Origin of the sequence: Leclercia sp. TB492, assembly GCF_049974505.2 — a bacterium.
In the GTDB taxonomy this organism is placed as follows: domain Bacteria; phylum Pseudomonadota; class Gammaproteobacteria; order Enterobacterales; family Enterobacteriaceae; genus Enterobacter; species Enterobacter adecarboxylatus_C.
Map to the genome: position 1 here is coordinate 227,068 of NZ_CM127572.1, position 57,110 is coordinate 284,177.

General features: G+C 57.3%; 52 protein-coding genes (2 of these 52 only partly in view). 34 read left to right on the forward strand and 18 right to left on the reverse strand.

Going from position 1 to position 57,110, the window contains the following annotated elements:
* Positions 1 to 619: the 3' portion of a 23S rRNA pseudouridine(2604) synthase RluF gene (rluF, locus tag ACP4QI_RS01055; RefSeq protein ID WP_142487829.1), read on the forward strand. Its footprint begins 257 nt before the window's first position; only the last 619 of its 876 coding nucleotides appear in the window; its start codon lies beyond the left edge, outside the window; the stop codon is at positions 617 to 619.
* Here the strand turns inward: rluF and ACP4QI_RS01060 are convergent, their stop codons facing one another.
* The 3 genes from ACP4QI_RS01060 to rtcR form a co-directional block, all read right to left on the reverse strand.
* On the reverse strand, positions 620 to 892 hold the full coding sequence (locus tag ACP4QI_RS01060) for a DUF3811 domain-containing protein (protein ID WP_142487830.1): 273 nt from the start codon (positions 890 to 892) through the stop codon (positions 620 to 622).
* Between the two features lie 63 nt (positions 893 to 955).
* Positions 956 to 1,900: a ketopantoate/pantoate/pantothenate transporter PanS gene (gene panS, locus ACP4QI_RS01065; RefSeq protein WP_142487831.1), complete on the reverse strand. Its 945-nt coding sequence runs from the start codon at positions 1,898 to 1,900 to the stop codon at positions 956 to 958.
* A 111-nt stretch (positions 1,901 to 2,011) separates the two neighbouring features.
* Positions 2,012 to 3,586: an RNA repair transcriptional activator RtcR gene (rtcR, locus tag ACP4QI_RS01070; RefSeq protein WP_426495396.1), complete on the reverse strand. Its 1,575-nt coding sequence runs from the start codon at positions 3,584 to 3,586 to the stop codon at positions 2,012 to 2,014.
* Between the two features lie 188 nt (positions 3,587 to 3,774).
* On the opposite strand from rtcR, the gene ACP4QI_RS01075 reads away from it, so the two are divergent.
* Together ACP4QI_RS01075 and ACP4QI_RS01080 are read left to right on the forward strand one after the other, a co-directional pair.
* On the forward strand, positions 3,775 to 5,001 hold the full coding sequence (locus ACP4QI_RS01075; RefSeq protein ID WP_156262681.1) for an RtcB family protein: 1,227 nt from the start codon (positions 3,775 to 3,777) through the stop codon (positions 4,999 to 5,001).
* Between the two features lie 5 nt (positions 5,002 to 5,006).
* A complete protein-coding gene (locus ACP4QI_RS01080) occupies positions 5,007 to 5,795 on the forward strand; it encodes a nucleotidyltransferase domain-containing protein (protein WP_156262682.1) in 789 nt (262 codons plus the stop codon).
* 33 nt (positions 5,796 to 5,828) lie between these two features.
* On the opposite strand, the gene lysC is transcribed toward ACP4QI_RS01080, so the two are convergent.
* Positions 5,829 to 7,178 (reverse strand): lysine-sensitive aspartokinase 3, encoded by a 1,350-nt coding sequence (lysC, locus tag ACP4QI_RS01085; RefSeq protein ID WP_156262683.1) that lies wholly within the window; start codon positions 7,176 to 7,178, stop codon positions 5,829 to 5,831.
* Between the two features lie 304 nt (positions 7,179 to 7,482).
* On the opposite strand from lysC, the gene pgi reads away from it, so the two are divergent.
* Entirely contained in the window at positions 7,483 to 9,132 is a 1,650-nt protein-coding gene (pgi, locus tag ACP4QI_RS01090) for a glucose-6-phosphate isomerase (RefSeq protein ID WP_426495397.1), read from the forward strand.
* Positions 9,133 to 9,311: 179 nt separating this feature from the next.
* Positions 9,312 to 9,722 (forward strand): phosphate-starvation-inducible protein PsiE, encoded by a 411-nt coding sequence (gene psiE / locus ACP4QI_RS01095; RefSeq protein WP_142487837.1) that lies wholly within the window; start codon positions 9,312 to 9,314, stop codon positions 9,720 to 9,722.
* Positions 9,723 to 9,816: 94 nt separating this feature from the next.
* On the opposite strand, the gene malG is transcribed toward psiE, so the two are convergent.
* The 3 genes from malG to malE form a co-directional block, all read right to left on the reverse strand.
* On the reverse strand, positions 9,817 to 10,707 hold the full coding sequence (gene malG, locus ACP4QI_RS01100) for a maltose ABC transporter permease MalG (protein WP_142487838.1): 891 nt from the start codon (positions 10,705 to 10,707) through the stop codon (positions 9,817 to 9,819).
* A gap of 14 nt (positions 10,708 to 10,721) precedes the next feature.
* Positions 10,722 to 12,266: a maltose ABC transporter permease MalF gene (gene malF, locus ACP4QI_RS01105; RefSeq protein WP_142487839.1), complete on the reverse strand. Its 1,545-nt coding sequence runs from the start codon at positions 12,264 to 12,266 to the stop codon at positions 10,722 to 10,724.
* Positions 12,267 to 12,328: 62 nt separating this feature from the next.
* On the reverse strand, positions 12,329 to 13,519 hold the full coding sequence (malE, locus tag ACP4QI_RS01110) for a maltose/maltodextrin ABC transporter substrate-binding protein MalE (protein ID WP_426495398.1): 1,191 nt from the start codon (positions 13,517 to 13,519) through the stop codon (positions 12,329 to 12,331).
* Positions 13,520 to 13,888: 369 nt separating this feature from the next.
* Here malE and malK point away from each other — a divergent pair, with 369 nt between their 5' ends.
* The 5 genes from malK (at position 13,889) to ubiA (ending at position 19,020) form a co-directional block, all read left to right on the forward strand.
* Positions 13,889 to 14,998: a maltose/maltodextrin ABC transporter ATP-binding protein MalK gene (malK, locus tag ACP4QI_RS01115; RefSeq protein WP_156262685.1), complete on the forward strand. Its 1,110-nt coding sequence runs from the start codon at positions 13,889 to 13,891 to the stop codon at positions 14,996 to 14,998.
* A 71-nt stretch (positions 14,999 to 15,069) separates the two neighbouring features.
* Positions 15,070 to 16,383 (forward strand): maltoporin, encoded by a 1,314-nt coding sequence (locus tag ACP4QI_RS01120; RefSeq protein ID WP_142490044.1) that lies wholly within the window; start codon positions 15,070 to 15,072, stop codon positions 16,381 to 16,383.
* 113 nt (positions 16,384 to 16,496) lie between these two features.
* A complete protein-coding gene (gene malM, locus ACP4QI_RS01125) occupies positions 16,497 to 17,459 on the forward strand; it encodes a maltose operon protein MalM (protein WP_142487841.1) in 963 nt (320 codons plus the stop codon).
* A gap of 181 nt (positions 17,460 to 17,640) precedes the next feature.
* Positions 17,641 to 18,138, forward strand: a complete 498-nt coding sequence (gene ubiC, locus ACP4QI_RS01130; protein ID WP_142487842.1) for a chorismate lyase — start codon at positions 17,641 to 17,643, stop codon at positions 18,136 to 18,138.
* Between the two features lie 12 nt (positions 18,139 to 18,150).
* A complete protein-coding gene (ubiA, locus tag ACP4QI_RS01135; protein ID WP_231313295.1) occupies positions 18,151 to 19,020 on the forward strand; it encodes a 4-hydroxybenzoate octaprenyltransferase in 870 nt (289 codons plus the stop codon).
* A gap of 88 nt (positions 19,021 to 19,108) precedes the next feature.
* On the opposite strand, the gene plsB is transcribed toward ubiA, so the two are convergent.
* Positions 19,109 to 21,529 carry a glycerol-3-phosphate 1-O-acyltransferase PlsB gene (plsB, locus tag ACP4QI_RS01140; protein WP_285110961.1) on the reverse strand — a complete coding sequence of 807 codons (2,421 nt, stop codon included), beginning with the start codon at positions 21,527 to 21,529 and terminating at the stop codon, positions 19,109 to 19,111.
* Between the two features lie 155 nt (positions 21,530 to 21,684).
* Here plsB and ACP4QI_RS01145 point away from each other — a divergent pair, with 155 nt between their 5' ends.
* The 4 genes from ACP4QI_RS01145 (at position 21,685) to ACP4QI_RS01160 (ending at position 24,505) form a co-directional block, all read left to right on the forward strand.
* Positions 21,685 to 22,053, forward strand: coding sequence for a diacylglycerol kinase (locus ACP4QI_RS01145; protein ID WP_142487845.1), 369 nt, complete (start codon positions 21,685 to 21,687; stop codon positions 22,051 to 22,053).
* 109 nt (positions 22,054 to 22,162) lie between these two features.
* Positions 22,163 to 22,771: a transcriptional repressor LexA gene (lexA, locus tag ACP4QI_RS01150; RefSeq protein ID WP_032615967.1), complete on the forward strand. Its 609-nt coding sequence runs from the start codon at positions 22,163 to 22,165 to the stop codon at positions 22,769 to 22,771.
* Positions 22,772 to 22,834: 63 nt separating this feature from the next.
* Entirely contained in the window at positions 22,835 to 24,154 is a 1,320-nt protein-coding gene (gene dinF, locus ACP4QI_RS01155) for an MATE family efflux transporter DinF (protein WP_426495399.1), read from the forward strand.
* A 141-nt stretch (positions 24,155 to 24,295) separates the two neighbouring features.
* A complete protein-coding gene (locus ACP4QI_RS01160) occupies positions 24,296 to 24,505 on the forward strand; it encodes a CsbD family protein (protein ID WP_032615972.1) in 210 nt (69 codons plus the stop codon).
* Between the two features lie 69 nt (positions 24,506 to 24,574).
* On the opposite strand, the gene zur is transcribed toward ACP4QI_RS01160, so the two are convergent.
* Positions 24,575 to 25,090, reverse strand: a complete 516-nt coding sequence (gene zur / locus ACP4QI_RS01165; protein WP_032615974.1) for a zinc uptake transcriptional repressor Zur — start codon at positions 25,088 to 25,090, stop codon at positions 24,575 to 24,577.
* A 112-nt stretch (positions 25,091 to 25,202) separates the two neighbouring features.
* Between zur and ACP4QI_RS01170 the strand changes: the two genes are divergently transcribed.
* The 4 genes from ACP4QI_RS01170 (at position 25,203) to pspG (ending at position 28,626) form a co-directional block, all read left to right on the forward strand.
* Positions 25,203 to 25,691 carry a cupin domain-containing protein gene (locus tag ACP4QI_RS01170; protein WP_156262688.1) on the forward strand — a complete coding sequence of 163 codons (489 nt, stop codon included), beginning with the start codon at positions 25,203 to 25,205 and terminating at the stop codon, positions 25,689 to 25,691.
* A gap of 163 nt (positions 25,692 to 25,854) precedes the next feature.
* The gene (locus tag ACP4QI_RS01175; RefSeq protein WP_426495400.1) at positions 25,855 to 27,165 is read left to right on the forward strand and encodes a conjugal transfer protein TraF; all 1,311 of its coding nucleotides are present in this window, start codon (positions 25,855 to 25,857) and stop codon (positions 27,163 to 27,165) included.
* Between the two features lie 80 nt (positions 27,166 to 27,245).
* Positions 27,246 to 28,241 (forward strand): tRNA dihydrouridine(20/20a) synthase DusA, encoded by a 996-nt coding sequence (gene dusA, locus ACP4QI_RS01180; protein ID WP_142487849.1) that lies wholly within the window; start codon positions 27,246 to 27,248, stop codon positions 28,239 to 28,241.
* Between the two features lie 142 nt (positions 28,242 to 28,383).
* Positions 28,384 to 28,626 (forward strand): envelope stress response protein PspG, encoded by a 243-nt coding sequence (pspG, locus tag ACP4QI_RS01185; protein WP_426495401.1) that lies wholly within the window; start codon positions 28,384 to 28,386, stop codon positions 28,624 to 28,626.
* Positions 28,627 to 28,809: 183 nt separating this feature from the next.
* On the opposite strand, the gene ACP4QI_RS01190 is transcribed toward pspG, so the two are convergent.
* Positions 28,810 to 29,793: a quinone oxidoreductase gene (locus ACP4QI_RS01190; RefSeq protein ID WP_142487851.1), complete on the reverse strand. Its 984-nt coding sequence runs from the start codon at positions 29,791 to 29,793 to the stop codon at positions 28,810 to 28,812.
* A gap of 71 nt (positions 29,794 to 29,864) precedes the next feature.
* Between ACP4QI_RS01190 and dnaB the strand changes: the two genes are divergently transcribed.
* The 6 genes from dnaB to ACP4QI_RS01220 all read left to right on the forward strand — a co-directional run bounded on the left by dnaB (position 29,865) and on the right by ACP4QI_RS01220 (position 35,518).
* Positions 29,865 to 31,277, forward strand: a complete 1,413-nt coding sequence (gene dnaB / locus ACP4QI_RS01195; RefSeq protein ID WP_032615986.1) for a replicative DNA helicase — start codon at positions 29,865 to 29,867, stop codon at positions 31,275 to 31,277.
* 31 nt (positions 31,278 to 31,308) lie between these two features.
* Positions 31,309 to 32,388, forward strand: a complete 1,080-nt coding sequence (gene alr / locus ACP4QI_RS01200) for an alanine racemase (RefSeq protein WP_285127629.1) — start codon at positions 31,309 to 31,311, stop codon at positions 32,386 to 32,388.
* Positions 32,389 to 32,533: 145 nt separating this feature from the next.
* Entirely contained in the window at positions 32,534 to 33,727 is a 1,194-nt protein-coding gene (gene tyrB / locus ACP4QI_RS01205) for an aromatic amino acid transaminase (RefSeq protein ID WP_156262691.1), read from the forward strand.
* Between the two features lie 194 nt (positions 33,728 to 33,921).
* Positions 33,922 to 34,635 (forward strand): acid phosphatase AphA, encoded by a 714-nt coding sequence (gene aphA, locus ACP4QI_RS01210; protein WP_285110965.1) that lies wholly within the window; start codon positions 33,922 to 33,924, stop codon positions 34,633 to 34,635.
* A 110-nt stretch (positions 34,636 to 34,745) separates the two neighbouring features.
* Positions 34,746 to 35,162 carry a secondary thiamine-phosphate synthase enzyme YjbQ gene (locus tag ACP4QI_RS01215; RefSeq protein ID WP_142487855.1) on the forward strand — a complete coding sequence of 139 codons (417 nt, stop codon included), beginning with the start codon at positions 34,746 to 34,748 and terminating at the stop codon, positions 35,160 to 35,162.
* A gap of 2 nt (positions 35,163 to 35,164) precedes the next feature.
* Positions 35,165 to 35,518, forward strand: coding sequence for an MmcQ/YjbR family DNA-binding protein (locus tag ACP4QI_RS01220; protein WP_142490045.1), 354 nt, complete (start codon positions 35,165 to 35,167; stop codon positions 35,516 to 35,518).
* Between the two features lie 3 nt (positions 35,519 to 35,521).
* Here ACP4QI_RS01220 and uvrA read toward each other — a convergent pair whose 3' ends face one another.
* Positions 35,522 to 38,344 (reverse strand): excinuclease ABC subunit UvrA, encoded by a 2,823-nt coding sequence (uvrA, locus tag ACP4QI_RS01225; protein WP_142487856.1) that lies wholly within the window; start codon positions 38,342 to 38,344, stop codon positions 35,522 to 35,524.
* A 249-nt stretch (positions 38,345 to 38,593) separates the two neighbouring features.
* On the opposite strand from uvrA, the gene ssb1 reads away from it, so the two are divergent.
* Positions 38,594 to 39,124 carry a single-stranded DNA-binding protein SSB1 gene (gene ssb1 / locus ACP4QI_RS01230; protein WP_032615999.1) on the forward strand — a complete coding sequence of 177 codons (531 nt, stop codon included), beginning with the start codon at positions 38,594 to 38,596 and terminating at the stop codon, positions 39,122 to 39,124.
* Between the two features lie 64 nt (positions 39,125 to 39,188).
* Here the strand turns inward: ssb1 and ACP4QI_RS01235 are convergent, their stop codons facing one another.
* Complete coding sequence (locus ACP4QI_RS01235; RefSeq protein ID WP_106993942.1) at positions 39,189 to 39,470, reverse strand: YjcB family protein; 282 nt, start codon at positions 39,468 to 39,470, stop codon at positions 39,189 to 39,191.
* A gap of 611 nt (positions 39,471 to 40,081) precedes the next feature.
* Between ACP4QI_RS01235 and ACP4QI_RS01240 the strand changes: the two genes are divergently transcribed.
* Positions 40,082 to 41,410: a GGDEF domain-containing protein gene (locus ACP4QI_RS01240; RefSeq protein WP_426495402.1), complete on the forward strand. Its 1,329-nt coding sequence runs from the start codon at positions 40,082 to 40,084 to the stop codon at positions 41,408 to 41,410.
* 338 nt (positions 41,411 to 41,748) lie between these two features.
* Positions 41,749 to 43,335, forward strand: coding sequence for an EAL domain-containing protein (locus ACP4QI_RS01245; RefSeq protein ID WP_142487858.1), 1,587 nt, complete (start codon positions 41,749 to 41,751; stop codon positions 43,333 to 43,335).
* Here ACP4QI_RS01245 and soxS read toward each other — a convergent pair.
* Complete coding sequence (gene soxS / locus ACP4QI_RS01250) at positions 43,332 to 43,658, reverse strand: superoxide response transcriptional regulator SoxS (RefSeq protein WP_039031951.1); 327 nt, start codon at positions 43,656 to 43,658, stop codon at positions 43,332 to 43,334. The two genes, ACP4QI_RS01245 and soxS, sit on opposite strands and share 4 nt — an antisense overlap.
* A 98-nt stretch (positions 43,659 to 43,756) precedes the next feature.
* On the opposite strand from soxS, the gene soxR reads away from it, so the two are divergent.
* The 4 genes from soxR (at position 43,757) to ACP4QI_RS01270 (ending at position 48,608) form a co-directional block, all read left to right on the forward strand.
* Positions 43,757 to 44,215: a redox-sensitive transcriptional activator SoxR gene (gene soxR / locus ACP4QI_RS01255; protein ID WP_142487859.1), complete on the forward strand. Its 459-nt coding sequence runs from the start codon at positions 43,757 to 43,759 to the stop codon at positions 44,213 to 44,215.
* A gap of 275 nt (positions 44,216 to 44,490) precedes the next feature.
* Positions 44,491 to 45,162, forward strand: a complete 672-nt coding sequence (locus ACP4QI_RS01260; protein ID WP_231313286.1) for a glutathione S-transferase family protein — start codon at positions 44,491 to 44,493, stop codon at positions 45,160 to 45,162.
* A gap of 298 nt (positions 45,163 to 45,460) precedes the next feature.
* Positions 45,461 to 46,810, forward strand: a complete 1,350-nt coding sequence (gene ghxP / locus ACP4QI_RS01265; protein WP_156262696.1) for a guanine/hypoxanthine transporter GhxP — start codon at positions 45,461 to 45,463, stop codon at positions 46,808 to 46,810.
* Between the two features lie 151 nt (positions 46,811 to 46,961).
* Positions 46,962 to 48,608, forward strand: coding sequence for a Na+/H+ antiporter (locus ACP4QI_RS01270; protein ID WP_142487862.1), 1,647 nt, complete (start codon positions 46,962 to 46,964; stop codon positions 48,606 to 48,608).
* 78 nt (positions 48,609 to 48,686) lie between these two features.
* Here the strand turns inward: ACP4QI_RS01270 and ACP4QI_RS01275 are convergent, their stop codons facing one another.
* On the reverse strand, positions 48,687 to 49,574 hold the full coding sequence (locus tag ACP4QI_RS01275) for a LysR family transcriptional regulator (RefSeq protein WP_142487863.1): 888 nt from the start codon (positions 49,572 to 49,574) through the stop codon (positions 48,687 to 48,689).
* 101 nt (positions 49,575 to 49,675) lie between these two features.
* On the opposite strand from ACP4QI_RS01275, the gene ACP4QI_RS01280 reads away from it, so the two are divergent.
* Together ACP4QI_RS01280 and ACP4QI_RS01285 are read left to right on the forward strand one after the other, a co-directional pair.
* A complete protein-coding gene (locus ACP4QI_RS01280; RefSeq protein ID WP_142487864.1) occupies positions 49,676 to 50,086 on the forward strand; it encodes a CidA/LrgA family protein in 411 nt (136 codons plus the stop codon).
* Positions 50,079 to 50,768, forward strand: coding sequence for an LrgB family protein (locus ACP4QI_RS01285; RefSeq protein WP_426495403.1), 690 nt, complete (start codon positions 50,079 to 50,081; stop codon positions 50,766 to 50,768). The genes ACP4QI_RS01280 and ACP4QI_RS01285 overlap by 8 nt, the downstream gene beginning before the upstream one ends.
* Positions 50,769 to 50,844: 76 nt before the next feature.
* Here the strand turns inward: ACP4QI_RS01285 and ACP4QI_RS01290 are convergent, their stop codons facing one another.
* Both ACP4QI_RS01290 and ACP4QI_RS01295 read right to left on the reverse strand, forming a co-directional pair.
* Positions 50,845 to 52,122 carry an ABC transporter substrate-binding protein gene (locus ACP4QI_RS01290; RefSeq protein ID WP_426495583.1) on the reverse strand — a complete coding sequence of 426 codons (1,278 nt, stop codon included), beginning with the start codon at positions 52,120 to 52,122 and terminating at the stop codon, positions 50,845 to 50,847.
* Positions 52,123 to 52,217: 95 nt separating this feature from the next.
* Positions 52,218 to 53,513, reverse strand: a complete 1,296-nt coding sequence (locus tag ACP4QI_RS01295; protein WP_426495404.1) for a Gfo/Idh/MocA family protein — start codon at positions 53,511 to 53,513, stop codon at positions 52,218 to 52,220.
* Positions 53,514 to 53,560: 47 nt separating this feature from the next.
* On the opposite strand from ACP4QI_RS01295, the gene ACP4QI_RS01300 reads away from it, so the two are divergent.
* Complete coding sequence (locus ACP4QI_RS01300) at positions 53,561 to 55,138, forward strand: hypothetical protein (RefSeq protein WP_426495405.1); 1,578 nt, start codon at positions 53,561 to 53,563, stop codon at positions 55,136 to 55,138.
* Positions 55,139 to 55,348: 210 nt separating this feature from the next.
* Here ACP4QI_RS01300 and actP read toward each other — a convergent pair whose 3' ends face one another.
* On the reverse strand, positions 55,349 to 56,998 hold the full coding sequence (actP, locus tag ACP4QI_RS01305) for a cation/acetate symporter ActP (RefSeq protein WP_142487869.1): 1,650 nt from the start codon (positions 56,996 to 56,998) through the stop codon (positions 55,349 to 55,351).
* A protein-coding gene (locus tag ACP4QI_RS01310) for a DUF485 domain-containing protein (RefSeq protein WP_142487870.1) crosses the window boundary here: on the reverse strand, positions 56,995 to 57,110 show its 3' end. It continues 199 nt past the right edge of the window; 116 of the gene's 315 nt are visible here — the last part of the coding sequence; its start codon lies off the right edge, out of view — the gene reads right to left on this strand; it ends in the stop codon at positions 56,995 to 56,997. The genes actP and ACP4QI_RS01310 overlap by 4 nt, the downstream gene beginning before the upstream one ends.

The window sequence follows — 57,110 nt, forward strand, 5'->3', positions numbered from 1 at the left end:
GCGCGACAACATCGTTGATTTCGTCAACCACAGCAGCCGTATCTTCCCGATTGGCCGTCTGGATAAAGACTCCCAGGGATTAATTTTCCTCACCAACCACGGCGATCTGGTGAATAAAATCCTGCGTGCCGGTAACGACCACGAGAAAGAGTACATCGTCACGGTCAACAAGCCGGTGACGGACGAATTCATTCGCGGGATGGGGGCGGGCGTTCCGATCCTCGGCACAGTCACGAAGAAGTGCAAGGTGAAGAAAGAGGCGCCGTTCGCCTTCCGTATCACCCTGGTTCAGGGCTTAAACCGCCAGATCCGCCGCATGTGCGAACATTTTGGCTTTGAAGTGACGAAGCTGGAGCGTACGCGCATCATGAACGTCAGCCTCTCCGGCATTCCGCTGGGCGAGTGGCGCGATCTGACCGGGGACGAGTTGATTGAGCTGTTTAAGCTGATCGAGAACTCATCCTCAGAAGCGAAGCCGAAAGCGAAGGCAAAACCGAAAACGCAGGGCATCAAGCGACCGGTGGTCAAGGCCCCACAGGCGGAAGAGAAAAGTAAAGCCAAACCGGCCGGGAATGGAAAACGCTTTACCCAGCCAGGGCGCAAAAAGAAAGGGCGCTGATCAGCGCCTTCCACGGGTTGGGGTATTCGCCGACCAGGAGAATGTCGCCTCTTTATCCACCTTATAAGCCTGCGCTTTTTTAAGCTTGCGGGCTTGTTTGGCTTCCAGTTCACGCTGCGCCATCAGTTTGTCGATGTACTCTTTCTTAACGTGATTGGTTTCGGCGTTGGTCAGCAGTCGGCCATGGGCGATACGGGCGCGATCGAGCAGGGTTTTCAGTTCGCGCTGCTCGCTTTCCGTCATGTCTTTCTGGGTCAATCTCGGTGTGGACATACCTGAAGCCTCCTGTGAGAGAGGCTTCAGTGTAAAGCATGCCTTCGCAGTCGCGAAGCTGAATTAACCTTCCTTCACCACATCGCGTTTCTTTTGTTCATCGATCGGCTTACCCGACCAGTAACCCGCCAGCAGCGAGCCGGACAGGTTATGCCATACCGAGAACAACGCACCCGGCAGAGCCGCCAGCGGCGAGAAGTAAATTTTGCCGAGCGCAGCGGCCAGGCCGGAGTTCTGCATCCCGACCTCAATCGCCAGCGTGCGGCAGGTGGATTCGTCAAAGCCGAACAGCTTTCCGCCCCAGTAACCGCCCAGCAGGCCGATGGTGTTATGCAGAACCACGGCGATAATCACCACAAAACCGACAGAGGCGATATGCGCCGCAGAACCGGCGACCACGGCGCTGATAATGGCCAGAATACAGACCATCGAAAACGCCGGCAGATACGGCTCCACGGCTTTCACCAGTCGAGGGAACAGATGGTGGATAATCAGCCCCAGCGCAATCGGGATCACCACGATCTGCAGAATGCTCAGCAGCATTCCCATCACATCCACCTGAATGTGGGCATCCACGTACAGACGCGTCAGCAGCGGGGTTGCTACCACGCCCACCAGCGTGGAGACGGAGGAGATGGTCACCGACAGCGCCACATCGCCTTTCGCCAGATAGATCATCACGTTGGAGGCCGTACCGCTGGCCACGCTTCCCACCAGCACCATCCCGGCGGAGAGGTCAGGCGGCATCTTAAAGGCGATAGCCAGCGCCCATGCCGCCAGCGGCATCACCAGGTAGTGCAGGAAAATACCCGCCGCGACCGGGGCCGGGCGTGACAGCACGCGTTTAAAATCGTCGACTTTCAGGTGCACGCCCATGCCGAACATGATCAGCATCAGCAGCGTGGTGACCCACGGGCCGATAGCGGTAAAGGTAGATGGCGTGTAATACGCGAGAACAGAGAGCAGCAGCGCCCATAACGGGAACAGCCGGGTAATGGCGGATAACATACGGATTCCTTGCGATTGTGTTGTGTCATGTAGTTATAAAAAAGCCGGGTTCGAGCCCGGCTTAGAGATATTGTTTATCCTGCTAATGAATTTTGTTCAACCAAATTTTCTTCATGATCCCGGGTGAAGACTTTCCCAGCTCAGCCCAAAGCGGGTGAGATATTTGCGCAGCCTGTCGGCATCGTTAGGGTTGACCTTTTTCATCCGGGAGACCGCAAAGAGTTCGCGACCGGCCTCGGATAATGAGGCGCTACGGCGGCACACCTCCAGCACGGTTTCCAGCTGTCGCTGGTCGAAGAGATCGAGCGCCATCGCCGCGGATGGCGTGGCGATTTGCCAGCTCTCCTGCAGCCTGACGATCTCTTCCTCAACAAGCGCTAAGGTGATGCGCCCCTGTTCGGCAAGCGTGGCCATCCGCGCCACAGAGGAACCCAGTTCCCGAAAGTTACCCCGCCACAACGCCTGAGGCGAGTCAGCAAAACGCAGATAGCGCTCACGCGCCTCTCTGTCGAAACGCACCTGGGATTGCGCTTCAGTCGCGAAGCGTTGCAGTTCGTACTCCACGTTGGGGGCGATATCCTCCCGACGCTGCGCCAGGCCGGGCAGGGCAAAACTCCACATATTGATACGGGCCCAGAGATCCTCCCGGAAACGACCTTCCGCCACCCACTGGCGCATATCCCGGTGCGTACCGGCAATCAGCTGAAAATCGCTCCTGACCTCTTTATCAGAGCCAAACGGGAAGAAGGTTTTTTCTTCGATGGCCTTCAACAGCATGGCTTGTTCGTCGAGGCCCAGTTCGGCGATCTCATCTAAAAACAACACGCCGCCGTCAGCCTCACGCAGCAGCCCGGCACGCGCCGTTGCCGCCCCGGTAAATGCCCCTTTGACATGACCGAAAAGGGTCGACATGGCGTTGTCACCCCGCAGCGTGGCGCAGTTTACTGCCACCAGCCTGCCCGTCAGCTGATGGCGGGATTGCTTAAGCTGGTAAATACGGTTGGCGAGGAAGGATTTTCCGGCCCCCGTTGGGCCCGTCAGTAATACAGGGGCGGTCGAGCGCAGCGCCACGCGTTCAATCTGATCGATCAGGGCGTTGAAGGTGGCATTGCGGGTATCAATCCCGGCTTTGAGGAACGAAACGGATTCCTGCTGCTCGCGCTGAAAGCGGCTGGTCAGCGCGGCATAGCGGCTTAAATCCAGGTCGATGATCGAGTAACGTCCGACAGGCACTGCCTCTTCGGGCGCATCCCTGCTGGCAGGGCCGGTCTGGATCAGGCTGGCGGGAAGATACCGCGCTTCGGTCAGCAAAAACCAGCAGATCTGCGCCACGTGCGTGCCGGTGGTGATATGCACCAGGTACTCTTCATGCTCGGTGTCAAACTTGTAGTGGGTGGCGAAGTCGAGGAACGCGGCGTAGACCTCTTCAAAATCCCAGGGATCGGCAATGGTGACGGGCCACGAGCGCACGGTGGTATGGGGCGAGAGCAGCCTGATATCTTCCGTTATCTGTTCCGCCATCCCCCGATCCTGGGGCTGGTGGAGGAGCTCAAGCCTGTCGACGGGGAGGTCGGGCTGCTGGCAAAGCCCGACCGTCGGGCGCCATTTGCGTAAGCGGTTAGCCCGCTTGCCGCGTTTGTCCATCACCGTGCCCAGGACTCCAATAACCACTCGCCGCTTTTTCATGTTTATCCTTCAAGATAAAAACCGATACTAAAAGATAAAAATATTCTGCGGCTTAAGCAATGTCTGAAGAAACTATGTGAATTAAAGTAAATATAATCAAAAGGATATGTTTTATTTATGAAGGCTTAATATTCTGGCACGCTTCTGGCAATACTTCTCAGTAACAGACATCCCTGAGGGTGAGCACCATGAAACAGAATGATTTTGACGTATTAACGGCGCATCACAGCGCACCGGTAAAAATGTGGACGCACGGGGTTCCCGTAGAGCCAGAGGCGCGCGAGCAGCTGCTGAACACTGCGAAGATGCCGTTTATTTTCAAACATCTGGCGGTGATGCCGGATGTGCATCTCGGGAAAGGGTCCACCATTGGCAGCGTGATCCCCACCAAAGGGGCCATTATTCCGGCGGCGGTGGGGGTGGATATCGGCTGTGGGATGATCGCCGTGCGGACGTCGCTGCTGGCAGGCGATCTGCCGGATAACCTTCACGGGCTGCGCAGCGCCATTGAACAGGCGGTGCCGCACGGGCGCACCAACACCCGCTCCCGTCGCGACAAGGGGGCGTGGGAAAAGACGCCGGATGAAGTGGATAACCACTGGCGTCAGCTGGCGCCGCGCTTTAAGCGACTGACGGATAAATATCCGCAACTGCTGAAAACCAATAACCATCAGCATCTGGGGACGCTGGGCACCGGGAACCACTTTATCGAGGTGTGCCTGGACGAGCAGCAACGCGTGTGGGTCATGCTGCACAGCGGCTCACGTGGCGTGGGTAATGCGATTGGCAACGTGTTTATCACCCTGGCGCAGAAGGATATGCAGCAGCATATCGCCAACCTTCCTGACAGGAATCTGGCCTATTTCCAGGAGGGGAGCCGACACTATAACGATTACATCGAGGCCGTGGAGTGGGCGCAGGATTTTGCCCGCCATAACCGCGAGGTGATGATGTCGCGCGTGCTGGCCGCGCTGTCGCGCATCGTGCCAAAGCCTTTTCTGACCCAGCAGGAGGCGGTGAATTGCCATCACAACTATGTGCAGAAAGAGCGTCATTTTGGTGAAGAGGTGCTGGTGACCCGCAAAGGGGCAGTGTCGGCACAGAAGGGCGAAATGGGCATCATCCCCGGCTCGATGGGGGCGAAGAGCTTTATCGTGCGCGGCCTGGGCAATGAGGAGAGCTTCTGCTCCTGTAGCCATGGGGCAGGACGGGTGATGAGCCGCACGGCGGCCAAAAAACGCTTCACCGTTGCCGATCAGATCCGCGCCACGGCCCACGTCGAGTGCAGAAAAGACAACGAGGTCATCGATGAAATCCCGATGGCCTATAAAGACATCGATGCCGTCATGGCGGCGCAAGCATCCCTGGTCGAAATCGTCCATACGTTGCGCCAGGTGGTATGTGTAAAAGGATAAAGCAGATGGCTGATAACGGTGTGGATACCGCCATGCGCGAGCGTGTGCGGCAGCAACTCAACGAAATAGAGCAACGATTCAATGTGACCGTGCTGTATGCCTGTGAATCGGGCAGCCGCGGCTGGGGCTTTGCATCGCCGGATAGCGATTATGACGTGCGCTTCCTGTATGTGCATAAACCTGACTGGTATTTGCGCGTCGAGCCGCAGCGGGATGTCATTGAGCTGCCCATAGACGACGAACTCGACGTGAGCGGTTGGGAGTGGCGCAAGGCGCTTGGCCTGCTGAAAGCGGCTAACCCCACGCTTATCGAGTGGCTGGATTCGCCGGTGGTCTATCAGCAGAGCGACAAGGTGATAACCGAGCTACGCACGCAGGTGCCCGCCTGGTTCTCCCCCGTGCGTGCGCGCTGGCACTACTACTCTATGGCGCGCAAAAATTTCCGCGGCTATTTGCAGGACGCAGAGGTCCGACTGAAAAAGTACTTTTACGTCCTGCGTCCTCTATTAGCGGTGCGGTGGGTGGAGGCCGGAAAAGGTATGCCACCGATGCGTTTTGCCGAACTGCTGGCGGGAAGCGAGCTTGATGCGCCGTTACGTCAGGAAATCGATGACCTGCTGGCGATAAAACAGCGTGCGGGAGAAGCGCAATACGGCCCCAGACGGCCTTTGCTGCATGCTTTCATCACTCAGGAGCTGGCGCGGGGTGAAAACCCTCCTACGCTGCCGGACAGCCGTAATGGCAAGATAGCCTCGCTGGATTCGCTGCTGATGAGAACGGTACTGGCAGGATAAAAAAATGGCCCGGTTTCCCGGGCCATTTTTCTGTTACTCAAACAAGTTATGATGCAGTTTCTGCACGACCTGCTCGGCTTCGGCGCCAGGCACCAGGAAGCACAGGTTGTAGCTGGAAGCACCATAGCAAATCATGCGGATGTTGAACGGCTCCAGCACGCCAAACACCTCTTTGCCCACGCCGCTGGCGCGGGACAGCTCGTTACCGATGATCGCCACCAGGGCGAGATCTTCTTCCACCTCAACACGGCACAGTTCCGAAAGCTCCATCAGCAGAGACTGCGTCAGCAGGGTATCGCCGGTGGAGGTAGAGCCGGTAGTATCCAGGGTCAGGGCGATGTTCACTTCTGAAGTGGTCACCAGATCTACCGAGATGCTGTGGCGCGCCAGAATACTGAACACTTCGGCCAGGAAGCCGCGGGAGTGCAGCATGCTCAGGCTGTGCAGGGTCAGCAGGGTCTGTTTGCGACGCAGCGCCAGAGCGCGGAACAGCGGTGGGTTTTCAGTGGTGTTGCACACCATGGTACCGCCCGCTTTTGGATCCTTGCTGGAGCCCACGAACACCGGAATGTCGCTGCGCACGGCAGGCATCAGCGTTGCCGGGTGCAGCACTTTCGCGCCAAAGGTCGCCATCTCAGCGGCCTCTTCAAAGGCGATCACATCAATACGTTTTGCCGCAGGCACCACGCGCGGGTCGGTGGTGTAGATGCCCGGCACGTCCGTCCAGATATCGACGCGGGAGGCCTGCAGGGCTTCACCCAACAGGGCGGCGGTGTAGTCGCTGCCGCCGCGGCCCAGCGTGGTGGTGCGGCCTTTGGCTTCGCTACCGATAAAGCCCTGGGTGATGACAATCCCTTCCGCCAGGCGCGGCGCCAGCTGTTGGGTCGTCAGTTCAGCAATGGCGGTAACGTCCGGCTCGGCGCGGCCAAAGCGGTCGCTGGTGCGCAGCACTTTACGCACGTCAAACCACTGCGACTGAACGTTACGCTCGCGCAGCACTTCAACGAACAGCAGGGTCGACATCAGCTCACCGTGGCTGACCAGCTCGTCGGTCAGGGCGGTAGAGGTGGCCAGAGAGGCGGCTTCCGCCAGGGTGATAATATTTTCCAGCAGGCGCTCGATCTCTTCGCTAATCACGCTCGGATCGCGCAGGCGGCTAAGAATATCGAACTGAATTTTGTGCAGCGCTTCGAGTTTAGCCTGGCGCTCGCTCGCTTCCAGCCCTTCAGCAAGGGCGACCAGCAGATTGGTGACGCCAGCCGAAGCGGACAACACCACCAGGCGGGTATCAGGATCGGCCAGCACCACATCGGCGCTGCGGTTCATGGCATCGTAATCGGCCACGCTGGTACCGCCAAATTTGGCGACAACAAAACTCGTCATAACAACCTCGTGTCAGGGAAGGAAAAAAGCGACCATGGCACAAGGACAAAATAGTTTTATCGGTGCAGGCGCAAATACCGTGTGTATAAATAAAATGTGTGGAGGATCCTGTCAACGCCGGGATTATGCGGATTTTTCATGCTGCCTTCCATATGAGAAACAGGACTTATAACAGCTATACTTTTGGGGCTTTTGCGTCGCACTTGATACAGGCCAGGCCAATGGCATAAAAACCATCACAATTTTCAGCGACAGAGGCTACAATCGACCGAGGTCACAATTCTCAATTCAGAAGAGTATTGCTATGAAAAATATCAATCCAACGCAGACTTCAGCCTGGCAGGCATTACAGAAACATTTTGAAGAAATGAAAGACGTCACCATCGCGGAGCTGTTCGCGAAAGACGGCGATCGTTTCAGCAAGTTCTCCGCGACCTTCGACGATCGGATGCTGGTGGATTTTTCCAAAAACCGCATCACCGAAGAGACGCTGGCAAAACTGCAGGATCTGGCGAAAGAGACCGATCTGAGCGGTGCCATCAAGTCCATGTTCTCCGGTGAGAAGATCAACCGCACCGAAGATCGCGCGGTGCTGCACGTGGCCCTGCGTAACCGTAGCAATACCCCAATTATCGTTGACGGCAAAGATGTAATGCCGGAAGTGAACGCGGTGCTGGAAAAGATGAAATCCTTCTCTGAAGCGATCATTTCAGGTAGCTGGAAAGGCTACACCGGCAAAGCAATCACCGATGTGGTGAACATCGGTATCGGCGGCTCCGACCTTGGCCCGTTCATGGTGACCGAAGCGCTGCGTCCGTACAAAAACCACCTCAACATGCACTTTGTCTCTAACGTCGATGGCACCCACATCGCGGAAGTGCTGAAAAACGTGAACCCGGAAACCACCCTGTTCCTGGTGGCGTCTAAAACCTTCACCACCCAGGAAACCATGACCAACGCCCACAGCGCGCGCGACTGGTTCCTGAAAACGGCCGGTGACCAGCAGCACGTAGCGAAACACTTCGCGGCGCTCTCCACCAACGCCAAAGCGGTAGGCGAGTTCGGCATCGACACCGCCAACATGTTTGAATTCTGGGACTGGGTTGGCGGACGCTACTCCCTGTGGTCAGCTATCGGCCTGTCGATCATCCTCTCCGTGGGCTACGACAACTTTGTTGAGCTGCTCTCCGGCGCGCACGCGATGGATAAACACTTCTCCACCACCGCACCAGAGAAAAACCTGCCGGTACTGCTGGCGCTGATCGGCATCTGGTACAACAATTTCTTCGGCGCTGAAACCGAAGCGATCCTGCCGTACGACCAGTACATGCACCGTTTCGCGGCCTACTTCCAGCAGGGCAACATGGAATCCAACGGTAAATACGTTGACCGTAACGGCGACGCCGTGGATTACCAGACTGGCCCAATCATCTGGGGCGAGCCAGGCACCAACGGTCAGCACGCTTTCTACCAGCTGATCCACCAGGGCACCAAGATGGTTCCTTGCGATTTCATCGCCCCGGCCATCACGCATAACCCGCTGTCTGACCACCATCCGAAGCTGCTGTCGAACTTCTTCGCGCAGACTGAAGCGCTGGCGTTCGGTAAAGCGCGTGATGTGGTTGAGCAGGAGTATCGCGATCAGGGTAAAGATCCGGCGACGCTGGACCACGTGGTACCGTTCAAAGTGTTCGAAGGCAACCGTCCGACCAACTCCATCCTGCTGCGTGAGATCACCCCATTCAGCCTGGGCGCGCTGATTGCCCTGTATGAGCATAAAATCTTCACCCAGGGCGCAATCCTGAATATCTTCACCTTTGACCAGTGGGGCGTAGAGCTGGGCAAACAGCTGGCTAACCGCATTCTGCCAGAGCTGGGTGATAACCAGGATATCAACAGCCACGACAGCTCCACCAACGGTCTGATTAACCGTTATAAAGCCTGGCGCGCATAAGTAAGTCTGTTGCGGTCTGTGTGCCCGGTGGCGCTACGCTTACCGGGTCTACAAAACCCCGTAGGCCGGGCAAACGGAGTGCCGCCCGGCAGATCTGCACAAAATATAAACAAAAAATATAGATCCCCGTCACATTTTTGCGTTATACAGGAACCTCGCCCTGGAGAATGAGGTGCTGTATGACATCCCTGACTCGCCCACGCGTTGAGTTTATCTCAACCATTCTGCAGACCGTGCTGAACCTGGGTCTGCTGAGCCTTGGCCTGATCCTGGTCGTCTTCCTCGGTAAAGAGACGGTGCATCTGGCTGATGTGCTTTTTGCCCCTGAGCAAACCAGCAAATACGAGCTGGTTGAAGGGCTGGTGGTTTACTTTCTCTACTTCGAATTTATCGCCCTGATCGTGAAGTACTTTCAGTCTGGCTTTCACTTCCCGCTGCGCTACTTTATCTACATTGGTATCACCGCGATTGTGCGACTGATTATCGTCGATCATAAATCGCCCCTCGACGTGCTGCTCTACTCGGCGGCAATCCTGCTGCTGGTGGTCACACTCTGGCTGTGCAACTCGAAGCGATTAAAACGGGAATAAAAAAAGGGCGGCCCGAGGGCCGCCGAATACAGTCACAAGTTTGGATCAAGACATCAAGGCAAAGTTGAGGGTTGCAGTGGCATAACAATGAAACTTAACCTTTCACACCCCCCGCGGTCAGGCCGTTCACCAGCCAGCGCTGAGCCAGCAGGAACACGACGGTGATCGGAATAGCGGAGAGTACGGCGGCTGCGGCAAAGTCGCCCCACAGGTAGTTTTGTGGGTTGAGGTATTGCTGCATCCCTACCGCCAGGGTGTAGCTGTTCACATCACGCAGCAGCAGTGATGCGACCGGCACTTCGGTGATGGCGGCGATAAACGACAGAATAAAGACCACCGCCAGAATCGGCACAGAGAGCGGCAGCAGCACCAGACGGAACGCCTGCCATGGGGTGGCGCCATCCAGCGAGGCTGCTTCTTCCAGCGAGTTGTCGATGGTTTCGAAATAGCCCTTGATGGTCCAGACGTGCAGCGCGATCCCGCCGAGGTAGGCGAAGATCACCCCGCCGTGGGTGTTCAGGCCGATGAACGGCACGTACTGCCCGAGACGGTCAAACAAGGCGTACAGGGCCACCAGCGACAGTACCGCCGGGAACATCTGGAAAATCAGCATCCCTTTCAGCAGCGTCGCTTTCCCTTTAAAGCGCATACGGGCAAAGGCGTAGGCGCAGGTGGTGGAGAGGGTCACGATACCGATCGCGGTAATGGTGGCGACTTTCACCGAGTTCCACAGCCACAGCAGGACCGGAAACGGCGGCGGCGTCACGCGGCCATCGGCGTGCTCCACGCTGAAGCCCAGCGCCAGCTTCCAGTGCTCCCAGGAGATCTCATCCGGGATCAGGCTGCCTGTCGCGAAGTTACCCGAACGCAGGGAGATGGCGATAACCATCAGCAGCGGGAACATGATCGCCGCGATAAAAATCAGCAGGCCCAGGTGGGTCGCAAAGAGGCGCAACTTCTGAGATTTGGGTTGAACCATAGACATAATCAGTGCCCTCCTTAGTCAAATTTCATGCGGGTAGCTTTCAGGTTTACAATCGCCAGCGCGCCTACCAGCAGGAAGATCAGGGTGGCAATCGCTGCCGCCAGACCGAAGTCCTGACCGCCGCCGCCTTCGAAGGCGATACGGTAGGTGTAGCTTACGAGCAGGTCGGTATAACCGGCTGGCGTGGTGGTGCCGAGACGGTCCGGGCCACCGTTGGTCAACAGCTGAATCAGCACGAAGTTGTTAAAGTTAAAGGCGAAGCTGGCGATCATCAGCGGCGTCAGCGGCTTGATCAGCAGCGGGAGCGTAATCTTAAAGAAGTTCTGGAACGGGGTCGCACCGTCCATCGCCGAGGCTTCGTACAGGTCATCCGGGATGGCCTTCAGCAGCCCCATGCACAGGATCATCATGTACGGATAGCCAAGCCAGGTGTTGACGATAACGATCATGGTGCGGGCGGTGGTCGGATCGCTGAACCAGGCCGGCTTGATGCCAAACAGCCCGCTCAGCATCATGTTGATTTCACCAAAGCTCTGGTTGAACAGACCCTTGAAAATCAGAATCGAGATGAACGACGGCACGGCATAGGGCAGGATCAGCAGGACGCGGTAAATCGCTTTCCCTTTCAGTGCTTCCCACTGGACCAGGCAGGCCAGCACCATGCCGACAGCCACGGTCAGGATCACGGTCAGTATCGAGAAGACCACGGTCCAGACGAAGATGGCGAAGAACGGCTTCTGAATGCCTTCGTCGGTGAAGACGCGGGTAAAGTTGTCCCAGCCGATGGTGACGGTGTAGCCCGGGCTGAGCTTATCGTCGCCCCAGTTACCGTCGGCATTGACGGACTGGTAGAAACCAATCTCATTGTTCGGGCGGTACTTCACGCCGGTCTGGTTGTTGGTGAGCGTGCTGTTATCGCCCAGCGTGTAGAGCGGACGTGTGCCGGAGAACTGGCGCAGCGAGCTCATGATCACTTTGCTTTCATCCGGCAGCTCGGCGGTCACCTGGGTCAGCGCCTGGCGGTTTTGGGTGATAACACGCAGGTTAGCGCGTTCCCCTTCCGGCAGCGCGTCTGCCTCTTTCAGGGCCAGTTTTTGCTCGCCGCCAAATTTAAAGGCATCGGAAACGTAGTATTTGCCCGCGGCATCGTCGGTCAGGGCCAGCTTCCACTCGTCACCGGACGGGTAGAGGCCAAAGTTGAAGGTCTTACCGGCCTGATAGGAACGATCCATCAGCACCTGCTGGGCGCGCTCTTGCGCGAGCTGGTTGGTGCTGCTGTAGTTGGTGAAGGCAATGGCGATGGTGCAGATCAGCGGGAACAGGACAAACAGCCCCATCCCGGCCACGCCCGGATAGACATAACGCCAGGCGTAGGCTTTACGATTCGCAAAAATATAGAGGCCGACGGCGCTTAAGATCAGCGTCATGGCGGCAAACAGGTACTCCCCCTGGGCGTACATTACAACAATAAGGTAACCCACCAGCAAGCCCAGCAGACCAATCACTGACCATTTCAGCGTGTCGCTTTGCCACCAGTGTTTCTTTTTAACGACATCCATGGGGATCTTCCTCTACAGCGTGTTTTTCTTCCCCTCTCCCGGTGGGAGAGGGGATTACGACATTACTTCGTGATACGACCCTGAGCATCTTTCAGCGCGGCATCCACAGTCTGACGACCGCTGGCGGCGTTGATCACCGCAGTACGGGTGGCATACCAGAAGGCAGCCATCTGTGGGATGTTCGGCATGATTTCGCCTTTCTCGGCGTTACTCATGGTGGCGGCGATGCGTGGATCTTTCGCCAGCGTTTCCTGGAAGGATTTCAGCGCCACGGCACCCAGCGGTTTATCCTTGTTCACTTCTTCCAGACCCTGATCGGTCAGGAGGTAGTTTTCCAGGAACTCTTTCGCCAGCTCTTTGTTCGGACTGGCGGCGTTGATACCGGCGCTCAGCACGCCAACGAACGGTTTAGACGGCTTGTCATTGAAGGTTGGCAGCACCGCGACGCCGTAGTTGATTTTGCTCTTGTCGATGTTGGACCACGCCCACGGACCGTTGATGGTCATCGCGGTTTCGCCCTTGTTGAACGCGGCTTCGGCGATGGAGTAATCGGTGTCCGCGTTCATCTGTTTGTTCTTGATCAGGTCAACCAGGAAGGTCAGACCCGCTTTCGCGCCTGCGTTGTCCACGCCGACGTCTTTCACGTCATATTTGCCGTCAGCAAATTTGAACGCGTAGCCGCCATCGGCAGCAATCAGCGGCCAGGTGAAGTACGGTTCTTGCAGGTTGAACATCAGCGCGCTCTTACCTTTCGCCTTCAGCTCTTTATCCAGAGCCGGGATCTCTTCCCAGGTTTTCGGCGGGTTCGGTACGAGGTCTTTGTTGTAGATCAGGGAGAGCGATTCAACCGCGACCGGGTAAGCAATCAGCTTGCCGTTGTAACGCACGGCATCCCAGGTGAACGGGAACAGCTTGTCCTGGAAGGCTTTATCCGGAGAGACTTCCGCCAGCAGACCAGACTGTGCGTAGCCACCGAAACGGTCATGCGCCCAGAAGATAATGTCCGGGCCGTCGCCGGTCGCCGCAACCTGCGGGAATTTCTCTTCCAGTTTGTCCGGGTGTTCAACGGTGACTTTGATGCCGGTGTCTTTCTCGAATTTCTTACCCACTTCGGCCAGGCCGTTGTAGCCTTTGTCGCCGTTAATCCAGATTACCAGCTTACCTTCTTCAATTTTGGCGAGCGCCGGAGCGGAGATCATCATTGCTGCAAGGGCGGACAATGCGAAAACGCGTGCGCCAGTCTTGATATTCATATCTGCCATCCTTTTTGGTGATGTGCTGTGGATACATGAGGTGGTTCAACGTCGCTCAGTCTCCTTATTTGACATCCTCTTTCCATCCTCCCGTCCCCTACGCCCCACCCCCGTTTTATGTGATCTGCGTTGCATAAAATTGAGTTATGTGTCCCAGCGCACATAAAAGTACGCTGAATTTTGCCAGTGACATCACGAATTTAGCCTCAGCCCCCGGGTCGCGCTGGCTGAGTCCTCTCTCTCATCCTCCCGCCTCCTCCCCCATAAAAAAGGCAGGGGGTGGAGGATTCGCGGTGCCGCGCGATACCGCATAGTCAGCCCATATTGAATGTTTCTGTCGATGACAGGTTGTAACGAAGGGAGTAGGGCATGGCGAGCGTAGAACTGCGTAACGTAACGAAAGCCTGGGGTGACGTGGTGGTGTCGAAAGATATCAATCTCGATATCCAGGAAGGCGAATTCGTGGTTTTTGTGGGCCCGTCAGGCTGCGGTAAATCCACACTGCTGCGCATGATTGCCGGTCTGGAAACGATCACCAGCGGCGATCTGATGATTGGCGATACCCGGATGAACGATATCCCGCCAGCGGAACGCGGCGTCGGGATGGTATTCCAGTCTTATGCCCTCTATCCCCATCTCTCCGTTGCCGAGAATATGTCGTTCGGCCTGAAGCTGGCCGGCGCCAAAAAAGAGATCATCAACCAGCGTGTGACCCAGGTTGCCGAAGTGTTGCAGCTGGCGCACCTGCTGGAGCGTAAGCCGAAGGCACTTTCCGGTGGTCAGCGTCAGCGTGTGGCTATTGGCCGTACGCTGGTGGCGGAACCGCGCGTGTTCCTGCTCGATGAGCCGCTGTCGAACCTCGACGCCGCGCTGCGCGTGCAGATGCGTATTGAGATCTCCCGCCTGCACAAGCGTCTGGGCCGCACCATGATTTACGTCACCCACGATCAGGTCGAAGCGATGACTCTGGCCGACAAGATTGTGGTGCTGGATGCCGGTCGCGTGGCGCAGGTAGGTAAACCGCTGGAACTCTATCACTACCCGGCAGACCGCTTTGTTGCGGGCTTTATTGGCTCGCCAAAGATGAACTTCCTGCCGGTCAAAGTCACCGCCACCGCCATTGAACAGGTTCAGGTTGAACTGCCGAACCGCCAGCAGGTGTGGTTACCGGTAGACAGTGCAAACGTCAACGTGGGGGCGAACATGTCCCTCGGGATCCGCCCTGAGCATCTGCTGCCGAGCCACATCGCTGATGTGACGCTGGAAGGCGAGGTTCAGGTGGTTGAGCAACTTGGTCATGAAACACAGATTCATATCCAGATCCCCGCCATTCGTCAGAACCTGGTGTACCGCCAGAATGACGTGGTGTTGGTAAAAGAGGGTGCCACATTCGCTATCGGCTTGCCGCCAGAGCGCTGCCATCTCTTCCGGGAAGATGGCACTGCATGTCGTCGGCTGCACCAGGAGCCAGGCGTTTAAGGAATCCCAATAATAAGCACGAAACCATCAGGTGAAGTGTTCAAAGAAAAGCAATGATCTCAGGAGATAGAATAATGATTACTCTGCGCAAAGTCCCTCTGGCGGTCGCCATTGCGGCAGGCATCCTGTCTGCCCAGGCCGGCGCTGTAGACTTTAAAGGTTATGCTCGTTCTGGCATTGGCTGGACCGGGAGTGGTGGCGAACAGCAGTGTTTCCAGGCAACAGGTGCACAAAGTAAATACCGTCTTGGTAACGAATGTGAAACCTATGCTGAATTGAAACTTGGCCAGGAAGTGTGGAAAGAGGGCGACAAGAGCTTCTACTTCGACACCAACGTAGCGTATTCCGTTTCTCAGCGTAATGACTGGGAAGCCACCGATCCGGCATTCCGTGAAGCAAACGTGCAGGGTAAAAACCTGATCGAATGGCTGCCAGGCTCCACTATCTGGGCCGGTAAGCGCTTCTATCAGCGTCATGACGTTCACATGATCGACTTCTACTACTGGGATATTTCAGGTCCTGGTGCCGGTATCGAAAACATCGATCTGGGCTTCGGTAAACTGTCTATGGCAGCGACCCGTTCATCTGAATCCGGCGGCTCTTCCGCGTTCGCAGATTTCGATGCAAACGGCGACCGTATTTACGACAACGTTGTACCAAACGACGTCTTCGATATCCGTTTAGCCGGTATGGAAATCAACCCAGGCGGTACCCTGGAGCTGGGCGTTGACTACGGTCACACCAACATTCCTGACGACTACTATCTGCAGCCTGGCGCCTCTAAAGATGGCTGGATGTTCACCGCTGAACATACCCAGAGCATGATGAAAGGCTTTAACAAGTTTGTGGTTCAGTACGCAACGGATTCCATGACCTCAAACGGTAAAGGTATTCCGCAGGGTGCAAGCCTGAACAACGACGGCTCCCTGATTCGCGTCATCGACCACGGTGCAATCACTCTGGCTGACCAGTGGGATCTGATGTACGTCGGTATGTACCAGAACATCGACCTGGACAACAACAACGGTACCGAGTGGTGGACCGTCGGTGTTCGTCCGATGTTCAAATGGACGCCAATCATGTCCACCCTGCTGGAAGTTGGCTACGACAACGTTAAGTCTCAGAAAACTGACGACACCAACAGCCAGTACAAAATCACCCTGGCACAACAGTGGCAGGCAGGCGACAGCATCTGGTCTCGTCCGGCTATCCGTGTCTTCGCAACCTACGCCAAGTGGGATGAGAAATGGGGTTACGCAAACAACGGCGACACGAATGCAGGCTACACCTCTGGCGTAGCGTATAACGACACTTCTGCACGTACCTTCAGCCGCGGCGACAACGATGAGTGGACCTTCGGTGCCCAGATGGAAATCTGGTGGTAATACGTAGTATCTGATGTATTGACCTGAAAGAGGGGCGCAAGCCCCTCTTTTCATAGAGTTCTGCGCGCTATTGCCTGGCCACCGCAGTGCTTATGCTATCTGAGGTAAAAACAATGAAAATGAAGAAAAGTCTCGTCGCGCTGTGCCTCTCCGCAGGGTTGTTGGCAGGTGCTCCAGCCATCACGCTCGCCAACGTTAATTTTGTACCGCAAAACACCAGCGCCGCGCCTGCTGTCCCGGCTGCCGCGTTGCAACAGTTAGTCTGGACACCTGTCGATCAGTCCAAAGCCCAGACCACCCAGCTTTCAACCGGCGGCCAGTCCTTAAATGTGGCGGGCATCACCGGCCCGGTGGCAGCCTACAGCGTGCCGGCTAATATTGGTGAAATCACGCTTACGCTGACCAGTGAAGTGAACAAACAAACCAGCGTATTCGCACCGAACGTGCTGATACTGGATCAGAACCTGACGCCATCGGCCTACTTCCCAAGCGAATACTTCACCTATCAGGAGCCGGGCGTCATGAGCGCCGACCGCCTGGAAGGGGTCATGCGCCTGACGCCTGCGCTGGGCCAGCAAAAACTCTATGTGCTGGTGTTTACCACCGATAGCGATCTGCAAAAAACCACCAAGCTTATCAACCCGGCAAAAGCCTATGCCAAAGGCACCGGCAATGCCGTACCGGATATTCCGGACCCGCTTGCCCGTCACGTCACTGATGGTGAGCTGAAGCTGAAAGTCTCCACCAACAGCGCCTCCAGCGTGCTGGTCGGCCCACTGTTTGGCTCCTCCGGCCCGGGCCCGGTCACCGTGGGTAACACCGCAGCACCTGCCCCGGTCTATGCCGCGCCAGCCGCAGCACCTGCCACCGCTGCTGCTCCTGTCGCTGCCCCGGTCGCCGCGAAGAAGAGCGAGCCGGTGCTTAACGACACCGAAACCTACTTCAATCAGGCCATTAAACAGGCAGTAGATAAAGGCGATGTCGACAAGGCGCTGAAACTCCTTGATGAAGCCGAGCGTTTAGGCTCGACCACTGCCCGTTCCACCTTTATCAGCAGTGTAAAAGGCAAGGGGTGACCGTCTCCCCACAGTGCTGATTTTGTCAGTAGTTTGGTGCGCCCTTGCGGGCGCACTTTTTTTGCGATCTCTGCCGCTGTTGCACCTCTGTTGCGATAATGTTCGCTAGTTCACGTTTGCCCGCCCCCATTCCGCGTTTCTGCGATACAATAGCTTCACGTTATGTATCGGAGAGTCTGGCATGTCACACCCCGCGCTTTTGCTCCTGCGCGCGCTGCGTTATTTTGACGAAATACCTGCGCTGGAACCGGAGCAGCTCGACTGGCTGCTGCTGGAAGATTCCATGACCAAACGTTTTGAGCAGCAGGGCAAAAAGGTTACCGTCACCCTCATTCAGGAGGGATTTGTCACGCCTGATGCGGTAGCGGACGAACTGCCATTACTGCCGAAAGAGGCACGCTACTGGCTGCGGGAGATCCTGCTCTGTGCCGACGGCGAGCCGTGGCTGGCCGGACGCACCGTGGTGCCTGAATCCACCCTCACCGGACCGGAGCTGGCGCTGCAGCAGATGGGCAAAACCCCGCTGGGCCGCTATCTGTTTACCTCCTCCGAGCTTACCCGAGATTTTATTGAGATTGGTCGCGATGCCGGGCTGTTGGGACGCCGTTCCCGCCTGCGCTTAAGTGGTAAACCCCTGATGCTGACCGAGCTGTTTTTACCGGCGTCGCCGTTGTACTAAGAGGAAGAGAAAATGGAGTGGAGTCTGACGCAGAATAAGCTGCTGGCGTACCACCGCCTGATGCGAACCGACAAGCCGATTGGTGCGCTGCTGCTGCTGTGGCCGACCCTGTGGGCGCTGTGGGTGGCGACCCCAGGGCTGCCGCCGCTGTGGATCCTGGCGGTGTTTGTGGCGGGCGTCTGGTTAATGCGCGCGGCAGGCTGTGTCGTCAACGACTATGCCGACCGTAAGTTTGACGGCCATGTGAAACGCACCGCTAATCGTCCGCTACCGAGCGGCGATGTCACCGAGAAAGAGGCGCGCACGCTGTTTGTAGTGCTGGTCCTGCTCTCGTTCCTGCTGGTGCTGACCCTGAATACCATGACCATTCTGCTCTCCGTAGCAGCGCTGGCCCTGGCCTGGGTCTATCCGTTTATGAAGCGCTACACCCATCTGCCGCAGGTGGTGCTGGGTGCCGCCTTTGGCTGGTCGATCCCGATGGCGTTTGCCGCCGTCAGCGAAAGCGTGCCCCTGAGCTGCTGGCTGATGTTCCTGGCCAACATCCTCTGGGCGGTGGCCTACGATACCCAGTACGCGATGGTCGACCGGGACGATGACCTGAAGATCGGCATCAAATCCACCGCCATTCTGTTTGGGCGTCAGGACAAGCTGATCATCGGGATTCTGCAGGTCGCGGTGCTGGGGTTGATGGTGGCGATTGGTTATCTGAACCAGTTGAACGGGGTCTTTTACGCGGCGGTCGCGGCGGCAGGGGTGCTGTTTATCTACCAGCAAAAGCTTATCGCCAACCGCGAGCGCGACGCCTGTTTTAAAGCGTTTCTGAATAATAACTATGTGGGGCTGGTGTTGTTTTTAGGCCTGGCGGCGAGTTACTGGGCATAAAAAAAGCCGGGTGGCGGCTTCGCCTTACCCGGCTTACGATCTGGCAAACCCTGTAGGCCCGGTAAGCGTTAGCGCCACCGGGCGTTTTTTATTCCCCCTGCGTCGCGCTCTCAATCGTTAAGCGCACGTCCGAGGTAATCAGGTCCGCCAGCATCTGGTACACCTTCATCGTCTCTTCCGGCTCGGCATCACCACTGTCACTGATGTAGCCCTCGTCACGCAGCGTCAACACCAGCGAACTGAAGACCGCTTTATCGAAGAACTCCGGCGCGTTGATGCCGTGCAGCATCGACAGACGCTGTGCCAGCGTGCGGCTCTCTTTCTCCAGCGTCCCGCGGTTGATCGACGGGTTGGCGCTCAGCAGCCAGAAGGTAATGGCATAGCGCTGCACGGTTTCGCGTGCGCCCGCCGCCAGCAGCTGCAGCGTGCGTGCCCGGGACGGATTGATCAGCAGAAGGTCATCTTTCTGCGAAATCAGTCCCTGGCGGGTCAGCTCTTCAATCTGCTTATCCAGCACCTCTGCCAGCTCGTCGTTGTCCCAGCGCAGGAACAGCTCGGCTTTCAGCATCGGGTAGAGGGCGGTGACATGCTCCAGCAGCGCCTGACGGGTGATCTGGCGATGCTGGGTGATGATGGCCGCCATCAGCGACGGCAGCATCAGCATATGCGCAATGTTGTTGCGGTAGTAGGTCATCAGTACCGCCTGCTCGCGCGGCAGAATGATGATATCGCCGATGGTGTCCTTCTCGACCTCAAACTTGTTCATCTGCAGCGCGTGCTCGATCAGCTCGCTGGCGCTGGCGGTCGGCACCGTGGCATCTGCCGCGTACGGCACGTTGCGCATCAGGTTCAGGTAGCAGTCGAGCTGCTCGGTCAGCTGTTCACGGGTGAGCGAGCGCTGGCGAGAGGCCAGCAGAGCGGTACAACACAGGTTCATGGCGTTGGCCGCCCCGGCGTTGTTAATACGTACCATCAGATCGGCGGCTATGGCGTTCACCGTTGGCGTCAGCCAGGCCGGACGCACCGCTTCGATCGGATCGATGGACTCGCGCCACTCCGGCACACGGTGATTGAGATAAGTCATCAGCGGCATAGGTTCGCCGAAGTTAACATACCCCTGACCAAGGTTGCGCAGCTTGCTCAGGCCGCGCAGCATCTGCAGCAGGCTCTCTTTCTCTTTGGTGGCGCCGCGCAGCTCTTTGGCGTAAGTACCCACTTCCATCACGTGCTCGTAACCGATGTAAATCGGCACCAGGGTGATTGGACGCGTACCGCCACGCAGCATCGCCTGAATGGTCATCGACAGGGTGCCGGTCTTCGGATCGAGCAGACGCCCGGTACGGGAACGGCCGCCTTCCACGAAATATTCCACAGAGTAGCCGCGGCTGAACAGCTCGCCCAGATACTCACGGAACACGGTAGAGTAGAGCTTATTGCCCTTAAAGGTACGGCGAATGAAGAACGCACCCAGACGGCGGAAGATCGGGCCAGCCGGCCAGAAGTTGAGGTTGATACCCGCAGCGATGTGCGGCGGCACCAGCCCCTGGTGATAGAGCACATACGAGAGCAGCAGGTAGTCCATGTGGCTGCGGTGGCAGGGCACATAAACAATCTCATGGCCGTCGTGGGCCAGCTGGCGCACACGCTCGGCGTTGTGCACGTTGATCCCCTGATAGAGACGGTTCCAGGTAAAGCTCAGGATACGGTCGCTAAGGCGGATCATCTCGTAGGAGAAGTTGGCCGCAATCTCTTCCATCAGGGCGATGGCGTTTTGCTGTGCCTTCTCGTGGGAGATTTTTTTGCTGCGCGCTTCGTCTTCGACAGCGCGGGCGATCGCTTTCGAGGCCAGCAGCTTGTTAAACAGATCCTGGCGTGCGGGCAGGCGCGGGCCTACCGCGGCCAGACGCTGACGGGCAAAGTGCATGCGCGCCACGCGGGCCAGCTTCTGGGCGATGGTCTTATCCGTACCGTGCTCATCGGCCATGCGGCGCAGTGAGACTGACGGCGAGAAACGGACAAAGCTATCGCGGCCGAGCCAGTTGACGGCGAAAAATTTCTGCACCCCGTTAAGCATGCGCAACGGCGGATTCTCTTCGCCTTTATCACGCCCCGGACGACGGCCAAACATGACCGATACGGGCACCATCTGCACGTCCAGCAGCGGGTTGCTGCGGTGCAGGTCGAGGTAGTCATGGAACAGCTTGATCGACTCTTCTTTCGGCGTGTACCAGGTGAACACGCGAGGGCCACCGTGGATAAAGATGTAGCGCGGCAGCTGAGTGCCGTCGATCTCCAGCGGCTCCAGCGGATCGGGAAGATCGTGCGCCAGGCATTGGGCGCGCAGCGTCAGCAAGTCGGCCTTCGAGTTATAAGGCAAAACGTACATAATAGGACGCGAGGTATCGAGTCCCAACTCCAGCGTGGGAACCGCCGGAATAGACTTGCTTTTTACCAGGACGCTTAATGGTAAATTAAGTAATTTGTAGTAAATTCGTGGCCAGCCAGACATAAACGATGTAAAGCCTCTGGTTAAAAATGCAATTGCGGCGCAAGGATAACAGAAAGCGCGCAAAATTTCTGTTGTTACCCGTCATACTTCCGGTGGCTGCGCCAGGCGCTTAAACCACCGTTTCTGACGCTATTTTCGAAGAAAGGTTTCTTTTAATGGCCAATAATACCACTGGGTTAACCCGAATCATTAAAGCTGCCGGCTATTCATGGAAAGGCATCCGTGCTGCCTGGATCAATGAAGCCGCATTTCGCCAGGAGGGGGTTGCTGTCGTCGCGGCGATTATTATTGCCTGCTGGCTGGATGTTGATCCCATCACTCGCGTATTACTGATTGGCTCGGTGATGTTGGTGATGATAGTCGAAATTTTGAACAGTGCGATCGAGGCGGTGGTCGACCGTATCGGCACTGACTTTCACGAGCTCTCGGGCCGGGCAAAAGATATGGGTTCTGCCGCGGTGCTGATGGCGATTATCGTTGCGTTGTTTACCTGGGTCACGCTGCTTTGGGGACATTTACGATAAGCCTTCAGAAACCGAACAAGTCTCTGGTTTTTTATGCGGTTTGTGGTTCCAAAATCACCTTTAGCTGTATATACTCACAGCATAACTGTATATACACCCAGGGGGCGGAATGAAAGCGTTAACGACCAGGCAGCAAGAGGTGTTTGATCTCATTCGGGATCATATCGGCCAGACGGGTATGCCGCCGACGCGTGCAGAAATCGCGCAGCGTCTGGGCTTCCGTTCTCCAAATGCCGCCGAAGAGCACCTTAAGGCACTGGCGCGTAAGGGTGTGCTTGAGATTGTCTCCGGAGCGTCTCGCGGTATTCGCCTGCTGGTTGAAGCCGAAGAGGGCCTTCCGCTCGTCGGCCGCGTTGCCGCCGGGGAACCGCTGCTGGCGCAGCAGCACATTGAAGGCCACTATCAGGTCGATCCGGGCATGTTTAAACCGAGCGCAGACTTTCTGCTCCGCGTAAGCGGTATGTCGATGAAAGACATCGGTATTCTGGACGGCGATTTGCTGGCAGTACACAAAACGCAGGACGTGCGTAACGGTCAGGTGGTTGTGGCGCGTATCGATGATGAAGTCACCGTTAAGCGTCTGAAAAAGCAGGGCAACACCGTGCAGCTGCTGCCGGAAAACAGCGAGTTTTCCCCGATTGTTGTCGACCTGCGTGAAAATAACTTCTCCATCGAAGGTCTTGCGGTTGGCGTCATCCGCAACGGTGAGTGGTTATAACGCCTTTCTGACAGACTGCGACCCTGTCGCAGTCTGCTTTTCTTGCCTCCGGCGAACATTTTCATGTCTCTCCTGACTGCTTCAGACAAGGCGTTGTGGCGTCTTGCACTTCCTATGATCGTCTCCAGTATCAGCGTCCCTCTGCTCGGGCTGGTGGATACGGCTGTCATTGGTCATCTCGATTCGCCCGTCTATCTGGGCGGTGTCGCCATCGGCGCGACGGCAACCAGCTTCCTGTTTATGCTGCTGCTCTTTTTGCGCATGAGTACCACCGGGCTTACTGCCCAGGCCTATGGCGCGAAGGATCCGCAGCGTCTGGCCCGCGCGCTGGTGCAGCCGCTGATCCTGGCCCTCGGTGCCGGTCTGCTGATTGTGCTGTTGCGCACACCGCTCATCGATCTGGCGCTGCATATCGTTGGCGGCAGCGAGGCCGTTCTTCATCAGGCGAGGCGCTTCCTGGAGATCCGCTGGCTCAGCGCCCCGGCATCGCTGGCTAACCTGGTGCTGCTCGGCTGGCTGCTGGGGGTGCAGTATGCCCGGGCGCCGGTGATCCTGCTGGTAGTGGGGAACCTGCTCAACATCGTGCTGGATCTTTGGCTGGTGATGGGCCTGCAGATGAACGTGCAGGGGGCTGCGCTGGCGACCGCTATCGCAGAGTACGCCACTCTGTTGATCGGCTTATGGATGGTCTGGCGGGTGCTGGCCCTGCGCGGTATTTCGCTGGCGCTGCTGAAAGCGAGCTGGCGGGGCAACATCCGTAAACTGCTGGCCCTCAATCGCGACATCATGCTGCGCTCGCTGCTGCTGCAACTCTGTTTCGGGGCGCTGACGGTAATGGGCGCGCGGCTGGGGCCGGAGATTATCGCCGTCAACGCCGTGCTGATGACCCTGCTGACCTTTACCGCCTACGCGCTGGATGGCTTCGCCTACGCGGTTGAGGCCCACTCCGGGCAGGCCTATGGCGCACGGGAAAGCGGCCAGCTGCGGGAAGTGTGGCGGGCGGCCTGCCGTCAGTCCGGCCTGGTGGCGCTCGCCTTCGCGCTCGTCTATGCCCTGGCAGGCGATCGGATCATTGCCCTGCTGACTTCGCTGCCCGAACTGCGCGCGCTGGCGAGCCACTATCTTATCTGGCAGGTGGTTTTACCGGTGGTGGGCGTCTGGTGCTATTTGCTGGACGGGATGTTTATCGGCGCAACCCGCGGGGCAGAGATGCGCAACAGCATGGCCGTAGCAGCCGCCGGTTTTGGCCTGACGCTGTTCACCCTGCCGTGGCTGGGTAATCATGGCCTGTGGCTGGCTCTGTGCGTGTTTCTTGCCCTGCGGGGGCTCTCTCTGGCCTGGATCTGGCACCGGCACTGGCGCAACGGCAGCTGGTTTTCATAGCGGCTTCACCCGACTGAATGGTAAAAGATTCCGAATAACAAACCCAACGCCGCAGGCTTATCTATAATTATTATCACGTCCAGCACGAAACGTATTTCAGGACGAACTTAACCTTAACGACCGAACGAAGAGGAATCGATGATGAATAAAGACCAAGTCGGCGGTAACTGGAAGCAATTTAAAGGTAAAGTGAAAGAACAGTGGGGCGACCTGACTGATGACGATATGACCGTCATTGAAGGTAAACGTGACCAGCTGGTGGGTAAAATTCAGGAACGCTATGGTTATGAGAAAGACCAGGCGGAGAAAGAGGTTGGTGACTGGGAAACCCGTAACAACTATCGCTGGTAATTAACCTATACCCGCAGGTACACGGATGTACGCCCAGGGCGACCTTTCAGGTCGCCCCTTTTTTTGCCCTCAGCGCGGCTTTTTCTTCAGCTGGATGGAGTGATCGTGCTGACAATCCTCCTGATGGCGACAGGCTTCCACTTCAACGCAGTTGCGGCACAGGCCGTGTGCTTCAATCACGTTGTGGCGCAGGGCAAAGCCCATCTTCGCGGCCAGAGTGTGCATGATATCTTCCACCCCTTCAGCGCCTTCTTCCTTCACGCTGCCACAGCGGTCGCAGATAAACATCGCTGAGGTGTGGGTCGGCTGATCGAACAGATGGCACAGCACGTAGCTGTTGGTTGACTCCACTTTATGCACAAAGCCCTGCTCGAGTAAAAAATCGAGCGCCCGGTAGACGGTAGGCGGCTTGGCCTGAGGCTCGCTCTCGCGCAGCAGGTCGAGCAGATCGTAGGCGCTGATGGCCCCGTTTTGCAGGCTCAGCAGACGCAACACTTCAAGGCGCTGCGGAGTCAGGCGCACATTGCGTTGCGCGCACAGCTTTTCGGCTTGCGCTAACAGTGCCTGCATTGTGGTCGTTTCCATTTTGCACCTCGAATGACGTGGAATAACAAACCGCCAGTTTACCATATTCTGACCTAAACGCCGAGATCCACCGGGTGTGCTACCCTGACGAAAAACCACTGGGGGTGAAAAGATGAAAAGACCGGACTGCATTCGACACTGGCGCGAAGTAGAAGGCGCCGACAACTCGACCTATCCCGACAGCACAGAGCGTTTCTCCATTGGCGCGCCGCTGGCCCGTGCGCTGGGGCTGGGCCGCCTCGGTATCCATCATGAGCGCCTCCCGCCAGGGCGCCGTACTTCGTACCCGCATGCCGAAAGCGATGAAGAGGAGTTCATCTTTGTGCTCGAGGGTTATCCCGAAGCCTGGATAAACGGTTATTTATGGAAACTGGAGCCAGGAGACAGCGTCGGTTTTCCTGCCGGGACGGGCGTCTGCCACACCTTTATTAATAATACCAGTGAAGAAGTGCGGTTATTAGTGGTGGGAGAGGCGAATAAAAAACATAACCGAATTTATTATCCGCTGAATGCGGTATATGCCGCCACGCGTGAAGATCGCTGGATCGATCATCCCCCGCAATTTTTTGGTCCTCATGACGGAAAACCAGGGCAAAAGTAATTTCTTGTTCTATACATATTAAAGAAATAAGAAAATCAATAACTTAATCTAATACTAAAGTTTAGATAAATTTGGCTCCTCATACTTTTTTCACAAAGGACGTATGCCCCTGCGCGGTATTTAGCCGCCGGGGTTTATTCACCCAAAATAAGTCAGGTGTCCTGTGAAAATAAAATTCAAACTTTCTGTGGCGGGAATTGCCACCGGTATTCTTTTGGCTAATCAGGCTGGAGCAGCAAATACCTGGACGGAAGCACGCGGCGATGCAATGGGTGGAACGGGCGTTGCGTCGGCGCATTATAGCAGCGGGGTGCTGATCAACCCGGCCCTGCTGGCAAAATCCAAAGCAGAAGACGACGTCGCCATTATATTCCCCTCGGTGGGGGCGCAGATCAGCGATAAAGACAATCTGCAGGACAAGATCGATGAGATCAGCGATGAGATCAGGGCCGATCGGGATATGATCGACGATCTGACCGTGGCGCGGATCCTGGCCGATCCGCAGGGAACGCTCAGTGAGCTTCAGGGGGCCGCGGGCAATCTGGCCGATCAGCTGGAGTTCCTCGAAGGAAAAACCGCCCACGGCAACGCGGGGGCAGGGATAGCCGTCAGCATCCCGGGTTCGGGGCTGTCGCTGGCGTTTGTCGCTAAGGCCAATGCCCACGCGCGCATCAGCTCGGAGATCGATCAGCAGGACATTGCGTTCCTGCGCAGATTGCAGGGCAACGCAGGCATGACAAACCAGATGGCGTTGGGGGCAGCGCGAAACGGCAGCGACGTGATTACCCGCAACCTGAATTCCGTCGCCATGGGCAGGGCGGCGATCGTTTCCGACTACGGCGTGGCGGTTGCCCGCCAGTTTGATTTCAACGGCCTGCCGGTCTCGGTCGGCGTGACGCCAAAACTGCAGCAAACCTGGCTCTACAACTACACCACCTCCATCTATACCTACGACAGCAGCGATTTTAACAGCAGTCGTAACCGCAATGACGATACCAGTTTTAACGTCGATGTCGGCGTCGCGGTCGACTTCGGTGAAAACTGGACGGTCGGCCTGAGCGGGCAGAACCTGTTCTCACGGGATATTGATACCAACGATATTCGCATTCTCAACGGGCGTACCGGGCAGGAGGTGAGCTATCAGGACACGTACCAGATCCGCCCTCTGGTCACGGCAGGGGTGGCCTGGCATACCGGCCTGCTCACCCTCAGCGCCGATGGCGATCTGACCAAAACCCGGGGCTTCAGGAGTGAAGAAGACTCGCAGTATGTCGGAGTGGGGGCAGAAGTTTCCCTGCTGGGCTGGCTGGCGGTGCGCGGCGGCTTTCGCGGGGACGTGAAGGGCAACGACAGTAACGTCTTCACCGGCGGCTTTGGCTTTGCCCCCTTCAATACCGTGCATATCGATTTAACCGGCATTTACGGCGAGGATGAAACCTGGGGTGCCGGGGCGCAATTCAGCGTCACCTTCTGACGGGATCCGGAGGCGCTCTGCCTCCGGCGAATATGTGCTATAGTAGCGCCCCATTTTCAGCAGATGCTTAAAACTTCGCCATGTCGTCAGAAAACTCGTCCCTCTATCCTGCTCACCGTTTTTCCATCGCGCCGATGCTCGACTGGACAGACAGACACTGCCGCTACTTCCTGCGCCAGCTGTCGCGTCATACCCTGCTCTATACCGAGATGGTGACCACCGGGGCGATTATTCATGGCAAGGGCGACTATCTCGCCTTCAGCGAAGAGGAGCATCCGGTGGCGTTGCAGCTTGGCGGCAGCGATCCGGCCGCGCTGGCGCGCTGTGCGAAGCTGGCAGAGGAACGCGGTTACGACGAGATTAACCTCAACGTCGGCTGCCCGTCCGATCGCGTGCAGAACGGCATGTTTGGCGCCTGTCTGATGGGTAATGCGCAGCTGGTGGCCGACTGCGTGAAAGCGATGCGCGATGTGGTCTCCATTCCGGTGACGGTCAAAACCCGTATCGGCATCGACGAGCAGGACAGTTACGAATTTCTCTGTGACTTCATCGGCACGGTGGCCGGCAAGGGCGAGTGCGAGATGTTTATCATCCATGCCCGCAAAGCCTGGCTCTCTGGCCTGAGCCCGAAAGAGAACCGTGAGATCCCGCCGCTGGATTACCCACGCGTTTATCAGTTGAAGCGCGATTTCCCGCAGCTGACCATGTCGATCAACGGCGGCATCAAGTCTCTTGACGAGGCGAAAGCGCATTTACAGCATATGGACGGCGTCATGGTAGGGCGCGAGGCGTACCAGAACCCGGGCGTGCTGGCAGCGGTGGACCGCGAAATCTTTGGTATGGATGCCGCCGATCGCGATCCGGTGGCGGTGGTGCGGGCGATGTACCCCTACATTGAGCGCGAGTTGAGCAATGGTACTTATCTGGGCCATGTGACCCGCCACATGCTGGGTCTGTTCCAGGGGATCCCGGGCGCGCGCCAGTGGCGCCGCTACCTGAGTGAAAACGCCCATAAGGCGGGCGCCGATATCGAGGTGCTGGAGCAGGCGCTGCGTCTGGTGGCAGACAAGCGATAATTTTCACTAAAAGTTCGTCAAATTCACCACGCCCGGCGCAGCATTGCCGGGCGTTTTCTTTTTATATCAATGGGTTAATATTTGGCACGGATCTTGTAATGGTGATAGCAGCGTATCGTTGTGATGCATTCGGGAGAGAGCCATGCTGGAACTACTTTTTGTGATTGGATTTTTTGTCATTCTGTTGGTCACCGGCGTCTCACTGCTGGGTATTGTTGCCGCACTGGTGGTCGCTACCGTGGTGATGTTTATCGGCGGACTGTTTGCCCTGATGCTGAAACTGCTGCCGTGGTTGCTGCTGGCCGTGGCGGTGGTGTGGGCGATACGGGCGATTAAATCGCCAAAAATCCCACGCTATCAGCGCAATAACCGCTTTCGTTACTAAGGTATTGAGTGGTTCGTCACATCCTTGCAACTTTTACGGCAGCATTGCTTAGAACAGAATAGGATTTAGTTATCGAATCTGTCACTATTGCCGCCGTTAAAGAATTCATCGCGCTGTACCCTACATACAGCCGAACTAAAAAAAGAAAAGAAAAGGGCTTCCTACGGGAAGCCCAATTTCTTTTTAGGGGATCAGTAAACTTGACCCCTGTGTCGCCCGACTCTCAAGCACTTCATGCGCACGTTGCGCGTCACTCAGCGGATACTTCTGCGCCTCCGCCACATCCACCTTAATCACGCCGCTGGCAATCAACGAGAACAGCTCGTTACTGGCCTCAACCAGTTCGTCACGATTCGTGATGTAGCCCTGTAGCGAAGGGCGGGTGGCGAACAGCGAACCTTTCTGGTTAAGAATACCCAGATTGACGCCGGTCACCGGGCCGGAGGCGTTGCCGAAGCTGACCATCAGGCCGCGGCGTTGCAGACAGTCCAGCGAGGCTTCCCAGGTATCTTTGCCCACCGAGTCATAGACCACGCGCACCTTTTTACCGCCGGTGATCTCTTTCACCCGCTCGACGATGCTCTCTTCGCGATAGTTGATCACCTGCCAGGCGCCGGCCTGCAGCGCGCGCTGCGCCTTTTGCGCATTGCCGACGGTGCCGATCAGCTTGGCCCCCAGCGCTTTTGCCCACTGGCAGGCAATCAGCCCGACGCCGCCTGCGGCTGCGTGGAACAGAAACTGTTCGTCAGGTTTGATCTCATAGGTTTTGCGTAACAGATAAAAGACCGTCAGCCCTTTCAGGAAGGAGGCGGCGGCCTGCTCAAAGGAGATGGCATCCGGCAGAATGGCGGCTTTATCCGCCGGGACGTTGTGGACCGAGCTGTAGGCGCCGAGGGCGGATTGCGCATACACCACGCGGTCGCCCTCCTTTATATGCTTCACGGCGCTGCCCACTTTGACTACCACTCCGGCCGCCTCGGTGCCCAGCCCGCTTGGCAGGGCCGGGGGCGGATAGAGGCCGCCGCGGATATAGGTATCGATATAGTTAATGCCAATGGCTTTGTTTTCCACCTGGACTTCGTTATCGCCAGGCGCGGTGGGGGTAAACTCTACCGCCCTGAGAACGTCCGGGCCGCCGTGCTTATGAAATTCAATACGCGTTGCCATGCTCCCTCCATTAGACTTAGAAAATATGGTAATCTTTCGACCCACTCTCTATCTCGGTAACTCCATTCACTATGGCAGGAAACAAACCCTTCAACAAACAGACTGAGCCCCGCGAGCGCGATCCGCAGTTAGCCGGGTTAAAGGTCCCGCCGCACTCGATTGAAGCGGAACAGTCGGTGTTGGGCGGTTTAATGCTGGATAACGAGCGCTGGGACGACGTTGCCGAGCGCGTCGTCACCGACGATTTCTATACCCGCCCGCACCGCCATATCTTTACCGAGATGGCGCGTCTGCAGGAATCCGGTAGCCCCATCGACCTGATCACGCTCGCGGAATCGCTGGAGCGTCAGGGGCAGCTGGAGTCGGTGGGTGGCTTCGCCTATCTGGCCGAGTTATCGAAAAACACGCCAAGTGCGGCGAACATCAGCGCTTATGCCGATATCGTGCGTGAACGTGCGGTAGTGCGCGACATGATCTCGGTCGCCAACGAGATCGCCGAAGCCGGTTTCGACCCCCAGGGGCGTAACAGCGACGAGCTACTCGATCTGGCCGAGTCGCGGGTCTTCAAAATCGCTGAAAGCCGCGCCAATAAAGACGAAGGGCCGAAAAACATCGCCGAGGTGCTGGATGCCACCGTCTCGCGTATTGAGCAGCTGTTCCAGCAGCCACACGACGGGGTCACCGGGGTCAATACCGGCTATGACGATCTGAACAAAAAGACCGCCGGGCTCCAGCCGTCGGATCTGATTATCGTCGCCGCGCGTCCGTCGATGGGTAAAACCACCTTTGCAATGAACCTCGTCGAAAATGCGGCGATGTTGCAGGATAAACCGGTTTTAATCTTCAGTCTGGAGATGCCCTCCGAGCAGATCATGATGCGTTCTCTGGCCTCGCTGTCGCGCGTGGACCAGACCCGCATTCGTACCGGCCAGCTCGACGACGAGGACTGGGCGCGGATCTCCGGCACCATGGGCATCCTGCTGGAAAAACGAAACATCTATATCGATGACTCCTCCGGCCTGACGCCGACGGAAGTGCGCTCCCGCGCGCGCCGTATCGCCCGCGAGCATGGCGGCATCGGCCTGATCATGATTGACTACCTCCAGCTGATGCGCGTTCCGTCGCTCTCGGACAACCGTACCCTGGAAATTGCCGAAATCTCCCGCTCGCTGAAAGCGCTGGCGAAAGAGCTACAGGTACCGGTAGTGGCGCTGTCGCAGCTTAACCGCTCCCTGGAACAGCGCGCCGACAAGCGCCCGGTCAACTCCGACCTGCGTGAATCCGGCTCCATCGAGCAGGATGCCGACCTGATCATGTTCATTTACCGTGATGAGGTTTATCACGAGAACAGCGACCTGAAAGGGATCGCCGAAATTATTATCGGTAAGCAGCGTAACGGCCCGATCGGTACGGTGCGGCTGACCTTTAACGGCCAGTGGTCGCGCTTTGATAATTATGCGGGACCGCAATACGACGATGAATAACTCTCCGACATTCTTTTAACAAGGAATTGCAATGCAAGCGGCAACTGTAGTCATTAACCGCCGCGCTCTGCGACACAACCTGCAACGCCTGCGTGAACTGGCGCCCGCCAGCAAACTGGTTGCAGTCGTGAAAGCGAACGCTTACGGACACGGTCTGATCGAGACCGCGCGAACGCTCCCCGATGCCGACGCCTTTGGCGTCGCCCGTCTCGAAGAAGCCCTGCGCCTGCGCGAAGGGGGGATCGCCCAGCCGATCCTACTGCTCGAGGGCTTCTTTAACGCCACCGACCTGCCGACCATCGCCGCAAAACGGCTGCATACCGCGGTGCACAACCTGGAGCAGCTCGAGGCGCTGGAGAACGCGGTACTCAGCGAGCCTGTCACCGTCTGGATGAAGCTCGACACCGGCATGCACCGTCTGGGCGTTCGCCCGGAGCAGGCAGAGGCCTTTTATCAGCGCTTAAGCCAGTGCCAGAACGTTCACCTGCCGGTCAATATCGTCAGCCATTTCGCCCGGGCCGACGAGCCCGAATGCGGTGCGACCGAGCAGCAGCTCGATATCTTTAACACCTTCTGCGAAGGCAAGCCGGGGATGCGCTCGATTGCGGCCTCAGGCGGCATTCTGCTGTGGCCGCAGTCCCATTTCGACTGGGCGCGTCCGGGCATTATCCTCTACGGCGTCTCGCCGCTGGAGGGCAAACCCTGGGGGCCAGACTTTGGTTTTCAGCCGGTGATGTCGCTCACCTCCAGCCTGATTGCGGTGCGCGAGCATAAAGCCGGGGAGCCGGTGGGCTATGGCGGCACCTGGGTCAGCGAGCGCGATACCCGTCTGGGCGTGGTGGCGATGGGCTACGGCGACGGCTACCCGCGCGCCGCGCCGTCCGGTACGCCGGTACTGGTGAACGGCCGCGAAGTGACCATCGTCGGACGCGTGGCGATGGACATGATCTGCGTGGACCTCGGGCCCGAGGCGCAGGAGAAAGCGGGCGATCCGGTGACCCTTTGGGGCGAAGGTTTACCCGTAGAGCGGATCGCGGAAATCACAAAAGTGAGTGCTTACGAACTTATCACACGCCTGACGTCGCGGGTGGCGATGCACTACCTCGACTGACAGCTATGTTCCCTCTCCTGATGGGAGAGGGAGTAAAGCAGGTTCTGTTGCCCACACCCCATCTTCCTTAACATCCTCTCGATCTTCTGCTGCTTCCGGTTTATTGTTGAATTCCCTGCCTCATTATTATCCGGAGAACCATCGCGTGTTCCAGAAAGTCGACGCCTATGCTGGCGACCCCATCCTCTCCTTAATGGAGCGTTTCAAAGAAGATCCCCGGGGCGATAAAGTTAACCTCAGTATCGGTCTGTACTACAACGAAGCAGGCATTATTCCGCAGCTGCAGGCGGTGGCCAAAGCCGAAGCGCGTCTTAATGCCACGCCGCACGGCGCGTCGCTCTATCTGCCGATGGAAGGGCTGAACAGCTATCGTCACACCATTGCTCCTCTGCTGTTTGGCGCAGAGCATCCGGTGCTGGTGGAAAAGCGTGTTGCCACTATCCAGACCCTGGGCGGCTCAGGCGCGCTGAAAGTCGGGGCCGACTTCCTGCACAAGTATTTCCCGGAGTCCGGGGTCTGGGTGAGCGACCCGACCTGGGAAAACCACGTCGCCATCTTTGAAGGCGCAGGCTTTACGGTGAATACCTACCCGTGGTTTGACGATCAGAGCAACGGCGTGCGCGTTGGCGCGTTGCTGGAAAAACTGAGCACCCTGCCGGAACGCAGCATTGTGCTGCTGCACCCGTGCTGCCATAACCCGACCGGTGCCGATCTGACCAACGATCAGTGGGATGCGGTCATTGAAGTGCTGAAGGCCCGCAACCTGATCCCGTTCCTCGACATTGCCTATCAGGGCTTTGGTGCCGGGATGGAAGAGGACGCCTATGCCATTCGCGCCATCGCCAGCGCAGGCCTGCCGGCACTGGTCAGCAACTCCTTCTCCAAAATCTTCTCGCTGTATGGCGAGCGTGTCGGCGGCCTGTCGGTAGTCTGCGAGGATCAGGACGCTGCCGGACGCGTGCTCGGCCAGCTGAAAGCCACCGTGCGTCGCATCTACTCCAGCCCGCCAAACTTTGGCGCGCAGGTGGTGGCGACCGTGCTGGGCGATGATGAACTCAAGGCCGAGTGGCTGGCGGAAGTGGAAGCGATGCGTACCCGTATCCTTTCCATGCGTCAGACGCTGGTCGACGTGCTGAAAGAGGCGGTTCCGGGGCACAACTTCGACTACCTGCTACAGCAGCGCGGCATGTTCAGCTACACCGGCTTCAGCGCGCAGCAGGTGGATCGCCTGCGTGATGAGTTTGGCGTCTACCTGATTGCCAGCGGACGCATGTGCGTGGCGGGTCTGAACAGCAGCAACGTTCAGCGCGTGGCGCAGGCTTTTGCCGCTGTAATGTAAGCACTTACTCACGGCCTCCTTCCGTTGGCGAAGGGGGCCGGAATAGGTAAACCCCGCTTTGTGATACCCATCTTTTTATTATGGTTTATATAAAGAATTCCCTTTCATTCCCCTCCGGCTACGGTTATTTTCGAGGTGGTTATTGACCATCCGCTCAAAATAAAAAATAACGGTTTGAATATTCAGGGGAAAACATGCGCAAAATCACACTGGCGCTCAGCGCCGTCTGCTTATTGCTCTCGCTCAGCCACCCGGTGGTGGCGCGCCCCTCATCACCTCCACCGTTATACACCGGCACCACCACCGCCAGACTGGCCGAGCAGGCACCGATCCACTGGGTGTCTGTTGCCCAGATTGAAAACAGCCTGATGGGGCGTCCGCCCATGTCGGTGGGATTTGATATTGATGACACCGTACTGTTCTCCAGCCCGGGCTTCTGGCGGGGTAAAAAAACCTGGTCACCGGACAGTGATGACTACCTGAAAAACCCGGCCTTCTGGCAGCAGATGAACAACGGCTGGGACGAGTTCAGCATTCCGAAAGAGGTGGCCCGCGCGCTGATTGCCATGCACGTCAAGCGTGGCGACAGGATCTGGTTTATTACCGGGCGTCATCCCACTAAAACCGAAACCGTCACCAAAACGTTGCAGGACGCTTTCCTGATCCCCGCCGCGGCCATGAATCCGGTCATTTTTGCCGGTGAGAAATCTGGCAGAAACAACAAAGCCCAGTGGATGGAGCAGAAGCAGATCAAGATTTACTACGGCGATGCGGACAGCGACATCACCGCGGCTCGCGAGGCGGGTGCCAGAGGCATCCGGGTGCTGCGCGCCTCCAACTCGACGTACAAACCGCTCCCACAGGCGGGAGCGTTTGGCGAAGAGGTGATCGTCAATTCAGAATACTGAGTGTTCGGGCAGAAAAGACGCTTTTTTAAGCACATTTTCCCGCTACGGGTTTTACCTTTCGTCGTATTGCTGCACACTTAGAAGGATTATCCTGTAAAACGGAGCAGCACATGTGGTATCAGCAAACCCTGACCCTGCGCGCCAGGTCTCGTGGTTTTCATCTGGTGACGGACGAGGTCCTCGGACAGATCCGCGATCTTCCCCGCATTAACGTCGGTTTACTGCATCTGTTGCTGCAACACACGTCAGCCTCCCTCACCCTCAACGAGAATTGCGATCCCACCGTCCGTTCCGATATGGAGCAGCATTTTCTCAAAACCGTTCCCGACGATGCCCGCTGGGAACATGATGATGAGGGGCCAGACGACATGCCTTCCCATATTAAATCCTCCTTGCTGGGCGTCTCTTTGCTGCTGCCGGTGAATCACGGCCGCGTGCAGCTCGGCACCTGGCAGGGGATCTGGCTGGGAGAACACCGTATCCATGGCGGTTCGCGCAAAATTATCGCTACGCTACAAGGGGAATAATGATGACCATTTCGGAGATACTTCAGTACTGCATGAATAAGCCGGGTGCGGAGCAAAGCGTGCACAGTGACTGGAAGGCCACCCAGATCAAGGTCGCAGACGTGCTGTTTGCGATGGTGAAAGACGTGGAGGGGCGTCCGGCGGCCTCGCTAAAAACCAGCCCGGAACTGGCGGATTTGCTGCGCCAGCAGCACACCGACGTGCGTCCCAGCAAGCACCTGAATAAAGCGCACTGGAGCACGGTCTATCTGGATGGGTCGATACCGGATTCGCAGATTTACTATCTGGTGGATGCCTCGTACAAGCAGGCGGTGGAACTGCTGCCGGAGATGACCCGGCAGCAGCTGTCAGTGTGACGACTACAGAAGTGGTTTAAGGAAGCGGGCCGTGTGCGAGGCTTCGCACTCCGCGACGGTTTCCGGGGTGCCGGAAACCAGGATTTCGCCGCCGCCGCTACCGCCTTCCGGACCGAGATCGACAATCCAGTCCGCGGTTTTAATCACGTCCAGGTTGTGCTCAATCACCACGATAGTGTTGCCCTGATCGCGCAGCTGGTGCAGCACGTCGAGTAACTGCTGGATATCGGCAAAGTGCAGACCGGTGGTCGGCTCATCCAGAATGTACAGCGTCTGCCCGGTGCCGCGTTTGGAGAGCTCACGCGCCAGCTTCACGCGCTGCGCCTCGCCGCCCGACAGGGTGGTTGCCGACTGGCCCAGACGAATGTAGGTCAGACCGACATCCATCAGGGTCTGGAGCTTACGCGCCAGCGCCGGAACGGCATCAAAGAACTCACGGGCCTCTTCGATGGTCATATCCAGCACTTCGTGGATGGTCTTGCCTTTGTACTTAATCTCCAGCGTTTCGCGGTTATAGCGTTTGCCTTTGCACTGGTCGCACGGCACGTAGATATCCGGCAGGAAGTGCATTTCGACCTTGATCACCCCATCGCCCTGACAGGCTTCACAGCGGCCACCGCGGACGTTAAAGCTGAAACGTCCAGGCGTATAGCCGCGCGAACGCGATTCCGGCACGCCGGCAAAGAGTTCACGTACCGGCGTAAACACGCCGGTATAGGTGGCCGGGTTCGAGCGCGGCGTACGGCCGATCGGGCTCTGGTCGATATCGATCACCTTGTCGAAGTGCTCCAGGCCGTGGATCTCGCGATACGGCGCCGGTTCAGCAAGGGTTGCCCCGTTCAGCTGGGTCTGAGCAATCGGGAACAGGGTGTCGTTAATCAGCGTTGATTTACCGGAACCCGAGACACCCGTGATACAGGTGAACAGGCCGACCGGCAGGGTCAGGGTCACGTCTTTCAGGTTGTTACCGCGCGCCCCGGTGAGCTTCAACACTTTTTCCGGGTTGGCGGGTACGCGCTGTTTCGGCACTTCAATCTTGCGCTTGCCGCTCATATACTGGCCGGTCAGGGATTCTGGTACCGCCATAATGGCGTCCAGTGGGCCTTCCGCTACCACCTGGCCGCCGTGGACGCCGGCCCCGGGGCCGATGTCGATCACGTGGTCGGCCGCGCGGATCGCGTCTTCATCGTGCTCAACCACAATCACCGTGTTGCCGAGGTTACGCAGATGGATCAGCGTCCCGAGCAGACGTTCGTTGTCGCGCTGGTGCAGGCCGATGGACGGCTCATCCAGCACGTACATCACCCCCACCAGGCCCGCGCCGATCTGGCTCGCCAGACGGATACGCTGGGCTTCACCGCCGGACAGGGTCTCTGCCGAGCGGGAAAGAGTGAGGTAGTTCAGACCGACGTTGACCAGGAACTTGAGGCGATCGCCGATCTCTTTCAGCACTTTCTCAGCGATTTGCGCCCGCTGACCGGAGAGCTTCAGGTTGTTGAAGAAGTCCATCGCATGGCCGATGCTCATGTCTGAGATGGTCGGCAGCGGCGTGTTCTCAACATACACGTGGCGCGCTTCGCGGCGCAGACGGGTACCGTCACAGGTGGCGCAGGAGCGGTTGCTGATGAACTTCGCCAGCTCTTCACGTACCGCGCTGGATTCCGTCTCTTTGTAACGGCGCTCCATGTTGTGCAGCACGCCTTCAAACGGATGACGGCGCACCGAGGTATCGCCGCGATCGTTCATGTATTTAAACTCGATGTTCTCTTTAGCGGAACCGAACAGGATCACTTTGTGCACGGTTGGGCTCAGACTGCCCCACGGCGCTTCGACGTCGAATTTATAGTGTTCAGCCAGCGACTTCAGCATCTGGAAGTAGTAGAAGTTACGCTTATCCCAGCCGCGGATCGCGCCGCCAGCCAGCGACAGTTCCGGGTTCTGGATCACCCGGTCAGGATCGAAATACTGCTGCACGCCCAGGCCATCACAGGTTGGGCAGGCGCCAGCCGGGTTGTTGAACGAGAACAGGCGCGGTTCCAGCTCGCGCATGCTGTAGCCGCACACCGGGCAGGCGAAGTTGGCAGAGAAGAGCAGCTCTTCCGCTTGCGGGTCGTCCATATCGGCCACCACGGCCGTACCGCCGGAGAGATCCAGCGCGGTTTCGAACGACTCCGCCAGGCGCTGGGTCAGGTCATCACGCACCTTAAAGCGGTCGATCACGACCTCGATGGTGTGTTTCTTTTGCAGCTCCAGCTTCGGCGGATCGGAGAGATCGCACACTTCCCCGTCGATACGGGCGCGGATATAGCCCTGGCTGGCCAGGTTTTCCAGCGTTTTGGTGTGCTCGCCTTTGCGCTCTTTAATGATTGGCGCCAGCAGCATCAGGCGTTTGCCTTCCGGCTGCGCCAGCACGTTATCCACCATCTGGCTGACGGTCTGGGCCGCCAGCGGGACATCGTGGTCCGGGCAGCGCGGCTCGCCCACGCGGGCATACAGCAGACGCAGGTAATCATGGATTTCGGTGATGGTCCCGACGGTGGAGCGCGGGTTGTGAGAAGTCGACTTCTGCTCAATGGAGATAGCTGGCGACAACCCTTCGATATGGTCGACGTCCGGTTTTTCCATCAGCGACAGGAACTGGCGCGCATATGCAGAGAGCGATTCAACGTAACGACGCTGCCCTTCGGCATACAGGGTGTCGAAAGCCAGTGAGGATTTGCCTGAGCCTGAAAGCCCGGTCACGACGATCAGTTTGTCGCGAGGGATGACGAGGTTGATATTCTTGAGATTGTGGGTGCGGGCGCCCCGAACTTCTATCTTATCCATTCACCTTTCCCGGTAGGTAGATACACGGAATGCCTGGTTTGTTTGAAGGACAACCGGCAGAAACGATTAATTATGACACAAATTGACCTGGCTGGATATACAGTATTGGAATGCAAATTCTGATTACTTGTGCAACAATGTATCCTTCGTGAGAAGTCTGGAAGATGCTTCCCAACTATCGGAAGACCACGTGGAAATGGTACACTCGCGCGCTTACACTATTCAGACAAGTTTTCAGGAGACACGATCATGGCCAGCAGAGGCGTAAACAAGGTGATTCTCGTCGGTAATCTGGGCCAGGACCCGGAAGTACGCTATATGCCGAGTGGTGGTGCAGTGGCCAACATTACGCTGGCTACTTCCGAATCCTGGCGTGATAAAGCGACCGGTGAGATGAAAGAGCAGACCGAATGGCACCGCGTTGTGCTGTTTGGCAAACTGGCCGAAGTGGCCGGTGAATATCTGCGTAAAGGCTCCCAGGTCTATATCGAAGGCCAGCTGCGTACCCGCAAATGGACCGATCAGTCCGGCGCAGAAAAATACACCACCGAAGTGGTGGTCAACGTTGGCGGCACCATGCAGATGCTGGGTGGCCGTCAGGGCGGTGGCGCACCAGCAGGTGGCGGCCAGCAGCAGCAGGGCGGTTGGGGTCAGCCTCAGCAGCCGCAGGGCGGCAACCAGTTCAGCGGCGGCGCACAGTCCCGTCCGCAGCAGCAGCCGTCTGCACCGGCACAGTCCAACGAACCGCCAATGGATTTCGACGATGATATCCCGTTCTGATAATCAGAACCTGCCTTTCGTAACAACAAAAAACCCAGACGATGTCTGGGTTTTTTTATATCTACTAGGTGTACATCATTGGCCAGTCTGGTGGCGTATGGCTCATCGCCTCGACCATTACCGCTTTAACGTTGTTCCAGATAACGGCCACATCCAGCAGGGTGATGCCCAGCAGGCCGGTCGCGAACCAGCATGCCGCCGCCAGACCCAGACAGGTGCTGATCACCGCCAGCGCGGTGTAATCCGATTTACGAAATTGAATGTTCAGCGTGCTGGCCAGAAACATCAGCACTGCGCTCAACAACTCCCAGCGTGCAAACACAACACCGGTGGTAATAGCTGCCATAAAACGATCCTCAAAGATAACCGCCGCCGGGTAAAGCGCGACGTTGCCCACACGCTGTGGCAAACTGGCTATCGGCAGGCTCAGACTCACAACAATGAAACGATGTTTCTTGTTACATAAGATATGTGAACTATATCACGTTTGTTCTTTTATTCGCCACTGGGCAAATGCATAAAAATGGCCTCATATAACCTTTCTATTGGAAGGGTTATTGCGAGCGAAAATATATATTTAGCCTGCTAACCGGTGTATTTATGACAACTTTACTGATAATTCATCGGGATAAGAAAACATGTACAGTGCGGCAGCTGATGTACAATATTTACAGCCTCAGGGCTATAGATTATGCTTCTTTCCGTTGCTTACTCTGTTCGTAATAAATAAATCAGGCTTGTGCTTTTTGTTGTTTATTATTCTTTGTCCTTTTATTTTTACACACGCATCCCAGTAAGAGAGTCGCATTAATGTATGCTGACTGAATATCACTTTATTCCTGATTAATTCGTTGCGGTATTTCTGTCTCGTTAATGAGCTGCGAATAAACAATGACGCAAGTAAATCGAGAGAATATTAAAGACAGTACCCGAGCCCTGCACGCATTAGCTAAATTAATGCCAAAATTATCGTCCCACGCCACCTTAACGGATCTGCTGGAGACGATTAATCATACCTTTGGTGCCCAGCTTAGCTGGGTGATGATGCAGGATGATACGGGCCAGCCGCAGTTTGTCAGTGCCGGGGAATTAACCTGCCATCCGCTGGAAATTAATGCATTTCTTGCCAGCCTGTTATTGCAACGCCATCGCCGTCCATGGCAGGTCATCGGCTGGAAAGAGAATATGGGTGCGTTGATATTTCCTCCAGGGCATCCGGGTCATCGCCAGTTACAGTGCGGGGTGCTGTGTCAAATGGCCCCGCATCAGCACGGTTACTTCTTCCTGGGGTTTACGCAACCGCAAAGCACTATCACCGTGCTGAAAGAGGTGGTGATTATCCTGGTAGAAAAGCTGAAGGATTTTGTCACCGGGCTTGTCGCGCGTGAACGCACGGCAAAAGAGATGCAGCGGATGATCGCCCAGTACAAAACGCTGTTTGAACGGGCGCCGGTGCTGATGAACTCTTTCGACAGGCATAGCCGCTGCGTATTGTGGAATGCCGAATGCGAAAAGGTGTTTGGCTGGTCGATGGCGGAGATTAACGCCCATGCCGAGCCGCTGGCGCTGTTTTATCCTGACCCGGAGATGCGACGCCGGGTGCACGAGTCGGTGAACAGCACCCCGTTGAACGATATGTATGAATGGCACCCGGTACGCCGGGACGGTACGCAGCTGACGGTCCTGTGGTCGAATATCGCCCTGCCGGACGGCTCGATCCTCAATATCGGGCTCGATATCACCGCCCGTAAAAAAGCGGAGCGGCAGCTGGAGATGAAGGCCATGACCGACGATCTGACGCGCTGTTTAAATCGCTTTGCCATCCTGCAGCGGATTGCCGCTGCCCTGGAGGCCAGCCGGCGGCAGGAGGTCGACAGCCATTTCTCGGTCCTGATGTTTGACCTGGATTTCTTTAAACAGATTAATGACCAGTGGGGCCACCTGGTGGGGGATGCCGCGCTGGTGCACTTCTGCGACTGCCTGCGGGCGCTGATCCCGCCCGGTTCGGCGCTGGGCCGGGTCGGTGGAGAGGAGTTTTTACTGCTGCTGCCGAAGAGCCGCAGCGACGCGGCGGTGCAGCTCTCCACCCGGCTTCGCAAGGCGCTGTCCGTGACGCCGCTTAACGTTGGCAGCCGGACGCTGATCCTCTCCTTTAGCGCGGGGGTGGTGGAGGTAAGCGGTGAACAGCACGATACCTCCTCGCTACTCATTAGCGCAGATAAGGCACTTTATGATGCCAAACGCGCGGGAAGAGGAAAAACAATCGTCGCGGTTGATTATTTATAAATCACTTTAATCATTATCATGGGATAAATAGCACAAAATTTCATGATGAAGTTGCGCTTTTTTGACGCTGTCGGTAGTTTGACTTAATCGACGACATTCTGTTGAGTTATCCGGGAGCCTGGCTTTCGCCACCGGTAATTATTTTACTTAATAAACAGGAAACGAATACTTTCAGTTTGGCTTACGGACAAATATTATCGGCATAACCAAATATTAGGTTATTGGTGTTAAAAGTCAGTTGCTAACTTCGCATGATTCATGCAACGTAATCACCTGTTTAGCAAAGCATCCGGCCTTCATGATTACAGGCACATAAAAAGCAGGGATATAGGGCGGAAATGAATCGTAGCGCACGGGACAAGGTGCTGAGGATAGTCGGGGTTATCATGGTAGTTTTGCTACCTGTGATGCTTGCGCTATGGTTTGCCCAGCAACGCGCGGTCAACGAAACAAGTAGTCAGCTTCGATCCTTTGCTCAACTCGCTTTAGACAAAACTGAACTGGTCATTCAGCAGGTGGATCTGGCCCGGCAGGCGGCTGAACAGTATTCGGGTGATATTTGCACGCCGGCACATCGGCAAAATATGTTAAATATCGTCCGGGGCCGGCTTTACATTGCCGACCTGCTCTATGCTGAAGGGCGTGAATTCCTCTGCTCAACGACGAGCACCCCCGATAATCCCTATATTATTTCCGCCGCCAATTACCAACGCCAGCCTGACGTCTCTATCTATTATTACCGCGACACCCCATTTTATGCGGGATATAAGATGACTTATATGCAATTAGGTCATTATGTGGTGGTGGTTAATCCGCTAACCTATAGCGAAGTGATGTCTTCGGATCGTTCTCTGGCATGGGGCGTATTTGATACGATAACCAATGCCTTTTTCTCCGTCAGCGAACAGGCCAATCAGAATGAATTAAAAACGCTGATTAGCGATAACGATCTGGCGTTCCAGAATGAAGGCCGCTTTTATACTATTGTTCGCTCGGACAAGCGCCCGATTGCCGCTATTGTTTCAACGACTAACCAGCGCTTTTATGAAGTGCTCTATCATCAGGCGACATTAACTCTGCCGCTGGGGATGATCAGCAGCATTATTATTTTACTGATGTGGTCGAGAACACGACGCGAATTTAACTCCCCGGGTCGCTTATTGCATCGGGCATTAAATAAAAGACAGCTTTGTCTGCACTACCAGCCGATTATCGATATTAAAACCAACCTTTGTGTCGGGGCAGAGGCACTGTTGCGATGGCCTGGGTTTAACGGTCCGGTGATGAGCCCGGTAGAGTTTATCCCGCTGGCAGAAAAAGAGGGCATGAGCGAGCGCATTACCGACTACGTGGTGGAAGAAGTCTTCAGCGATTTGGGTCCTTTCCTGGCCTGCAACCCACATATCTATATCTCCATTAACCTGTCGGCCACGGACTTTCACTCTTCACGCCTGATTGCGATGATCTCCGATAAAGCCCGCCACTACAACGTCCGGGCCCAGCAAATCAAAATCGAAGTGACCGAGCGCGGGTTTATCGACGTGCCGAAAACGACGCCGGTGATTCAGGCGTTTCGACAGGCAGGATATGAAGTGGCGATCGATGATTTTGGTACCGGCTATTCCAACCTGCACAACCTCTACTCGCTGAACGTGGATATCCTGAAAATCGATAAATCTTTTATTGATACGCTGACCACCAACAGCACCAGCCATCTCATCGTCGAGCACATTATCGAAATGGCCCAAAGCCTGCGCTTAAAAACCATCGCGGAAGGGGTGGAAACGGCGGAACAGGTCACGTGGTTAAACAAGCGCGGCGTGCAGTATTGTCAGGGCTGGCACTTTGCAAAGGCGATGTCGCCGCAGGATTTCATGACCTGGCAGCAACAGCCTGTCGCGGCAACACTCGCCCACAGCCATTAATTCAGCTGATGACGATAGTCGCTGGGGGTCCGATCAAACTCGCGGCGGAATACGCGGGAAAACGTCTGCTGGGAGACATAACCCAGATCCATGGCGATATCAAAAATAGGGCGCTGGGTGGTGCGTAACGCCTGGGCGGCCAGCAATAATCTGCGTTGACGAATGTACTCGCCGAGCGTCTGGTGCATAACGGCGCGGAACATCCTCTGTAAGTACCACTTCGAATAACCCGACTTTTTAGCCACCACATCGATACTCAAGGGTTGATCGATATGGTCATCCATCCATTCAATAAGTGTCTGAATAATTTGTTGATGCGACATAGAGCAGCCTCTTTCTGGTTACACCTGTATCGGTTAATTCGTCGTTTTGTCTGCGGGCGAGTATAATTCCTCAAGTTAACTTGAGGTAAAGAGGTTTTATGGAAAAGAAATTACCGCGGATAAAACCGCTGCTCACCCCGGGCGAGGTGGCCAGGCGCAGCGGCGTGGCGGTGTCAGCGCTGCATTTCTATGAAAGCAAAGGGTTAATTAAGAGCATCCGCAACACCGGCAATCAGCGCCGTTATACCCGCGACGTGCTGCGCTACGTGGCGATCATTAAGATTGCCCAACGTATCGGCATCCCGCTGGCCACCATTGGCGAGGCGTTCGGTATCCTGCCGGAGGGGCACACCCTGAGTGCGAAAGAGTGGAAAGCGCTCTCCTCCCAGTGGCGCGACGAACTGGATCGGCGCATCCACACCCTGGAGGCGCTGCGCGATGAGCTTGACGGCTGCATTGGCTGCGGATGCCTGTCGCGCAGCGACTGTCCGCTGCGTAACCCTGGCGATAAGCTGGGCGAGCAGGGCACCGGCGCGCGGCTGTTGGAAGAGGATTAGCCCGACGCATAAAAAACTAAAGCGCCACAACAGGGCGCTTTAGTTTATTCCCGGTCTTTGTCTTTCTCTCTATCCCGCTGGTTCACAGGAGGGTTTCCCCCGACATCAACACCCCTCAGTCGAGCATGCTTTGGAGGTTCCGGTTTGTGCTGACAATTTAAGTCTAGGCCGGGGGCCCGGGTTTGCCAGCGTCACTGAGCAAAAACTCGGCGAAATTTTTTCGCCAGGTTGTGCAATTTTCTATAGTTAGTGGATAAGCCCAACTGGAGATGACCATGATTAAGGTCCACCACCTCAACCAGTCCCGATCCCAGCGCGTGCTCTGGGCGCTGGAAGAGCTCTCGCTGCCCTATCAGATTGAGCGCTATCAGCGCGATAAAACCATGATGGCACCCGCCGCGTTGCGCAAAGTCCACCCGCTGGGTAAATCTCCGGTGCTGGAAGATAACGGTCTGATCCTGGCGGAGTCGGGCGCTATTCTTGAATACCTGCAGGAGACCTACGATCCCGGGTCGCAGCTTAAGCCGCAGGATCGCGAGCTGAAACTGCACTACCGATTCTGGCTGCACTACGCGGAAGGCTCCCTGATGCCGCTGCTGCTGATGAAGCTGGTCTTCTCCAGCCTCGGTAAACCGCCGATCCCGTTTGGCCTGCGCTCGCTGGGCAAAGTGCTGGGGCAGGGGGTGCAGAAAGCGTATCTCAACCGCCAGCTGGAAACCCACGCCCGTTTTCTGGAATCCTGGCTTAAGGATCACCGCTGGTTTGCCGGGGATCGCCTCAGCATGGCGGATGTCCAAATGAGCTTTCCGGTATTTGCCCTGCTGGAACGTGGCGGTATCAAGGATCTCCCTCACCTGCAGACGTGGAAGAAAAATGTCGAAATGCGTCCCGCCTGGCAGCGGGCGATCCAGCAGGGCGGTCCGTTCGAAATCCCTGGCGAGTCCTGAAAATGTTATCAAATTGCGCATTCACGATAACGTTTGCGCATACTCTGTCTACTTCTTCACCACTGCGCAGGGAAATTAGCGAAAAACGGCAAAGTTAAGTTGAAAACGCCCATCTTCAGGACGGATAATCGTTTGCCTTTAATTCAACACCCGTTTTGTCAGCGCGAAGCTAAACGTTTGCTTTTTTTATGACGCCCCTTTTTGTCATAAACGCAGCACAGGGATATGACGTTTCGCTGGTCGTGGAGTGTCCATCACGCTGACCGACGACGATTATCATTTTCAGGGGATGTTTTCTATGTCTACGCCATCTGCGCGTACCGGCGGTTCACTCGACGCCATGTTCAAAATTTCTGCTCGCGGCAGCACCGTGCGTCAGGAGATCGTTGCCGGTCTGACGACCTTCCTGGCCATGGTCTATTCCGTGATCGTGGTGCCGGGTATGCTGGGCAAAGCCGGTTTCCCACCGGCGGCGGTCTTTGTCGCCACCTGTCTGGTGGCCGGTGTCGGCTCCATCGTGATGGGGCTGTGGGCCAACCTGCCGCTGGCGATCGGTTGCGCCATCTCCCTGACTGCCTTTACCGCATTCAGCCTGGTGCTGGGCCAGCAGATCAGCGTCCCGGTTGCGCTGGGCGCCGTGTTCCTGATGGGTGTGCTGTTTACCATCATCTCCGCTACCGGCATCCGTAGCTGGATCCTCCGCAACCTGCCGCAGGGCGTTGCGCACGGCACCGGGATTGGTATCGGCCTGTTCCTGCTGCTGATTGCCGCCAACGGCGTTGGCCTTGTGATCAAGAACCCGTTGGACGGTCTGCCGGTTGCGCTGGGTAATTTCGCCAGCTTCCCGGTGATCATGTCCCTGATTGGCCTGGCGGTGATCATCGGTCTGGAAAAACTGAAAGTGCCGGGCGGCATTCTGCTGACCATCATTGGCGTCTCTGTTGTGGGCCTGATTTTCGATCCCGCGGTGCACTTCTCCGGCGTGTTCGCCATGCCATCCCTGAGCGATGAAAACGGCAACTCCCTGATCGGCAGTCTGGATATCATGGGCGCGCTGAACCCGGTTGTGCTGCCAAGCGTGCTGGCGCTGGTGATGACCGCGGTCTTCGACGCCACCGGCACCATCCGCGCGGTAGCGGGCCAGGCGAACCTGCTGGATAAAGACGGTCAGATTATCGATGGCGGCAAAGCGCTGACCACCGACTCCCTGAGCAGCGTCTTCTCCGGTCTGGTGGGTGCAGCCCCGGCGGCGGTGTATATCGAATCTGCGGCGGGTACGGCGGCAGGTGGTAAAACCGGTCTGACGGCGATTACCATTGGCGTGCTGTTCCTGCTGATCCTGTTCCTCGCTCCGCTGTCGTATCTGGTTCCGGCGTATGCGACCGCGCCTGCGCTGATGTACGTTGGCCTGCTGATGCTGAGCAACGTGGCGAAAATTGATTTTGCCGACTTCGTTGACGCGATGGCCGGTTTGATCACCGCGGTGTTCATCGTGCTGACCTGTAACATCGTGACCGGCATCATGATCGGTTTCGCATCGCTGGTGATCGGCCGCATCGTCTCCGGCGAATGGCGTAAGCTGAACATCGGTACGGTGGTGATTGCCGTCGCGCTGGTGGCCTTCTACGCGGGCGGCTGGGCTATCTAAGCCGTCAACTGCGTAAAAAGACGGGTGGCTCAGGCCGCCCGTTTTTATTTTCGGAACACATCTTGTTGCCTTATGCGTTACTCTGGGGGAGATACACTGTGGCAAGATGCCAGTGATGTAAACGTACAGAAATCTCGCAAACAGGGAACGCATGGAAATCTTTTTCACAATACTCATCATGACCCTTTTGGTCTCCCTCTCCGGGGTAGTTACCCGCGTACTGCCCTTCCAGTTACCGCTGCCGCTGATGCAGATCGCCATCGGTGCTCTGCTGGCGTGGCCGACGTTCGGATTGCATGTCGAGTTTGATCCCGAACTGTTTCTGGTGCTGTTTATTCCGCCCCTGCTGTTTGCCGACGGCTGGAAAACCCCGACCCGTGAGTTTCTCGAACACGGGCGCGAGATCTTAGGTCTGGCGCTGGCGCTGGTGGTGGTCACCGTGGTGGGGATTGGTTTTCTCATCTACTGGGTGGTGCCGGGGATCCCGCTGATACCGGCCTTTGCGCTGGCGGCGGTACTGTCGCCCACCGATGCCGTGGCGCTGTCCGGGATCGTTGGCGAAGGACGCATTCCTAAAAAAATCATGGGCATCCTGCAGGGCGAGGCGCTGATGAACGACGCCTCCGGCCTGGTGGCGCTGAAGTTTGCCGTCGCCGTGGCGATGGGCACCATGGTCTTCACCATCGGCGGGGCGTCCGTTGAATTCTTTAAAGTGGCCATTGGCGGTATTCTGGCGGGGTTTGTGGTGAGCTGGCTGTACGGTCGTTCGCTGCGCTTCCTCAGCCGCTGGGGCGGCGACGAGCCCGCCACGCAGATCGTGCTGCTGTTCCTGCTGCCGTTCGCCTCTTACCTGATTGCGGAACACATCGGCGTATCGGGCATTCTGGCGGCGGTAGCGGCCGGGATGACCATCACCCGCGCCGGGGTTATGCGCCGCGCTCCGCTGGCCATGCGCCTGCGCGCCAACAGCACCTGGTCGATGCTGGAGTTTGTCTTTAACGGCATGGTGTTCCTGCTGTTGGGCCTCCAGCTGCCGGGCATCCTTGAGTCCTCGCTGGTGGCGGCCGAGGCCGATCCGAATGTCGAAACCTGGATGCTGTTTACCGACATCGTGCTGATTTACGCCGCGCTGATGCTGGTGCGTTTTGGCTGGCTGTGGACGATGAAAAACTTCAGCATGCGTTTCCTGAAAAAGAAACCGATGGAGTTTGGCTCCTGGACCACCCGTGAGCTGCTGATTTCCACCTTCGCCGGGGTGCGTGGGGCCATCACCCTTGCCGGTGTACTCTCCATTCCGCTGCTGCTGCCGACCGGCGACGTCTTCCCGGCCCGCTACGAGCTGGTGTTCCTCGCCGCAGGGGTGATTCTGTTCTCACTGTTTGTTGGCGTGGTGATGCTGCCGATCCTGCTGCAACACATGGAGGTGGGCGATCACGTTCAGCAGCATAAAGAGGCGCGTATCGCCCGGGCGGCAACGGCGGAGGTAGCCATTGTCGCCATCCAGAAGATGGAGGAACGTCTGGCCGCGGATACCGAAGAGAACATCGATAACCAGCTGCTGAAAGAGGTGAGTTCGCGAGTAATTGGTAACTTGCGTCGCCGTGCGGATGGCCGCAACGACGTGGAAAGCTCGCTGATGGAAGAGAACCTCGAGCGCCGCTTCCGCCTGGCCGCGCTGCGTTCTGAACGCGCGGAGCTGTATCACCTGCGCGCCACCCGGGAGATCAGCAACGAGACGCTGCAAAAGCTGCTGCACGATCTCGATTTGATGGAAGCGTTGTTGATTGAGAAGCAGTAGCCGTTGATTGCCCGGTGGCGCTACGCTTACCGGGCCTGTTAAACCCTGGGCCGGGTAAGGCGAAGCCGCCACCCGGCGTTATTCCACCGAAGTCCAAAACCCTTCACAGCATTTCAGCCACGCCTGGGCGCTGTTCGACAAATACACCCCTTCCCGCCAGATCATCCCCAGCTGCCAGTGCAGATCGCTCTGCAGCGGGATCCAGCGCAGGGTGTTTTTATCCAGCCGCTCGCAGATGGGCTGCGGCAGTATCGCAATTCCCACCCCCGCCTGCACCATCGCCGCCAGAAAGTCCCACTGCCCGCTGCGCACCGCAATGCGCGGCTTAACGCCGTGCTGGCTGAAGAGCTGCATCAGCTGGCGGCTGAGGGCAAAATCTTCGTTGTAGATCAGTAACGGGTGCTCGGCCAGCAGCGCCGGATTAATAGCCTTAAGCGTCAGCCAGCTGCCGGAGCGCGGCACCAGCACGCACAGCGGATGGCTGAACAGCGGCAGGGCCGTCAGGCCGCTGTCTTCCTCTACCGGCAGGGCGGTCATCGCCAGATCCAGCTCGCCGTTGATCACCGCCTGCTGGACGGTTAAACCGCCAAATTCAGAAATTTTCAGCTCCACGCCGGGATAGCGCTGGCGAAACAGGCCGATGGGCCCGGCCATCATCATCCCCACCATCGGGGGAATACCGAGGCGCAGTATCCCCTTGTTGAGATGGTTGATGTCGCCCAGCTCGGCCTCCAGCTGGCGAAACTCCGCGAGGATCGCCAGCCCGCGCTCAAACACCACCCGGCCGGTGTCGGTTAACAGCAGCTTGCGTCCGTCGCGGATCAGCAGAGTACAGTTCAGTTCATCTTCGAGGTTCTTCAGCATCTTGCTGATGGTGGGTTGGGTGACAAAAAGCTTCTCCGCGGCGCGGGTGAAACTCTGCTGGCGTACCACTTCGACAAAGTAACGCAGCGTGCGTATGTCCATGACTATTCCTCGAAACTATACCTTTGATGATTTTAATTCATTTCAGTCAATTACGGGCGCTGACTATACTGGCGTTCCCTCTCATTTTTAGGAAATCCCCCATGACCGTGGCGTTAGGTCGCGTTACGCCTGCCGTCGTGCAACGACTCCAGGTACCGGTTCAGGTACTGCTTTATGCGGGTCTTTTTGTCTTCGCTGAATACCTTGTTGGCTGGCTGCATCTGCCCCTGCCGGCCAATCTGGTCGGCATGGTGCTGATGTTCAGCCTGATCCTCTGTCGCGTTATTCCCCTGAACTGGGTGCGGGCGGGCTCGCGCTGGCTGTTGGCGGAAATGCTGCTCTTTTTTGTGCCGGCGGTGGTGGCGGTGGTCAATTACGTCCAGCTGCTGATGGTGGACGGCTGGCGTATCTTTGCGGTGATCGCCCTGAGCACGCTAATGGTGCTGGGTGCCACCGCGTGGGTGGTGGATAAAGTCTATCGCTATGAAATCAGCAGGCAGAAACATGACTAACTTTCAGGTCAGCGTCCTCTGTCTGGTGGTGACGCTGGTTATCTATTTTGCCAACAAACGTCTCTACCGCCGCTTTCGTAAACTGCCCCTGATGCCGCTGGTCTTCACCCCGATTCTGCTGGTGATGATGCTGGTGTGGGGCCATATCTCCTGGCAGAACTATATCGGTGAAGCGCACTGGCTGCTGTGGCTGCTCGGCCCGGCGACCATCGCCTTTGCGGTGCCGGTGTATGACAACCTCGCGGTGATCAAACGCCACTGGATGTCGCTCTCCGCCGGGGTGATCACCGCCACGGTGGTAGCCGTCACCAGCTCGGTCTGGCTGGCGCGGCTGTTTACCCTGTCGGATGAGATCCAGCGCAGCCTCGCGGTGCGCTCCGTCACCACGCCTTTTGCCCTGGCCGCGGCAAAACCGCTCGGCGGGCAGCCGGATCTGGTGGCGCTGTTCGTGGTGGTCACCGGGGTGTTTGGCATGGCGGTGGGGGATGTGCTTTTTTTGCGGCTCTCGATCCGCGAAGGGATGGCGAAAGGGGCCGGGTTTGGCGCGGCCTCCCACGGTGCCGGCACCGCCCGCTCCTATGAGCTGGGCCAGCAGGAGGGCGTGGTCGCCAGCCTGGTGATGATGCTCTCCGGGGTGGTGATGGTGCTGGTGGCCCCGCTGGTGGGCTGGTTGATGTTCTGAGTTTTGCCCGGCGGCGCTGCGCTTGCACGGGCCTACGGTTCTGTAGGCCGGGTAAGCGTAGCGCCACCCGTCAATACTAACGGTTCACACGCCGTACAATCCGCTCCACCTGCTGGCGGAAATCCGCCGCGACCTGAGCGGGCGTTTGCCCCTGCTCCAGCTTTTCCCGCGCCGAGGTAAACCTGTCGATTACCTGCAAGTCCTCAATATAGGGCGTGGCGACAACCGTGGTGTGCAGCGCCTGCGCCTGGCGCAGCCCGGCAATTACCGGATCCTGCGGGTCAATTACCCCTTTCTCCATAAGCTGCGCCTCCGCCGCCTTGTTGAGCGGAATGCCGCGCTCCAGCCCCAGGGCTTCAACCGACTGCGGATCGTTGAGCAGGTAGTTGACCAGGATCGCCGCCTCTTTTGGATGCTTCGTTGATTTCGCCACCGACAGCATCTGCGCCGTTTTGAAGTACACACCCGATTCTTCCGTCCCGGGCTGCATTACATAGTCGCCCAGCACCAGCTTTGCCGGCGGCGTCATGTTGTTGGCAAACATGCGGATGGTGATGTTCCAGGTGAACAGGCCGCCCCATTCGCCGTTGATCCACGGCTTCATCTCATAGAGATTGCCTTTGCCGTAGGAGGAGAGGGTCTTTGGCGACGGGAGAACATGGTCGTCGCTCAGGCGTTTCACAAAGCTGAAGGCCTCCTCCCACTGGGCGTCGTTCCAGGCGAAGGTACCATCGCTGTTGAACATTGGTTTGTGATGGGTCTGCATCATCCAGGCATTGAGCAGCAGGATAACGTCCTGATCGACCATCGCGTAGGGGTAGTAGCTGTTGCCGAGCTTCTGCTGGAACACTTTCCCGGCGGCAAAAAAGTCATCCCAGGTTTTCGGGTACGCCAGCCCGGCTTTCTGCCAGGTTACGTCGTTGTAGTAAAAGACCGGGGCATTGACCGAGATCGGCAGGCCGTTGAGCTTGCCTTTGATGGTGGTGGATTGCAGATCCTGGGCCTGGTACTGGCTTAAATCCAGCTCCGCTTTCAGCTTGTCGAGATCGTAATAACCTTCGCCGTTTTTGGAAAAGATGATGAGCCACGGCCAGTTGGTCTGCATCACATCCGGCTCGGTGCCGCTCGCCATCTGGGTGGTCAGGCGCGAAAGATGCCCGTCCCAGCCGGTATATTCGGGCTTCACCTTAATATCCGGATGTGCTTTTTCAAAGGCGTCGAGCGCCTTCAGCGTGGCCTGGTGGCGGCTGTTGCCACCCCACCACGACATACGTAATTCAACGGGTTGCGCCCATGCAGAGGTACAGGAAAATAACAGCGATGCGATGACACCTGACAGGAGTTTATTCATTATTTATCTCCGGATTTTTTATTATTAAACAGGTGAGTAACGGCACAATACTGACCAGTGGCTCCGGCGCGGTCTCCTGCCGCGCCTTCACCATGCCTTTAGCGTTTCGTCAGACGGGAAACCAGCTCAAACTCCTTAAAGTTGACCGGACGCTGCTGCTGCATGGAGATGTTGCCCGCAATCCCGGTGAGGATCGACATCGCCCCGGCGCGGTGGTCCGCCGCGCGCTGCAGCGGGTCGTGGCCCGGCGTACCAAACAGGTCGGCCAGCATGGCATTGTCGCCGCCGCCGTGGCCCCCTTCGCCGAGGCTGAACGTTGCTTTCCAGGATTCGGCAAACAGCGGGAAGACGGTGAGATCGCACTGCTCGAGGCTGCCCTCGTTTTCGCGCTCGCCCCCGGCGTTAACGTAGGACTTCTCGACGATCTTCATCTCCAGCCGGCCTTCGGTGCCGTTAAAGACCACGTTCAGCCCTTCCCACGGCAGGTAGGCGTTGAGGGAGTAAGTGAGCTGGACCTGGTTCTGATACTTCACCAGCACCGACATCGTGTCTTCGATGGTGATGCCGTCGCTGAACACGCTCTGGTCGCGGAAGTAGTTATCTTCGTGTTCGGCGTCGAGATAGAGCGCTTTAAGCTGGGCGTTCTCCGCCATCTGCAGGGCAAAGGGATCCGCTTTCGCCTCGGCGAAGCCGTGGGCGCGGGGGTAGAAGCGCGTCACGCCGCGCTTCTCCGCGTTCTCCCTGCCGTAGAACTGCAGGCTGCCTTCGGCGTAAACCCGCTCCGGGTAGCTGCCCAGCCAGAAGTTCATCAGGTCAAAATGGTGGGTGGATTTATGCACCAGCAGGCCACCGCTGTTGCGTTTTTCCCGGTGCCAGCGGCGGAAGTAGTCTGCGCCATGTTCGGTGTTGAGCAGCCATTCGAAGTGCACCGAGGTGACCTTGCCAATCGTCCCCTGCATCAGCAGCTCGCGCACCTTGCTGTGGTGCGGGGCGTAGCGGTAGTTAAAGGCCACCCGCACGCTGCGACCGGTCTCTTCGATGGCGTCGATAATGCGCAGGGCGCGCTGTTCATCGATGGTCATCGGCTTTTCGGTGATCACATCGCAGCCGGCGTGCAGGGCGCGAACGATGTAGTCGTCATGGGTACGATCCATGGTGGTGACGATAACTACATCAGGGCGCGTCTCGCGGATCATCTCTTCAAACTGCGTCGCCTGCCAGGTGGAAACCGGCGCCGCCCCTTCGTTTTTTAAGAGCTGATTGGCGTAGTGCATGCGCGTGGTATTGGTATCGCAGAACGCGACCATTCTGGCATTTTCCCGCCAGGCCCCCCCGATGGCGGAAATATATAAACCGGCACGCCCACCGGTCCCGACCAGAGCATATTTTTTCATGGCATCCTCAGCTAAAGTAGCAAAATAAATATCAGCAAGGTGACGCAATGAAACGTATTCCACATCAGCTGATGGAGCTGAATAGCACTTTTATCTGGCACTGGCCCTGGTTTATTCAGGGAGTAAAAAGCGCGAAGCAGCACGGTTTCACTGGGATCATCCTGCACCAACAGGAACTGCTTTCGGTACTTGCGACGCCCTCGCCGTTAAGCCAGAAGCTCAACGTCGAGAACCTTATTCATCAGCAACATTACGCCCTGCAATATTTAATCCGCGTCGATCGCTATCTGGCGGAAAATAATCTGTCGTTCTGGCTTCAGGGTGAAGCCGCGCCCAATGACGACATTATTAAGCGTAAATTTCCGGAACTGACGTTCGACGAAAAAAGCGCGCCGGATTTCTGGCACCATTTTTATGCCGCGATATTGCATCCGCTATTACACGCCTTGCCCCATCTCAGCGGGCTTATTCTCAGCCTGACGACGCCGGACTTTCAGACCGCCCGCTGGCAGCAAAGCCTGCATGATGTCTGGAGCCTGCTGCGCGCCCGGGGCAAAAAGCTCATCCTGCGCGACTTTATTGATAACAGCTGGCCGCGCCAGCAGCTCGCTAACATTCTGGCGACGCTCCCGGACGACGTGCGCGCCTCGGTAAAAGCCACCGAGCTGGATTACCACCCCGGCTTTGCCAACCATCCGCACATCGCCACCCTGCCGGGGCATAAAAAGTGGATCGAGTACGACCTCTTTGGCACCGGCTACGGCTGGACCGCGCTGCCGTGCTATCTGGCCGATGAGATCAGCGGCCGCTTAAGCTGGGCGCTCAGCGTCGCTGAAAACGAAATTGAAGCTATTACCTCCCGCGTGAGCTGGCAGTGGCTACCCGACAGCCGGGTGATGGACTCCGCCAACGCCATCAACCTGTTCGGTCTTACCGCCGCCAACCAGGCCGCCGACGCGGCGCTGCCCGCCACCTTCGATCGCTGGGTGGAACATCATCAGCTCGGCTTTCGCTCCCTGCAGGACAAGCATCAGCTCTCGGCCATCGTGCATGCCAGCTACGACTGGCTGTGTAAAACGCCGAACCTCCTCGGGCGACGGCTGCACTATCAGAGCCAGATCCCGGAGAGCATCGCTCAGGCGCAACAGCTGCTGCATATGGACACCCGCAGCGCCAACTGGCTGCACGCCTGGCAGCCGCTGATGCCCACCGACGATCCCGAGCTTGGCAAAGAGCAGCGGGAGCGGATGGCGCTGGAGAAAGAGGCCGCCTGCTTCCTCGCAACCCGCACGCTGCAAAACCTGCGTGAGCTGATGCCGCGAATTACCTGCCCGGACGACACGCTGGCGATCCTGCTGGCTGCCTGGCGCAGCGCGGAGATCTACAGCCAGATGTTCTCCCACGTGGCTGCCGCCGTGACCGACGTGCTCTGGCTCGACCATTACGGCGCGAACAGCCTGCCTGCTGATACCCTGCAGAAGCATCAGCAGCGGCTGCTTCACTACGCCGACACCCTGGATCGCTGGCTGGTGGACCCGCCCGCCAGCGGCCCGCTATTCCTGCCGCTACTGCTGAGCCCGGCGCGGCTGGAGCGCTTTGCCAGAAGCCTGAGCGAGTCGCTGTGACTAAAGCATAAAAACTGGAAGGGGGATTGTCTGTACGGGGGGCAGAGGGAAAGCCGGGGATTGGCGTGAAATCGGGAAAAGTGTGATGGCCTTTGCGGATCGCAGATAAAGCCTGTGATGCGCATCGGCTTTTTCTGTTTTGGTTACGTGATAAACGTCACCTGAAGGGGAAAAAAATGTGATCCCCGACCAGCGGCCGGGGAGGGGATTTTAGTGCGCGCGGCCCTGCTCAACACCCAGGCCGGTTTGGGAACGGATAAACTGGGCGCGGAACTTCTCACGCTCCAGGTTACCTTCCGCCGAGTTATCCGTGGCGGAGAAGAACCAGATCCCAATGAACGCCACGGCGATGGAGAACAGCGCCGGATATTCGTAAGGGAAGATGGCTTTTTCGTGGCCGAGGATCTGCACCCAGATGGTTGGGCCGAGGATCATCAGGATCACCGCGGTGAGCAGGCCCAGCCAGCCGCCAATCATCGCCCCACGGGTGGTCAGTTTTGACCAGTACATGGAGAGCAGAATGATCGGGAAGTTACAGCTTGCGGCAATCGAGAAGGCCAGTCCCACCATAAAGGCGATGTTCTGGTTCTCGAACAGAATACCCAGTAGGATCGCCACCACGCCCAGCACCAGCACGGTAATTTTGGAGACTTTCAGCTCCTCGCGCTCGGAGGCGCCTTTACGCCAGACGTTGGCATAGAGGTCATGGGAGACCGCAGAGGCACCGGCCAGCGTCAGGCCTGCGACCACCGCCAGGATAGTGGCGAAGGCCACGGCGGAGATAAAGCCGAGGAACAGGTTGCCACCCACCGCGTCAGCCAGATGCACCGCCGCCATGTTGTTGCCGCCAATCAGCGCGCCCGCCGCGTCTTTAAACGCCGGGTTTGCGCCTACCAGCATGATGGCGCCGAAGCCGATGATAAAGGTCAGGATGTAGAAGTAACCCATAAAGCCGGTGGCGTAGAGCACGCTCTTACGCGCTTCGCGCGCATCTGACACCGTGAAGAAACGCATCAGGATATGCGGCAGACCGGCGGTACCAAACATCAGGCCCAGACCTAACGACAGCGCCGAGATCGGATCTTTCACCAGCCCGCCCGGGCTCATGATCGCTTCCCCTTTCGGGTGGACCGCCATCGCTTCGCTGAACAGGTTGTTGAAGCTGAAACCGACGTGCTTCATTACCATAAAGGCCATAAAGCTGGCACCGAACAGCAGCAGCACGGCTTTGATGATCTGCACCCAGGTGGTGGCAAGCATGCCGCCAAACAGGACATACATCACCATCAGCACGCCCACCAGCACCACCGCGATATGGTAGTTCAGGCCGAACAGCAGCTGGATGAGTTTACCGGCACCCACCATCTGGGCGATCAGGTACAGGGCCACCACCACCAGCGAGCCGCAGGCGGAGAGGGTACGGATCGGCCCCTGCTTCAGGCGATAGGAGGCCACGTCGGCAAAGGTATAGCGTCCGAGGTTACGCAGACGTTCGGCGATCAGGAACAGAATAATCGGCCAGCCGACGAGGAAGCCAAGGGAGTAGATCAGCCCGTCGTAGCCGGAGGTGTACACCAGCGCGGAGATCCCGAGGAAGGAGGCCGCCGACATAAAGTCGCCCGCGATCGCCAGGCCGTTCTGGAAGCCGGTGATGTTGCCGCCTGCGGTGTAGTAATCATTACGGGAGCGCACGCGTTTCGAGGCCCAGTAGGTGATATACAGCGTCAGCACCACGAAGATCAGGAACATCACGATCGCCTGCCAGTTGGTTGGCTGGCGTTCAACTGCGCCGGTAATGGCATCGGCGGCATTTGCCGCAAAGGGGAGGGTGGCGGCGAGCGCCGTCAGAACTCTCTTCATGATGCTTTTACCTCACGCAGAACGGCTTTATTCAGACGGTCGAACTCACCGTTAGCACGAATGACGTACACGGCGGTCAGCACAAACGAAATGACGATCACCCCGATCCCAA

Coding starts and splice junctions, on each gene's coding strand:
- ACP4QI_RS01060 (WP_142487830.1), bottom strand. CDS start 892: ATGTCCACACCGAGATTGACCCAGAAAGACATGACGGAAAGCGAGCAG.
- panS (WP_142487831.1), bottom strand. CDS start 1,900: ATGTTATCCGCCATTACCCGGCTGTTCCCGTTATGGGCGCTGCTGCTC.
- rtcR (WP_426495396.1), bottom strand. CDS start 3,586: ATGAAAAAGCGGCGAGTGGTTATTGGAGTCCTGGGCACGGTGATGGAC.
- ACP4QI_RS01075 (WP_156262681.1), top strand. CDS start 3,775: ATGAAACAGAATGATTTTGACGTATTAACGGCGCATCACAGCGCACCG.
- ACP4QI_RS01080 (WP_156262682.1), top strand. CDS start 5,007: ATGGCTGATAACGGTGTGGATACCGCCATGCGCGAGCGTGTGCGGCAG.
- lysC (WP_156262683.1), bottom strand. CDS start 7,178: ATGACGAGTTTTGTTGTCGCCAAATTTGGCGGTACCAGCGTGGCCGAT.
- pgi (WP_426495397.1), top strand. CDS start 7,483: ATGAAAAATATCAATCCAACGCAGACTTCAGCCTGGCAGGCATTACAG.
- psiE (WP_142487837.1), top strand. CDS start 9,312: ATGACATCCCTGACTCGCCCACGCGTTGAGTTTATCTCAACCATTCTG.
- malG (WP_142487838.1), bottom strand. CDS start 10,707: ATGTCTATGGTTCAACCCAAATCTCAGAAGTTGCGCCTCTTTGCGACC.
- malF (WP_142487839.1), bottom strand. CDS start 12,266: ATGGATGTCGTTAAAAAGAAACACTGGTGGCAAAGCGACACGCTGAAA.
- malE (WP_426495398.1), bottom strand. CDS start 13,519: ATGAATATCAAGACTGGCGCACGCGTTTTCGCATTGTCCGCCCTTGCA.
- malK (WP_156262685.1), top strand. CDS start 13,889: ATGGCGAGCGTAGAACTGCGTAACGTAACGAAAGCCTGGGGTGACGTG.
- malM (WP_142487841.1), top strand. CDS start 16,497: ATGAAAATGAAGAAAAGTCTCGTCGCGCTGTGCCTCTCCGCAGGGTTG.
- ubiC (WP_142487842.1), top strand. CDS start 17,641: ATGTCACACCCCGCGCTTTTGCTCCTGCGCGCGCTGCGTTATTTTGAC.
- ubiA (WP_231313295.1), top strand. CDS start 18,151: ATGGAGTGGAGTCTGACGCAGAATAAGCTGCTGGCGTACCACCGCCTG.
- plsB (WP_285110961.1), bottom strand. CDS start 21,529: ATGTCTGGCTGGCCACGAATTTACTACAAATTACTTAATTTACCATTA.
- ACP4QI_RS01145 (WP_142487845.1), top strand. CDS start 21,685: ATGGCCAATAATACCACTGGGTTAACCCGAATCATTAAAGCTGCCGGC.
- lexA (WP_032615967.1), top strand. CDS start 22,163: ATGAAAGCGTTAACGACCAGGCAGCAAGAGGTGTTTGATCTCATTCGG.
- dinF (WP_426495399.1), top strand. CDS start 22,835: ATGTCTCTCCTGACTGCTTCAGACAAGGCGTTGTGGCGTCTTGCACTT.
- ACP4QI_RS01160 (WP_032615972.1), top strand. CDS start 24,296: ATGAATAAAGACCAAGTCGGCGGTAACTGGAAGCAATTTAAAGGTAAA.
- zur (WP_032615974.1), bottom strand. CDS start 25,090: ATGGAAACGACCACAATGCAGGCACTGTTAGCGCAAGCCGAAAAGCTG.
- ACP4QI_RS01170 (WP_156262688.1), top strand. CDS start 25,203: ATGAAAAGACCGGACTGCATTCGACACTGGCGCGAAGTAGAAGGCGCC.
- dusA (WP_142487849.1), top strand. CDS start 27,246: ATGTCGTCAGAAAACTCGTCCCTCTATCCTGCTCACCGTTTTTCCATC.
- pspG (WP_426495401.1), top strand. CDS start 28,384: ATGCTGGAACTACTTTTTGTGATTGGATTTTTTGTCATTCTGTTGGTC.
- ACP4QI_RS01190 (WP_142487851.1), bottom strand. CDS start 29,793: ATGGCAACGCGTATTGAATTTCATAAGCACGGCGGCCCGGACGTTCTC.
- dnaB (WP_032615986.1), top strand. CDS start 29,865: ATGGCAGGAAACAAACCCTTCAACAAACAGACTGAGCCCCGCGAGCGC.
- alr (WP_285127629.1), top strand. CDS start 31,309: ATGCAAGCGGCAACTGTAGTCATTAACCGCCGCGCTCTGCGACACAAC.
- aphA (WP_285110965.1), top strand. CDS start 33,922: ATGCGCAAAATCACACTGGCGCTCAGCGCCGTCTGCTTATTGCTCTCG.
- ACP4QI_RS01215 (WP_142487855.1), top strand. CDS start 34,746: ATGTGGTATCAGCAAACCCTGACCCTGCGCGCCAGGTCTCGTGGTTTT.
- ACP4QI_RS01220 (WP_142490045.1), top strand. CDS start 35,165: ATGACCATTTCGGAGATACTTCAGTACTGCATGAATAAGCCGGGTGCG.
- uvrA (WP_142487856.1), bottom strand. CDS start 38,344: ATGGATAAGATAGAAGTTCGGGGCGCCCGCACCCACAATCTCAAGAAT.
- ssb1 (WP_032615999.1), top strand. CDS start 38,594: ATGGCCAGCAGAGGCGTAAACAAGGTGATTCTCGTCGGTAATCTGGGC.
- ACP4QI_RS01235 (WP_106993942.1), bottom strand. CDS start 39,470: ATGGCAGCTATTACCACCGGTGTTGTGTTTGCACGCTGGGAGTTGTTG.
- ACP4QI_RS01240 (WP_426495402.1), top strand. CDS start 40,082: ATGCCAAAATTATCGTCCCACGCCACCTTAACGGATCTGCTGGAGACG.
- ACP4QI_RS01245 (WP_142487858.1), top strand. CDS start 41,749: ATGAATCGTAGCGCACGGGACAAGGTGCTGAGGATAGTCGGGGTTATC.
- soxS (WP_039031951.1), bottom strand. CDS start 43,658: ATGTCGCATCAACAAATTATTCAGACACTTATTGAATGGATGGATGAC.
- soxR (WP_142487859.1), top strand. CDS start 43,757: ATGGAAAAGAAATTACCGCGGATAAAACCGCTGCTCACCCCGGGCGAG.
- ACP4QI_RS01260 (WP_231313286.1), top strand. CDS start 44,491: ATGATTAAGGTCCACCACCTCAACCAGTCCCGATCCCAGCGCGTGCTC.
- ghxP (WP_156262696.1), top strand. CDS start 45,461: ATGTCTACGCCATCTGCGCGTACCGGCGGTTCACTCGACGCCATGTTC.
- ACP4QI_RS01270 (WP_142487862.1), top strand. CDS start 46,962: ATGGAAATCTTTTTCACAATACTCATCATGACCCTTTTGGTCTCCCTC.
- ACP4QI_RS01275 (WP_142487863.1), bottom strand. CDS start 49,574: ATGGACATACGCACGCTGCGTTACTTTGTCGAAGTGGTACGCCAGCAG.
- ACP4QI_RS01280 (WP_142487864.1), top strand. CDS start 49,676: ATGACCGTGGCGTTAGGTCGCGTTACGCCTGCCGTCGTGCAACGACTC.
- ACP4QI_RS01285 (WP_426495403.1), top strand. CDS start 50,079: ATGACTAACTTTCAGGTCAGCGTCCTCTGTCTGGTGGTGACGCTGGTT.
- ACP4QI_RS01295 (WP_426495404.1), bottom strand. CDS start 53,513: ATGAAAAAATATGCTCTGGTCGGGACCGGTGGGCGTGCCGGTTTATAT.
- ACP4QI_RS01300 (WP_426495405.1), top strand. CDS start 53,561: ATGAAACGTATTCCACATCAGCTGATGGAGCTGAATAGCACTTTTATC.
- actP (WP_142487869.1), bottom strand. CDS start 56,998: ATGAAGAGAGTTCTGACGGCGCTCGCCGCCACCCTCCCCTTTGCGGCA.